Below are 53518 nucleotides of genomic sequence, written 5' to 3'. Positions count from 1 at the left end.
CCTAGAGAAACGCCTCTCAGGCGCCCTCACCCATGTCCGCGCAGGTCAGACCCCAGATTCGTGACTCTAGGACGCTGAATTACGCGGAACGCAGGTACGGGCGGAGCCTGCGTTCACCCATGGCGCGGACGGTGTCGCGGATGTCCCGCTCCTCGTCGCTGAGCAGGGTGTTGATTCCGAACAGGTCGAAGGGGTGGACCGGACGGCTTGCCACACGTGCCTCCTGACGGCTGACAGCCGTGTGAGAGCGGGATAGGGTTTGGATATCTGATTTTGGATCCAATATTGCCTGTGATCGTAGCTGGATGCCCCACGCTTGCCAAGAGACGAGAGGAGCAGTCGCATGCCATGTGATCAGCCGGCGTCCGAAGGGGCCCTGTCGGGGATCGTCGTGGCCGACTTCGGTCGCGTGCTCGCCGCCCCGTATCTGACGATGCTGCTCGCCGACCTCGGCGCCGAGGTCATCAAGGTCGAACGACCTGGTGGCGGGGACGAAACCCGTGCCTGGGGCCCGCCGTACGCGGACGGGGAGGCCACCTACTTCCTCGGCGTGAACCGCAACAAGCGCTCCGTCGCCCTGGACCTCTCCGACGAGCGGCACCGCCGTGCCGCACAGGACATCGCCGCGCGTGCGGATGTACTCGTGGAGAACTTCCGGCCCGGCACGATGGACCGGCTCGGCCTGGGCTACGACGAACTCCGCTTCCACAACCCGGGGTTGGTGTACTGCTCGATCACCGGCTTCGGAACCGGGAAAGGCGCGGGCCTTCCCGGCTACGACCTTCTGGTGCAGGCCGTGGGCGGCCTGATGAGCGTGACCGGCGAACCCAGCGGGCAGGGCACGAAGGCGGGCGTCGCCCTGGTGGACGTCATCACCGGTCTGCACGCCGGGATGGGGGTTCTCGCCGCCCTGCGCCATCGTGAACGTACGGGCGAGGGACAGCGGGTGGAGGTCTCGCTGCTCACCTCCCTCCTGTCGGCGCTGACCAACCAGGCATCGGCCTATGTGTCGGGCGGCGTGGTGCCGCGGGCCATGGGCAACCGGCACCCCTCGATCGCGCCGTACGAGGTGGTGGACGCGGAAGACCGCCCGCTGGCGCTCGCGGTGGGCAACGACCGCCAGTTCACGGCTCTCTGCACCGAGCTGGGGCTTCCCGAGCTGGCGGACGACCCGCGGTTCGCCACGAACCCGGCCAGAGTGACCCACCGTGAGGAACTGCTCGGCGTCCTCGCGGGCCCGCTGCGGACCCGAACCGCCGACTCGTGGTTCGATACGCTCACCGCCGTGGGCGTGCCCTGCGGGCCGATCAACGACCTTCAGGCGGCGTTCGCGTTCGCCGACGTCCTGGGACTGGACGCCCGCGTCACGATCGACGTTCCGCGTCGCGGCGCGCCCGTCGCACAAGTGGCCGACCCCATACGGCTCACACGCACACCCGTCGTCTACCACCGTGCGCCACCGCGACTCGGCGAACACACACACGAGATCCTGACCGAGTTGGGCCATCCGCCGCCGCGGAAGTCGACCACATAGGATGAACGCCCGGTTCACGCTGCCCCTCACCGATGGAGAAACCCCGCCATGACCAGCCCCGCGCAGAGGCGGCGCCCGCCGACGACGCAGCAGTTCGTGCTGGGTGAATTGCGGCGGGCCATCACGAGCGGGCAGCTGAAGCCGGGCACTCCGATCCGTCAGGACGCGCTCGCGGAGCAGTTCGGCGTCAGCCGTGTGCCGCTGCGCGAGGCGCTGAAGACCGTCGAGGCGGAGGGCCTGGTCGTCCATGAGGCCCACCGCGGCTACTTCGTCGCGGAGTTGTCACTCTCCGATCTGCGTGAGGTCTACCGCATCCGCGAGATCCTGGAGGCCGAGGCCGTACGACAGGCGTCCGGGCGGATCGACGGACCGGCCTTCGCGGCACTGGAAGCCGCCCAGCGCGAGGTCGAGGAGGCCGCTGACGCGGCGGACGTGGCCGAGATGGCGGCGGCCAACCGCCGCTTCCACTTCTCTTTGTTCGAGATGGCCGGCATGCCGCGGCTGGTCCGTCTCATCAGCACGCTCTGGGACGCGACGGACGCCTATCGGGCGCTCTACTATGCCGAACCGTCCCATCGCGACCACGTGGTACGAGAGCACCGCGCGATCCTGGCGGCACTCCGTGGCGATGTCGAGGACGCGGTACGCCTGCTCGACGAGCACCGTGGGAACGCGGTCGCCGCGCTGCGGGACATGCTCCCGCGGACCTGATCGGACACCGACGAGGAGTCGAGGCCGTCGTGCCGTTCCCGTGCTCGCGGCGGGCGGCCGGCCTCGATCGGCCGCCCGCCTCCGCTGACCGGCGCCTGAGACCGGGGCCGCGCCGAGTGCGACGGAAGATAGCAACGCTTGTTGACTATCTTCTAGGCTAGGGGCATGGTGATGCTCCCGGCGGCCCGCGGCCGACGGGAGCGTCATCGACCAGAAGGGAGCCCCCTTGTCCTTCAGCTCCGGCCCCACGGCCCCCGGGCGTTTCACCCGGCGGCTGGGGCAACTGGTGGGCATCGAGACACCGTCGGGTTGGGCCCGAGGGTTGAACGACGCCTACGACCTGCTCGAAGCCTGGGCGGGGAACGCCCTGGGCCGGCCCGAGAGGGTCGTCTCCGACGGGGTGCCGCATCTGTACTGGCGCGGTAGCGATCCCGCCGTGCCGAGAAGCAGCCGGGTTCTGCTGCTCGGGCACGCCGACACGGTGTGGCCGCTGGGCACCCTGGCGGAGAACCCGTTCAGGGTGCAGGGAACACGGGTGACCGGTCCCGGTGTCTTCGACATGAAGGCGGGTCTCGTCCTCGCCTTCGAGGCACTTGGGCTGGCCGGGGACGTCTCCCACGTGAGCATGGTCGTCTCCGGGGACGAGGAGCGGGGATCGATCACGTCCCGCGCTCTGGTCGAGGAGGCCGCCAAGGCGTGCGGGGCGGTCCTGGTGCTGGAGCCCAGCGAGGGCGGCGCGCTCAAGACCGCACGCAAGGGCGTGGCGCTGTTCCGGCTCGGCGTCAGCGGCCGGGCCGCGCACGCCGGGCTCGAACCGCACAAGGGTGTCAACGCGCTGGTCGAACTGGCCCACCAGGTGCTGACGATCAGCGATCTCGCGGACCGCGGCAGAGGAACCACCGTCACTCCCACCGTCGGCAGCGCGGGCACCACCACCAACACCGTGCCGGAGCAGGCGTTCGTGGATGTCGACGTGCGGGCCTGGGAGCACACCGAACTGGACCGGGTGGAACGGGCGCTGCGGGCGCTGCGCCCACGGGATGCCGGCGCCCGACTCGCCTTCGAGGGCGGTGTCAACCGTGGTCCGCTGGAACGGGGGATGTCCGTCGGCCTACTGGGCTCCGCACGAGCGGTCGCCGAGCGGCTGGGACTGGCCCCGGTCACCGAAACCGGCGTCGGCGGCGGCTCGGACGGCAACATCACCGCGAGTCTGGGCGTACCCACGCTGGACGGCCTCGGCCCGGACGGCGGGGGCGCGCACGCCCGTCATGAGTGGGTGGAGCTGGCCTCCGTCAGCGACCGTACGTCCCTGATCGCCGGTCTCCTCGCCGACCGCGCACCCTGACCTCGCCCGGCCCCGCCGGTCCGGTCAGCCCGCCGCCTTCTCCCGTACCCGTGTCTCCACCGAGTCCAGCAGCATGTCGAGCGCGTGGTCGAAGACCGTGGGGTCACCGATCGCGGCCAGCGGCGCCGTCAGGGCGGCGATGTGCGGGTAGGTGTCCGCCGGAAGGCGGCGGTACTCCAGTTCCCAGGCCAGGCCGTCCCGGTCGCGGGTCTCGGGGTCGAGCGCCTGGAGCCCGGCCTCCATGGCGGACAGCGAGCGGATCACGTTCCCGAGGACACGTACGTACATCACCGCTTCCTCGTCGTCCAGCCCGGCCCGGTGCAGGCAGTCGAGGGCGAACTCCACATTGGCGAACTCGGTCGGCCGGCGTGTCGTACGCGCCGCCATCTGCCAGGCGAACACGGGATAGCGCAGGTAGTGCTCGTGGATGTGCCGGGCCTGGGTTCGCAGGTCGTCGCGCCAGGAGTCGGTGGCCCGCAACTGTCCGCCGTAGGAACGCGCCCGGAGGTCGTCGATGAGTTCCAGGATCAGCTCGTCCTTGTCGCGGAAGTGCCGGTAGAGCGAGGTCGGATGGGCGTTGAGCTCCTTGGCCAGCGCTTGGAAGGTGAACGCCTCCAGACCGTCCCGGGAGGCGACCTTCTCCGCCGCGTCCAGGATCACCCGGCGGCTGAGCGTGTCCCGTGCCAGCCGCCGCCGGCCCCCGGCCCCGCCCGCCGCGGCGCTCTTGCCGTCGCCCGCGCGCGCACCACTCATGATCTTCCCTTCCCTCGGTTTCCGGGACGCCGTCGCGACCCTATCGCTCGCTGCATCGCTCGCTACGAAACGTTATTCACACACCTAGGCAATGCAAACGCATAGTTACTAGCCTATCTCCATTGCTAAGACTTGCGCGGCTCCCTACGATGAGCCAACGGCTTCGCCACGGAAGGTTTCCAGCCATGCCTCAACTGCTCACAGCGACCGTTAGGGGCCGATTCCCGGCCAGACTCCCGGCGACCGGCGCACTGCTCACGGCCCTGACGCTGACCGCCACCGCATGCACCTCGGGGGCCGCCGCCCCGCAGTCGGACACCGCCACGAACCTGCCGGTCAGGCAGGGTGGCAGCCTAGTGTTCGGAGCCGAGCAGGAACCCGACTGCGCCGACTGGCTCGGCACCTGCGGCGCCTCCGTCTGGGGCACCTATCTGATGCAGACCGAGACCATCCCGCAGGTCTTCGATGTCCGCCTCAAGGGTGAGAACTGGACACCGGTCCCCTCGAACCTGATGGCGTCGGAGCCGACGACGAAACGGGTCGGCAAGCAGCAGCAGATCACCTACCGGCTCAACCCGAAGGCCGTCTGGTCCGACGGGAAACCGATCACCTCCGCGGACCTGAAGTACACCGCCCTCCAAGTCCGCGACGGCAAGGCGATCTTCGACAAGAGCGGCTACGACCGCATCACGTCGTTCGAGACCCCCGACAGCACCACCGCAGTCGTCACGCTCAAGTCCCCCTACGGCAACTGGAAACAGCTCTTCGGCGCCGGCTACGGCGTACTGCCCTCCCACCTCCTGCGGGGCAAGGACCGCAACGCCGTCATGAAGGACGGCTACACCTTCAGCGGCGGCCCCTGGAAGATCGCGTCCTGGAAGAAGGGGGTCTCCGTCACCCTCGTACCCAACGACCGCTACTGGGGGCCCAAACCGCACCTGGACAAGGTCACCTTCCAGTTCGCCTCGGACACCTCCGCGGCCATCCAGGCTTTCGCCAGCGGGCAGTTCGACGCCCTTTACCCGACCCCACAGCTGACGACCATCGACCAGATCAAGGCTCTGGGAAGCGCGGCCCGCATGCAGGTACAGGCGCAGACCGGCAACCTCCAGGCGCTGTGGCTCAACAACGCGAAGTTCCCCTTCGACTCCGCCGCCGTACGCAGGGCCTTCGCCTACTCGGTCGACCGCGAGGCCATCGTCAAGCGGCTGTTCGGCTCGTACGGCGTCACCACTGCCGCGCAGAGCTTCCAGTCGCCGCTGGTCTCCCGCTACGCGTCCACCGACTTCTCCGGCTACAAGCCCGACACCGCCAAGGCGGAACAGCTCATGACGGCGGACGGGTGGGCCAAGAACGCGAGCGGGTTCTGGTCGAAGGACGGCAAGGAGGCCGCGTTCGCCGTCACCTCCCTCGCCGGCAACCAGAGCCGTGAACTGACCGAGCAGATCCTCCAGTCCCAGCTCGCCAAGGCCGGGTTCAGGGTGACGATCAAGAACTCCACGCCTGCGAACATCTTCGGCAAGCTCGCCCCCGCCGGTGACTTCCAGCTGGGTCTGTGGAACATCACCGACTCCTTCCCCAACCCGACCCTGTCCGCCACCTTCAGCAGCACGGCCATCCCGAGCGCCGCCAACGACCAGTCGGGCATCAACTTCATGCGCATCCGCGTCGCGGGCCTCGACCCGGTCCTGGAGCGGGTCGACACCGAACTGGACGACACCGCCCGGATCGCGCAGTCGCACAGGGCGGAGAAACTCATAGCCGACGACGTGCCCTCACTCCCGCTGGCCGCCGTCCCGAACATCCTCGTCACCGGCCGGCGGGTCGGCGGACCGCTCTCCATCAACCCGGTGGAAGGCCCCTGGTGGAACCTTGAGGAATGGGGCCTGGCGAGATGACAACGGTCCGCCCACCGCGCAGGAGCCTGCCATGACGAGATACGTCCTGCGCCGCCTGCTCGCCTCCGTGCCCGTGGTCTGCGTCGCCTCGTTCATCCTCTTCTGGGCGGTGCGGGCGACCTTCGACCCGCTGGCGAAACTGCGTCAGACGGTCGATCCCACGGCCCTGCGCCGTGAGACGGTCCGCCTCGGGCTCGACCGGAGCCTTCCCGAGCAGTACCTGCTGTGGGTCAAGGGCCTGGTGCAGGGCGAGTGGGGCACCAGCACCCGGACCGGCGGAGCCGTGCTGCCCATGGTCGGCGACGCCCTCGGGACCACCGTGCAGCTGATCCTGTGGGGCGTGGCCCTCGCCGTCGTCCTGGCACTGGCGATCGGGCTGTACTCGGCGGCACGCCAGTACTCCACGGGCGACCACGTCCTGACCGGCCTGTCCTATCTGGGCGTCGCCATGCCCGCCTTCTGGTTCGGCCTGGTCCTCATCCAAGTGCTCGCCGTGTGGCCCAAGCAGCAGTTCGGGCTGGCGGATCCACCGCTGTACTTCGTGGGACTGCACTCCGTAGGACACAGCGGACTCGATCTGGACTATCTGCGTCACCTGGTGCTGCCCGTGGCCACACTCACCGTCGGCCTCGTCGCCTCCTGGTCGCGGTTCGGCCGCGCCACCCTCCTGGAGGCGCTCTCCAGCGACTACGTGCGTACCGCACGGGCCAAGGGCGTCCCCCGCCGGCGCATCCTGCTGCGCCACGCCCTGCGCAACGCGCTCGCGCCGTTCGTCACCGTGGTCGCGATGGATGCCGCCGCGCTGGCCGGCGGGCTCGTGGTGACCGAGCAGATCTTCTCGATCCCCGGCATGGGCAAGCTGTTCCTCGCCTCCCTGGAGACCGGAGACGTCTTCGTCCTGCTGCCCTGGATGCTCGTCGTGGCCGTCCTCGTCATCCTCTTCAACCTGCTGGCCGACCTGTCCTACGCCCTCCTCGATCCCCGGGTGGCCCTGCGATGACCCAGCCCACCGCCCTTCCCCCGCCGCCGGCTCCCGGCTCCGGGCCGCCCGCCGCGCCCGGCGACCCACGGACCGCCCGCGTCGTCCTGTCCCGCTTCCTGCGCCACCGGCTCGCGGTGGCCTCGCTGATCGTGCTGGTCCTGCTGGCGATCTGCTGTTTCGGCGCCACCTGGATCGCGCCCAGCCCGCACAACGCCCAGAACCTCCTGGACGCCTCCCGACCGCCGTCCGGCACCCACTGGCTGGGCACGGACTCCCTCGGCCGCGACTACCTCAGCGAGATGCTCTACGCCGGTCAGCTCTCGCTGGCGATCGGACTGGGCGTCGCCCTGCTGGCCACCCTGGTGGGGACGGCGGCCGGCGCGGCGGCCGGGTATCTCGGCGGCTGGCCCGACGAGGTGATCATGCGCGTGGCCGACCTCTTCCTGATCGTGCCCCCGGTCGCCGTGCTGGCGGTGTCCCTGCAGGGCCTCGGCCCCTCGCCCGTCACCATCGTGGTGGTGCTCAGCAGTCTTGGCTGGACCGTCATCGCCCGCGTCGTACGGGCCCGGGTGATCCAGCTGCGCCACCAGGAGTTCGTGGAGGCGGCCCGGGTCATCGGCGCCTCAGGACCCAGGATCGTCGTACGGCATCTGCTGCCCAATCTGACGGGCCTGATCGTCGTCAACGTGTCCCTGTCGGTGGCCATGGCGATCATCCTCGAATCCACCGTCAGCTTCCTCGGCTACGGCGTCCAGCCGCCCCAATCGAGCTGGGGCAACATGCTCACCCAGGCGGCCGGGCTGATCGGCACCTCGCAGTCCTATCTCCTGTACGTCCCCGGCCTGGCGATCCTCGTCACCGTGCTCGCCGTGAACTTCCTCGGTGACGGGCTGCGCGACGCGCTCGACCCCCAAGGCAGGCAGTGATGAACACCTTCACCGACGTGACCGGCGAGGCGGCGGCTCCGCTGCTGTCGGTCCGCGACCTGTGCGTCACCTACCGCACCGACGCAGGGCCCGTGGTGGCCCTCGACCGGCTCTCCTTCGACCTGAAGGGCGGGGAGACCCTGGGCATCGTCGGCGAGTCCGGCTCCGGGAAGAGCGCCGCCTCCCTGGCGGTGATGGGGCTGCTGCCGCGCAACGCCCAGGCCACGGGCTCCGTGCGGTTCCGCGGCCAGGAGCTGCTGGGCCTGTCCGACCGGGAGATGCGACCCGTGCGCGGCCGGCGCATCGCCATGGTCTTCCAGGACGCGCTGGCCGCGCTGAACCCGATGATGACCGTGGGCGCCCAGCTCGCCGAGGCGGTGAGCGTGCACGACCCGGACATCTCCCGGGCCGCCCTGCGGGAACGGGCCGTCGAACTGCTCGACCTGGTCGGCATCCCGGCCCCGCGGACCCGGGCCGACCAGTACCCGCACGAGCTGTCGGGCGGCATGCGCCAGCGCGTCATGATCGCCACCGGTATCGCCAACGAACCGGACGTGCTCATCGCCGACGAACCCACCACCGCGCTCGACGTGACCGTCCAGGCCCAGGTCCTCGACGTCCTGGGGCGCGTCCAGGACCGCACCAGGTCCGCCATCCTGCTGATCACCCACGACCTGGGTGTGGTGGCCGGCCTCGCCGACCGGGTCCTCGTCCTGTACTGCGGGCGCAAGATGGAGGAGGCGCCCGTCGAACCCCTCTTCTACCGGCCGGCCCACCCCTACACGCGCGGCCTGCTCGCCGCGCTGCCGAGGATCGACCGCACCACCCGGCGCCTCGCGCAGATCGCCGGCCAGCCGCCCTCCCCCACCGAGCGGCCCCCGGGCTGCCCCTTCCAGAACCGCTGCCCGCACGCCGTGGACCGGTGCGCCGAGAACCCCCGGCCGGTCACGGTCGGCGCGGGCCACACCGCGGCCTGCCTGCGGACCTCCGAGATCGCGAGCGTGACGCCATGACAGCACCGGCACTGACGGTCGAGGGGCTGGTGGCCGAGTACACCACCGGCCGACGCGGCCGGCGCGCGCAGACCGTGCGGGCCGTCTCCGGGGTGGACCTCGTCGTCCCGCGGGGCACCACCCTGGGCCTGGTCGGCGAGACCGGCTGCGGCAAGACCACCCTGGGCCGCTGCCTGGTCCGGCTGACCGACCCGGCCGCCGGACGGATCATGCTGTTCGACACGGACGTGACGGCGGCCGACCGACGGGGGCTCGCGGCAGTACGCCGTCGTATCCAGTTCGTGTTCCAGGACCCGTACGCCTCCCTCAACCCGCGGCTCACCGTGCACGCGGTGCTCGTCGAGCCGCTGCGCATCCACGGTCTGCACCGGGGCCGGGAGAACGCAAGGGTGAGCGAACTGCTGGAGCTGGTCGGCCTGGACCCCGGGCACGCGCACCGCCATCCGCACCAGTTCTCCGGCGGCCAGCGTCAGCGCATCGGCATCGCCCGGGCGCTCGCGGTCGAACCGGAGGTGCTGGTCCTGGACGAGCCGGTCAGCGCACTCGACGTCAGTGTCCAGGCCGGGGTGATCAATCTGCTGGAGGACCTTCAGCAGGAGCTGGGACTCACCTACCTGTTCGTCGCGCACGACCTGTCGGTGGTGCGGCAGATCAGCGACGAGGTCGCCGTCATGTACCTCGGGCAGATCGTCGAACAGGGGCCCGTGGACGCGCTGTTCACCCAGCCGCGCCATCCCTACACCCAGGCCCTGCTGTCGGCCGTGCCCATCCCCGATCCGCGCGTCCAGCGGGCGCGACGGCGCATCGTCCTGGGCGGCGATCCGCCCAGTCCGCTGGCGCCGCCGTCCGGCTGCCGTTTCCGCACCCGGTGCTGGAAGGCGCGCGACCTGTGCGCCGAGACCGCACCCGCCCTCGCCGAGCAGGGCGCCGGACAACTCACCGCCTGCCACTTTCCCGATGCCCCGCCCCCGGCGACACAGGGCGAACCCAAGGAGGTCACCGCACCATGAGCAGGAACTGGCAGCGGTTCTTCACCGCCGAACGCCCCCTCACGGTCCGGCGCGGGCGCGGCCCGGGCGACAGGTCGCTGATCGCCGTGGAGAGCGACGAGGGTCCCCGGCTGACACTGTGGGACAGCGAGCGCGGCACGGTCCGGCCGCTGAGCGAGGTGACCTCGGGCGACCTCGCACAGGCCGTGCTCACCTCCGACGGCGGGCAGTTGCTCAGCCTGCACGACGACAACGGGTCCGAGGTCGGACGTGTGCACGCGACACGCCTCGACGGCGGCGGCAGCCGCGATCTGACGCCTGATCTGCCGCCCTACACCCTGCGCGGCATGGATGTGGCGGGGCGGGCCGACCGCGCGGTGATCACCTGTGCCGCCGAGGACGGTTTCAGTCTGTGGCTGCTCGACACGGACGGCTCTGCCGGTCCCGAGCTGTTGCTGAGGTCGAGGAACGAGGCGTGGAACGGCCTCATCTCGGCCGACGCCGGCCTCGCCTGCATCGACACCACCGACCACAATCCAGGGGTCCGCAGGTTCGCGGTCACCGTCGTCGACACCGCCACAGGCGCCGTGCTCGCCTGCCTGAGCGACGGACCCGAGGCGCCCGTGCGCGGTGTGCGGTTCTCCCCGGTCCCGGGCGACGACCGGATACTGGTCTGCACCGAACGCACCGGGTTCGCCCGCCCCTGCGTCTGGCATCCCACGCGCGGCACCCGCATCGACATCGAGGCACCGCAGCTGCGGGGTGACCTGGTACCGCTCGACTGGTCCGAGGACGCCACCCGCGTCCTGGCGGTACATGTGGACGGCGGGATCCACCGGGTCATGGAGGCCGACCTGGAATCGGGCGAACTCCGCTCGCTCGACCACCCGCCGGGGGCATACTTCGAGCCGGACGTGGCGGACACGCACTGCCACCTGTGGGCCTCGCACTACGGTCCCGGACACACCGTGCGCCTGCTGCACCAGCGCTTCGACTCCCCCTTGCGCATCCTGGGCGTCGACGGCCCGGACGACGTCCCCGGCCCACAGATCCTGCCGCAGCAAGATCTGGACGGCGTGCGGTGCACGTCGAGCGCGGTCCGCTCGGCGGACGGGACGTCCCTGCAGCTGTGGTGGGCCAGGCCGCGCAATGCCGAGGGGCCCCTCCCCCTCGTACTGCAGCTGCACGGCGGCCCCAACCTGGTGACGGTCGACCGCTACGACCCCGCGGCCCAGGCGTGGCTGGACGACGGTGTGGCGTACGCCTCGCTGAACTACCGCGGTTCGGTCACCTTCGGGCGCCGCTTCCGCGAGGGCTTCATGCCGGCGATCGGCGACCGCGAACTGGAGGACATCGAGGCGGCGGTCCGGTGGCTGGTCGCGGAGGGCGTCGCCGATCCCGGCAAGGTCTTCGTGACGGGTGCCTCGTACGGCGGCTTCCTGTCGCTGCTGGCCGTGGGACGCCTGCCCGGACTGTTCGCCGGGGCGCTGGCGCACGTACCGATGGCCGACTGGCTGGCGGCGTACGAGGACATGAACCCGGCGCTGCGCGCGGCCTGGTCGTCGTTCTTCGGCGCGCTGCCCGGGGACGGCCTGGAGCGCTTCGTGCGCGCCTCGCCCATCACGTACGTGGCCGATGTCGTGGCGCCGGTGTGGATCAACCAGGGCACGCACGACACCCGCACCCCACCCGAGCAGGTGCGCCGTTACGAGGAAGCGCTGCGCGCGGCCGGCGGAACGGTGGTGGTCGACTGGTACAGCGGCGGTCACGAGACCAGCGGGCGGGCCAAGGCGCTGAGCGAGCAGTCCAGAATGCTCTCCCTGGTCCACGCCGCCCTGAGCGGACAGCGGTGGAGTCAGACCCTGTCGTGAGTCGCGATCATGTGCTGCGCAACGCGCTCGCAGACCATGCTCGCCATGGTGGGGCCGCTGACCGGCCGGCGGTTGTCTTGGTGGACGCACTGCCCCCGCGGCCTTCCCGGGCGCGGGGGCAGTGGGGGCGGTCAGTGTCCCGCGAGGACGCCCGACAGTTCGTTGGTGCTCTCCGGCAGGGTCACGGAGGTGATCTTCTTGCCGGTCGTCAAGTCGATGGCGTGCAGGGCCTTCTTGCCGGGTTCGGAGACGTAGGCGGTGTGGTCGCGGACGAACAGGGTGGGCCGGGCCTGCTGCCAGTCCAGCGGCTCCTGCCATGTGCCCACGGCGGGGATCTTCTTCTCGGTCCTGCCGGTGTTCTGGTCGATGACGTGGATGGCACCGTCGGTGCCGAGGACGAGGGCTTCTCCCTGCGGGCCGCGGGCCAGTGAGCGGAAGGAGTAGCTGGTGCCCAGGTCGACCAGGCGCAGCTTCTTCTTCTCGGTGTCGATGAGGGAGATGCGGGTGGGGCGTTCCAACTCGGCCTCGGGGTCGGTCTTGTAGTCGCCCAGGAGGACCGGGGAGGCGTCGCTGCCGGCCTGGTTGCCGATGCGGCCGTAGTCGTCGGGGGCGTCGATCTTGGTGAACCTGCCGTCCTGGTAGATCAGTACGCCGTTCTCGCAGCCGACGGCGACGGCCTCGTTCTGGGCGGCCGCCTCGCCGTGCACGCCGGGGCAGTTCTCGTTGCGCGCGATCTCCTTGTTGTCCTTGTCCAGGACCAGTGCGCCGGTCCGCTTCTCCTCGGTGCCCAGGGTGCCGAGGAGTTCGCCGTTGGCCAGTTCGATGGCGACACCGTGGTGTGCCTCGGCGGAGGTGTAGGTGCGTCCTTCCGGTTTCCGGCCGCTGCTCAGGTCGGCGGGGTCGAAGACGTTGACCTCTCCGGTGCCGTCGGTGAAGAGCACGGTCTTGCCCGCGTGACGTACGACGTGCCCGGGCTTGGCGCCCTTGTACTCGATGCCGGTGAGGGCCTGGTCGGTGGCGTTCAGGACGCGGAAGCCGGTGTCGGTGGAGACGATGACGTGGTCCGCGTCACCGGCGGGGTTGACGCGGTTGAAGCCGGCCAGCTCGATGGTCCTGGTCAGCTTCAGGCTCTGGCCGTCCAGGATGTACAGGCCGCCGTCGAAGGTGGCGACCAGCGGATTCTTGACCGCGGCGGCGGGCGTGGCGCTCGCGGTGCCCTCGGCCTTGGCGTCGGAGGACGAGGCCTCCCCTCCGCAGGCGGTCAGCACGCTGGACACCGCCAGGGCCAGTGCCGTGCCCGTGAGGGCCCTGCTGCGTATCGGCTTGTTCATCCGTGTGTTCCTTTCCGCGCCGCCCGGTGGCGGCAGTGGATACGTGACGGTCCGGCCCGGTCGGCCGGTGTCCGTCGAGGGCTCGGGGGTCAGTCGCGGGTCGTGCCGGTACTCAGGCCGTCGGCCATGGCGGTGGTGTTGGCGCGCATCATCCGCAGGTAGGTGTCGGCGCCCTCGCCCTCGGCGGTCAGCGACTCGGAGTACAGCTCGATGACCCGGACCCGGCCGCCCAGTTCCGTGCGCAGCACCTCGGCGAGCCGTGTCGGCTGGGAGGAGTCGGCGAACACGGTGCGTACGCCGGCTTCCTCCATCGCATCGGTGAGCGAGCTCAGGTCGGATGAGCTGGGTGAGGCCAGGGTGGTGCCGCTCGGGACGACCGCGCCGATCACCCGGAAGCCGAAGCGGTCGGCGAGGTAGCCGAAGACGTGGTGGTTGGTCACCAGGGCGCGCCGGTCCTCGGGTATGCGGGCGAAGGACTTCTCCATCCAGGCGGTGAGGTCGGTGAGTTCGTCGCCGTAGCGGCCGGCGTTGGCGCGTATCGCGCCGTCGTCCACGCCGTCGACGTGCTCGATCACCTGGTCGGCTATCAGGCCGGTGGCCTTGCGCACCCGGTCGGGATCGGTCCAGAAGTGCGGGTCGGGTTGGCCTTTGCCGTCCGTGGGGCCGCCGTCGTCGGCCGTTCGGAAGGTGAGCGGGTCGACCGCGTCGCCGACCGCGAAGGTGGCGACGCCCGACTCGCGGGCCGCGTCCACGTGCCGCAGCACGTTCTCCTCCAGCCCCAGGCCGTTGTAGACCACGAGGTCGGCGCGCTCCAGTTCGGCGGCCTGTACCGCGGACAGGCCGAAGGAGTGCGGATCGGCGTTGGGCTTCATCAGGACGGTGACGTCGGCTTCGTCACCGACGATCCGCCGGGTGATGTCGCCCAGGATGTTGGTCGTGACGACGATGCGGGCCCGGTCCTCACCGGTGGTGCAGGCAGTGGCGGTGGCGGCCGTGACGAGGGCGAGCAGGCCCACGATCAGGCTGCGCAGGCGTGCGATGCCCACCCTGGCGCGCCGTTCGGCCTCCGTCCTGCTCATCGTCCGGTCTCCGCCATGAGGACCGGCTCGATGTCCAGGTCGAAGGAGCGAGCGACGCGCAGGCCGTCGTTGTAGTCGATCTCGAACACCGTCTTGCCCTCGGGGTCGTTGACGTAGGCGCGGCTGCGGTCGACCTCGATGACGGGGGCGCGGCCGTCGGTGCCGGCCCGCTCTCCTCCGGTCAGGAGCGTCTTGGTCCGCGCGGTCTGCTTTCCGGTGGCGATGTCGTAGCCGTGCAGCGAGCCGTCGGACTCCAGGACGAGCAGCGGGGAGCCCTCTCCGGCGGTGTTGGCGGCGACGACCGGTCCGGTCTCCACCCGGGTCCAGGTCCGCTCGGTGACGTCCAGGACCCACACGGCGTCCTTTCCGGCCGGGGCGGTGAGGGTGTCGCCGCCGGGGCGCTGCCGGAAGCCGGTGGCCCGTTCCCGCGCCGGCACGCCCTCGTCGTAGGGGATCTTCTCGGCGGTGAAGGCGCCGTCCTGCGCACGGACGAGCAGGGCGCCGTCGGCGCAGCCCAGGACCACGCCGCGCCGGGTGACGGCGTCGCCCCGCGGCTCCTCGCACTCCACGTCCGGGGAGGCGACGCGCTCGCCGTCGCGGTCGAGCACGACGAGTTGCGCGGTGCCGCCCTCGTCCACGAAGGCGAGCAGGTGCTCCTCGTACGGCACCACGGCACCGGTGTGGGTGCCCGTCAGTGTCAGGGAGGACGTGATGTCGCCCTTCTCCAGCTTGCCGCGGTCGTAGAGGACGGTGCGCCCGTCCTCGTCGGTCACCGCGGTCACGGCGACATCGCTGCGCACCTGCGCGTCGCGGCCCACGGGAAGCTCGCCCACGTCGCGTATCGCCGCGCTGTAGTAGTGGACGTGGTCGCCGTGGTCCACCATCCAGGCGCCGCTGTCGAGCACGTGTGTGCCGTCGGCGGAGTGGAGGTAGCCGAACCGTCCGTCCGTGCCGAGCCGGAGGGCACTGGGCACCTTGGCCGTCCTGTGCACCTTGCCGGTGAGGAGGTCGAGGACCCGGGTGTCTCCGCTGCCGGGGTCGTTGAGAAGCAGACGGGCTTGCTGCTCGGCGGCCTCCTGTGCGCCCTCGACGTAGCCGTGCGGGGTGCCCGACGGGGAACTCGCCGCGGGCCGTGGGTCGTTGTCCGTGTCTTCCGCGCAGCCGGTGGTGAGGAGCGCGGTGAGTACCAGTGCGGCCGAAGCCCATGGAGTGACGTTTTTGGGGACGGTCATGACGATCGCCTCAGGCTTCTTTCAGTTGACTTCGGGTACGGGGGCGGGGGCGTGGCGCGCACGGCGGTGCCGCAGCCCGGACAGCACGTGGGAGAGGAAGAACACGCTCACCGCGAGGGCCGCGACGGTCGCGCCGGCGGCGGTGCTCAGGTGCCAGGACAGCAGCAGTCCGCCGAATGTGGCGGTGGCGCCGAGCAGGGCGGCGAGCACCATGACCCCGCGGACACTGCGCGCCCACGGCAGGGCCGCCGCCGGCGGGGCGATGAGCAGGCCGAGGACGAGGAGCGTTCCGACGATGTGGAACGAGGCCACGATCGCCAGTCCGAGCAGGCCGAGCAGCACCGCGTGGGCGAGGCGCGGTCGCAGCCCCAGGGTGTGGGCCTTGCGCGAGTCGAACGCCAGGGCCAGGAAGGCGCGGTGGCCGAGGACCGACACCGCCAGCGCCGCGCACAAGGCCGCCGCGAGCAGGAAGAGGTCCTGTTGCCGGACGGCGAGTACGTCACCGAACAGGAAGCCGGTCAGGTCCACGGCGAAGGACTGCGAGCGGGACACGATGATCACGCCGAGCGAGAGCATGCCGACGAACAGCAGCCCGATACCGGTGTCCTGGGACAGCCTCGGTGTACGTCCGAGCACGGTGACGCCCGCCGTCATGACGGCGGCGCTGGCCACCGCCCCCACCATCAGGTTGCCGCCGAGCAGCGCGGCCAGCGCGACGCCCGGCAGCAGCCCGTGGGACATGGCGTCACCGAGGAAGGCCATCCCCCGCAACACCACCCAGGTGCCCGCAAGGGCGCAGATCGCGGACACGAGCATCCCGCCCCACAGGGCTCGCTGTACGAAGGTCACCTCGAACGGGGCCGTCAACCATTCCATGGCGACGACACTACAATGACAACCATGTTCAACAAAGCAGGCCCCTCGCCCGCCGCGCACCGCGAACAGACCCCTCACATCCGCTTCACCGAGTTGTGCGCCGGCTACCCAGGCCGTCCCGTCCTTCGGCAACTCAGCGCGGACATACCGAAGTTGGCGACGACGGCGCTGGTCGGACCGAACGGCAGCGGCAAGTCGACCCTGCTCGGCGTACTCGCCGGTGTGATCCATCCGACATCCGGCGAACTGCACCACGACGGAGCACGGCCACCCGCGTTCGTCCCGCAGCGCGGAGCCGTCGGCGACAGCCTGCCGCTGACCGTCCGGCAGACCGTCGAGATGGGACGCTGGGGCGAGCGCGGGCCGTGGCGTCGGCTGACCCGCCGGGACCACGCCACCGTCGACGCCGCGCTCGACCGGCTGGGCATCGGCGACCTCGCCTCACGCCAGCTGGGAGAAGTGTCGGGCGGGCAGCGCCAACGTGCCCTCATCGCCCAGGGGTTGGCGCAAGAGTCGGATCTGCTGCTCCTCGACGAACCGACGACGGGTCTGGACCCGGAGGCGAGAGAACGGATCGGGGCGCTGCTGACCGCACTCGTCGCGGACGGTGTGACGGTCGTTCAGGCCACCCACGACCTGGACGTCGCACGCGCGGCGGACACGTGTCTCCTGCTCCAGGAGGGCCGCCTCGCGGGACAAGGGCACCCCGACCAGGTGCTCACCACGTCGGCACTGGCCCGGATCTGGCGCCCCCTCTCCGCCGCTTCGTAGCGGTGGTGCCACCAGTACCGGTCGCGGGCCGGCTTCTGGGGGACGCCGGGGAGCACCGCATTGCGGACGGCAGCGGCCCCGCCGCGGTCCACGGCCGAGGAGTCCGCCGAGGCCGCCGCGACATCCTTCAACGGGTCACCCTCGACCAGCGCCAGGTCCGCGAGCCTGCCCGGTTCGAGGGTGCCGAGGTCGCCGCTGAGTCCGAGGGTCCGCGCACCTTCGGCGGTGGCGGAGCGCAACGCGTCGTACGGGCTGACCGCGTAGCGCACCATGGCCCGCAGGCTGGGCAGCGCCGCTTGGGCACGGGGGACGGATTCGCCGCGCACCAGGGCTGACTTGCCTGCGGCCACGGGGCCCCCGTTCATTCGTTCACAGAGCACGGTTCGACTGTCGATGTGAGCAGGACACCAGCACGGGATGGATTATCCATCCCGCATTCCAGCCCTACCTGGATAGTTCATCCTTCGGTAACCCCGGCTTGTCTCCCCCGCCATCCCCGGCTCCGAACCTGGCACCGTCGGCACGGGTCGACAGGTGTTCGAACGCTCCTACGTGGGCGGCCGAGGTCCCGTGCGTCAAGGCCCTGCGTCCGCCGCATCCAGGCGGCCGATCAACCCCGGAAACGAGGAATACCCCCGTGGTCACCATGTCGCCGACCGCCGCCTTGCGCCAACGCGCCGCGAGACTGCGCCGTGCGGGCGTCCAAGTCTTCGACTTCTCGGCAGGCGAGCTCGACCTGCCGACCCCCGCGCACATCGTCGCCGCGGCCATCGACGCCGCCGGCAGGCCGGAGAACCACCACTACGGGCCGACCGGCGGCGAGACAAGCCTGCGTCAGGCGATCGCCGACCGGCTCGCCCAGCGGGCCACGAACCCTCTCGACGAGACGAACGTACTGGTCACCAATGGTGCCAAGCAGGCCTTGTTCAACACGTTCATGGCGCTGCTGGAGCCCGGCGACGAAGTCCTGATACCGGCGCCGTACTGGGTGACGTTCCCGTCCTCGGTCCGGCTGGCGGGCGGTAGTCCGGTGATCGTCCAGCCGTCCGCCGGCGAGCTGAAGGTCACCCCGGACAACCTGGAGGCAGCTCGGACCCCGTCCACCCGGGCGATGGTGCTGTGCTCACCGAACAACCCGACAGGACTGGTCTACGACGCCTCGGAGCTGCGCTCGCTCCTGGCGTGGGCGGCGAGGCACGGCATCTGGATCGTCTCGGACGAGACCTACGTCGACCTCGGCTTCCGGCCCGTCCCCGCACCGGGCCGGGTGGAGCCCGGGGTGAGCGACCGGCTCATCACGGTCGGCAGTGTGTCCAAGTCCTACGCCATGACGGGCTGGCGGGTGGGCTGGATGGCGGGCCCGCCGAAGGTCGTCGACGCGGCTGCCGCCGTCCAGTCCCACACCACCTCGAACGTCAGCCGCATCGCGCAGGCGGCTGCTCTCGCCGCCCTCACCGGACCGGACGTGACGGCCGAGTTCCGGGCGATCCTCCGCGACCGGCTGGAGATGTGTCAGGTCGTGCTGGAACCTCTCGGGCTGTTCCGGACGCCTCCTGATGGCGCGTTCTACGTCTTCCCCGACATCCGCGGGTTCGCCCCCGACGACGTCACCGTGGCCGACCGGCACCTGGAATCCGGCGTCATCACGGTGCCCGGTGCTTCTTTCGGGGCTCCGGGGCATCTGCGGCTGAGCTTCGCCATCGCAGAGGAACACCTGCGCCGCGGCTTGTCGGCCATGGCCAAGCTCCTCGACGGCTGGGCCGGTTGATGCGCTCGCCCGACCACCCGCCGCTCCACTCCCCTCAGTACCAGGGCCTGCGGCATGACGCCGAGGAACCGGCCGTGCCGCTTCGGCGCGCTCTTCGCCCGCCTCAAGCGGTGTGTGCCGACAGCGGGCGATGGCCTCCCGCGCCGTGTTCCTCCGCATGCTCTGTCCGCCCCGGCCACCCGAACTCGCCGCTGAATCGGAGACGTCACCATGACTTCTGCCACTGACGGCAAAGCCGCGCTCGCACCACCGGGCAGCGATGCCGAGCAGTCCAGACCTCCCAGGATCGTCCCCGTCCGCTACCCCGGCCGCTGGGTGGCCGTGGCCTTCGCCCTCGTCCTGGTGGCGCAGTTGGTGCACGCCCTGGCCACCAACCCCGGCCTGGAATGGGTGACTTTCCGGCAGTACTTCTTCGACCCCAGCGTTCTGCACGGCGTATGGCTGACCATCGAGCTCACCTTCTACGCCGCGTTGGCGGGTTTCGCGGGCGGCATAGCGCTGGCCTTCATGCGGCTCTCCCCCAATCCGCTGCTGCGGGTGACCGCCTACGGCTACGTCTGGGTCGTGCGCTCCGTGCCGCTGCTGGTGCAGGTGCTCTTCTGGTTCAACATCTCCTACCTGTACTCGCGTCTGAGCATCGGAGTGCCGTTCGGGCCGGAGTTCTTCTCCTTCAGCACCACCAATCTGGTCAGTTCGGTGAGCGCGGCCGTCATCGCGCTCTCGGTCAACGAGGCCGCCTTCGCCTCGGAGATCGTCCGTGCGGGTGTGCTGTCCGTCAGTCAGGGCCAGCTGGAAGCCGCCGCCGCGCTGGGGATCCCCAAGCGCCGTCAGCTCGTGCGCATCGTGCTGCCCCAAGCCATGCGGACCATCGCGCCCAACGCAGCCAACCAGCTGATCTCGCTGTTCAAGAACACCTCGATCGTCTCCGTGATGGCGATCATGGAGCTCTTCTACACCGTCCAGGTCATCTACGGGCGCACTTCCCGCGTCGTACCCATGCTGCTCGTCGCGACCGCCTGGTACGTCCTGCTGACCACCCTTCTGTCGATCTTCCAGTACTACGTCGAGCGGCGCTACGCCAAGGGCACGACGCGGGCGCTGCCGCCGACCCCCATCGAGCGGGTGCGCCTCGCCATCGGCAATCTCCGCGCGGCTGCCGCGGAAGAAGGGAGCCTCCGGTGAGCGCGAAATCGTCTTCCGCCGACCGCGCCCACAAGGCCGTGGCCGACCCCGCCCGGGTTGTCGTCGACATACGCGACGTCCACAAGAACTACGGCATGGTCGAGGTGCTCAAGGGAGTCGATCTCCGGGTCAGGGCCGGCGAGGTGACCGTCGTGCTGGGCCCGTCCGGATCCGGCAAGTCCACCCTGCTGCGCTGCATCAACCACCTGGAGAAGGTCAAGCGCGGCACCGTCACCATCGACGGCGAACTCATCGGCTACCGGCGGGTCGGCGACAGGCTGCACGAGCTGCGCGAGCGCGAGGTGCTGCGCCAGCGCACCCACATCGGCTTCGTGTTCCAGAACTTCAATCTCTTCCCGCACCTCACGGTGCTGGACAACCTGGTCGAGGCACCCGTCTCCGCCCTGGGCGTGCCGCGGGGCAGGGCCCAGGAACGCGCCGAGCGGCTGCTGGAGCGCGTCGGCCTGCGCGACAAGGCGACCGCCTACCCCGGGCAGCTGTCAGGTGGCCAGCAGCAGCGCATCGCCATCGCCCGCGCGCTCGCCCTGGAACCCAAGGTGCTGCTCTTCGACGAGCCCACCTCCGCCCTCGACCCGGAGCTGGTCGGCGAGGTGCTGGATGTGATCAAGGATCTGGCACGCGCCGGCACCACCATGATCGTCGTCACCCATGAGATCGGCTTCGCCCGTGAGGTCGCCGACACCGTGGTCTTCATGGACGGCGGCCGGATCGTCGAGCAGGGGGCGCCGGCCGACGTGCTCGACTCCCCCCGGCACGAGCGCACCCGCACCTTCCTCTCGAAGGTTCTCTGACCCCGCTTCTCCTGAAAGGCAGCACCACCATGTCCGTGCTCATCCGCCCCAAGCTCGCCGCGTTCGCCCTGGTCACCGCCGCCGCGCTCACCCTGAGCGCCTGTGGCTCCTCCGCAACGGACGCATCCGGATCGACGTCCAAGGAACGCTTCAACACCAGCACCGACCAAAACCGCTACGCGGCACCCGAGGTGGCCTCCCTCGCCGCTGAAGTACCCGCGGCCATCCGGGCCCGAGGCACCCTCGAAGTCGGCAACTCCAAGGGGAGCACCGCACCGCTCACCTTCTTCGCCAAGGACAACAAGACCCTCATCGGTGTGGAACCGGACACGGCGTACGCGATCGCCTCGGTGCTCGGCCTCAAGGTGCACTACAACCCGGTCTCCTTCGAGCAGATCTTCGTCGGTCTGGACAGCGGCAAGTACGACGTCGGCGTCTCCAACATCACCGTCACCGAACTGCGCAAGCAGAAGTACGACATGGCCACCTACCGCAAGGACGAGCAGGCGTTCGAGGCCAAGAAGGGCACCCACTGGCGCGTCACCGGCCCGGGGGACGTGGCGGGCAGGACCATCGCCGTGCCCACCGGGACAACTGAGGAGAAGGTCCTGCTGGACTGGAACGCCGAGAACGTCAAGGCAGGCCGCAAGCCCATCGACGTGAAGTACTACCAGGACGAATCAGCCGTCTACCTCGCCCTCCAGTCCGGCCAGATCGACGCCTATCTCCATCCCAGCCCGGAGTCCCGCTACCACTCCATGACCTCCGGCCAGACCCAGGTCATCGGCACCCTTTCCGGCGCCCAGAAGGACCTCCAAGGCCTGATCGCCGCGACCACCAAGAAGAACAACGGCCTCGGCAAGGCACTCAACGACGCGATCAACTACCTGATCGAGAAGGGCGTCTACCGGAAGATCCTGGCACGCTGGGGGCTCACCAGCGACGCGGTGACCACCTCGCAGCTCAACCCGCCCGGCCTGTCGCTGAAGGACAAGTAAGCTGTCCCGTCCCGAGCGCCGGGCTCTGGCTTTCGCGGTGATCGGCGCCGGTTCCAGTCCGGCCTCGGCGCTCGGCGTGCCCTTCGGGTCACTGATCGGACACTGGCCGGGCCGGCGCGGTGCCACGAGTGGCGACGACACGGCCATGGTCCGGCCCGGGACCGATTCCTGCCCACCGGCACCTACGCGCCCCTCCGCGAAGCCACCGCCCGCCTGGCGGCCGACGCGGTGTCCGGGCGGGCCACCGTGGTGGACGTGGGATGTGGCACGGGCCACTACCTGGCCGGTGTCCTCGACCGGCTGCCCGGCGCCCGTGGTCTGGGCCTGGACACATCGGTGCGCGCGCTGCGCTCGGCAGCGTGCGCACATGAACGAGCCGCCGCGGTGGCCTGGGACGTCTTCCGTCCCTTTCCGCTGGCCGACGATATGGCCGATGTCGTGCTGGACGTATTCGCCCCACGCAGCCCGGCCGAGGAACAGCGCCTGCACCGGACGCTGGACCCGTGCCGGCCACCGTCTACCGGCCTCGGCGACCATGAGCGGGCGCACGCGCCCGCTGACCGTTCTATGACGTCGGTCACAGCACTCCGCCAACCAACCGGCACACATAGTAGACACGACCCGGCAGACATTTAAGGATTTGTCCGTCTTAGTCCGTATGTGGAACTCGCCGTGCGTCCGGGGATTCCGCTTTGTCGGACCGGACGTCGGTTGCCCTGTGGCTTAACGTTTCTGACGCCGTGACAGCTGTCTCTCCTGCCCGCCCTGTGCGGACCGAAGTCCCGCACACAGCCCTGGCGGGGTCCTCGGACCTACGAGGCGACGTAGTGGGGGGACCCCATTGTGCTCCCTGTCGAGCCGTTCTAAGAATGGCGACTCACAGGACGTCGCCGCAGTTCGGAACCGGTGTTCACGCGCAGTCGACCACGCACCGGGTGCTCGGCGTCACCGAGTGAGTAGGAGCCCCCCACATGAAGTCGTCCCGAACGTCCGCGAGACCCCTCGCCCTCGCTCTCGGCCTGGGTCTGGGTCTGGCCTCCAGCGCGCTGGGCGCGGCGGTGCCGGCGAGCGCCCAGCCGGCCGCCACCCCGTCCGCTGCCGCCGGTACCTCCGTGGCGCGGTACACCGGGTCGGTCGAGGAGGCCGCGAACAACAGGGCGTTCCTCGACGCTGTGCGCAAGTCGGTCGCCGAGAAGCGCGCCGTCCAGCCGTACGGGCAGGCGGTGACCCTCTACTACGACGCGTCCCGGGCGCCGAGCTTCCGTTCGCAGATAGCGAGCGCGGCCTCGATCTGGAACAGCTCCGTGTCCAGCGTCAAGCTCCAGGCGGCGTCGAGCGGTGCCGACTTCTCCTACTACGAGGGCAACGACCAGCGCGGGTCCTACGCCTCCACCGACGGCCACGGAAACGGCTACATCTTCCTCGACTACAGCCAGAGCCGGCAGAACGACCCGGTCCGCGTCGCCACCCACGAGACCGGGCACGTGCTGGGCCTGGAGGACGACTACAGCGGGCCGTGCAGTGAGCTGATGTCGGGCGCCGGCCCCGGCCCCTCCTGCACCAACGCCTACCCGAACGCCACCGAGCGCTCGCGTGTCGACCAGCTGTGGGCCACCGGAGCCCCGCAGAATCCCTGGACACGGTGACCGGGCCCGCCGGCCCACCTCAGCGCTGCGCCGCCGGAACGCCGCCGATCGGGTCGGGCAGTCCTCGGATGTAGCCCCGCATCCGCATGTGCCGCGCTGTGCCGTCAGGTGTGTGCGGCACCGTCGTGGCTGGTCCCGCCCGCGCGGCGGAGCCGCGTATCGATACGGCCCCGCGCCCCTTCGGGCGCCATGATCGGTGCGGCCTTAGTGACGTAGGTCTCGCCGAGCGCGGCGGGTTCGCCGTGTTCTTGGCAGCTGTCGCGTTTCAGCAGATGGTCGGCCAGAGCGAAGGCGTTCTCGGTTTTGGGGTGGGTCCTGCCGAGCCGGGTGTTCAGGATGAGCGCGCCCCTGTGCGCGAGGTTCGCTGCGGTGGGGTCGTTCAACGCGTGCACGACTCGGGCCTTGAGCAGCAGGGCGTACCCGATGTACAGGTGATCCGGCGCGTAACTGGCCTCGCGGATCCGTAGCGCCCGGGAGATCAGCGGCAGCGCCACGGCGTGCTGGTCAAGGTCGAGGTGGACACTCGCCAGTGCGATCAAGTCGAAGCTCACGTACGGGTCGTCGGGCCCGTACGCCGCCTCGTCGATCCGCAGCGCCCGCTCGGCCAAGGGCACCGCCGCCTCACGATCGCCGAGAAGGTGCCGGATGCGCGCCAGGGTCGCCAAGTCCGTCGCGATGGCGGGGCTGTCCGCCGGCAGACAGGACTCGTGCAGGGTCAGAGCACGTTCCGCCAGCGGGCGCGCTCGCTGCGGCGCGCCGCGGTCCCGGTGGATCTGCGCCAGGGTGATCAGGTCGAACCCAAGTTCCGCATCCCTTCGTTCGAGCGATTCGTCGATCACGCAGGCACGCTCGCACAGGGGCAGTGCCACCGAGTGGTCCCCGACCGAAAGGAGGAACGCCGACGCCAGCCTCAGCAGCGTCGCCGTGTCCGCGGCGCACTCGGCCGGCGGCTCGTCCTTGGTCACCGCGAGCACGTGCGGGAGCAGTTCCTGCCATCGCGTTCGCGCGTCCGGGTCACCGTGGATGTCGTGCGGCACGGCCGCGAGCAGCGCCCGGCAGAGTTTCACCCGGGCCTCGGTGCGCACGTAGTGGGGCATCGCGGCGCGGATGGCGGCCTGCACCAGCCGGTGCAGCACCAGGGAGCAGGCCGCGCGCCGAGCGAGCCCCAGGCCGGCCAGGGCACCGACCGTCGTGTCCCAGGCCACCGGGTCGGCAGCGGCTGCGATCAGTGTGTCCGCGCTGTCACGGAACAGGTCCAGCGGGATCGGCTCAGGCGCCAGCAGGGCACACAGCTCCAGCAGCCGCATCGCTTGCGGCCGCTCGGTCTCCAGCCTTCGCACGCTGAGCTGCCACAGGGTCGCGACCACGACCGCCGGCCGGTCCGCCAGCTCGCCCAGCGCGATCATGTCCTCCAGCCGCGACGTCAGCAGGGCCAGATACTCCTCGGGCGGAGTGTGGTTGTAGTCCATGTATCCGGCGGCCTGCTCCAGCGCCAGCGGCAGGTCCCCCAGGTGCTCGGCGATCCGGTCCGCCACCACTGTGGTCATGCCGCACACCCGCCGGGCCAGCAGCTCCACCGCCTCCCGCCTGGGGAACACGTCCAGGTCGATGACGCCGGCTCTGCTCGACCAGCCGCGCAACCTGGTCGTGACGATGATGTGGCCGCTGCTCGCCAGGTCACCCGACGGCAGCGCGCCCACGAGCGTGCCAGGTCTCTCCCCGTTGTCGAAGATGATCAGCCAGGGCCCGTGGTCCAGTAGGGTGCGGTACACCCGTGGGACGACCTGCTCATGGCTCACCTCCGCCAGTCCCAGCTCCCTGGCCAGCGACGCGAACTGCGATGCCACCAGGTCGGGATCCTCGGCGTCCACGAACGCCACGAACCGGTATTCCGACCGGTAGAGGTAGGCGTACTCCACCGCGAGCTGCGTCTTGCCGACACCACCCAGGCCGTGCACGACCTGCATCGCGCCATCGTTGCCCGAGGTGAGGCGCCGCCGTAACTCCCGCAATGCGGCGTCGCGGCCGGTGAAGTTGGTGTTGCGCGGCGGCAGCCGATACGTCGCCGGGCGGGGCCGCGAGCCCGAAGAACGCGCCGCCGGCGGGCGGGCCTCCCTTGCAGCGGTCTCGAACAGGTCGGTGAGCGTGGCATGGTCGCCCCGCAGTCGCGCGAGTTCGTCCTCGCAGCAGAGGTCGATCTGACCGGCGTGCGCGGCGCGGACGCACGCGGTCACGTAGGCCGCGACCCGCTCCCACGGGGGCGGTTTGGTGAACTTGCCTGCCAGCAGATCCGACAGCGACGAACGAGTGAGGACCTTGTTCTCGTCGTGGGCCAGCAGTTGCGCCTGGGTGGGTGACCCCGAGGACGTACGCAGCCGCTGCAACCGGTTGACGAACCAGGTCTGTGGTGAGGTCGGTCCCCTCATGTGCCCCGCTTTCCCCCGTCCCGCTCTCCGGAATCGTCCGGACTTCGGAGCCCAAGAATGTACCTCATCCAGCGGGGGAGCCCAGCGGTTCCGGGTTTCTCCGAGACCGCCGCGTCCGAGGGGCGCCGCCCGTCAACGTAGACGCCGGCACAGGTGCCGCAGCAGCACGACACCAACGGGACAACGGCGCACCGCATGACCGGGCGGCACCACCGACGGTGCACCGATCACCTGAACTCGTCGAGGAGATCAATCATGGAACTCAAGGGAACCTTCATTCGGCTCGCCGCTGCGGGCGCGGCGGTCGCATTCGGTTCGACGCTGCTGGTCGGCGGCGCGACCTCGGCGCAGGCCGCGCCGGTGAACTACCAGGTGATCAACGGCAACAGCAGCAACTCCTGCCTCCAGGTGAACATCTCGGGGGGCAAGGGCAACCTCGTCCTCGGCACCTGTGACCGCAGCGCGAAGCAGGTGTGGCAGATCAGCGGCGGCATCTTCAGGAACCCGGCATCAGGCCACTGCCTCGACGGCAACGGCGCGGATGTCTACACGTTCCCGTGCAACGGTGGCCCGTACCAGAAGTGGACGACCACGTCCGGCAGTCCGAAGTCCATCAAGCACAACCAGAGCGGCAAGTACTTGCACGCCAACGGAAAGGTCGGGGCCGAGGTCGTCTTCCAGCCCACCATCGGCACGGCGTCCCGCTGGGTGATCGACCAGGTGTGAAGCATCGGTTGACCCTCTGAGTGCGGCGGGCCGCCCCCTCTGGCGGCCCGCCGGCCCACTGACGACGTGGTCAGGGTATCGACCCATCTCCCCTACCTGCGCCGTGACTTCGATGTCTACGACGCGGTCTGTTCGAGAACTTGCCGGCGGTCGGGTTCCGTTCACATGCCGGCAAGGGCGGCTCGCAGTTCGGCGGTCACCGCGTCCAGGCAGCTGCCGAAACTCGCATCTCCCTTGGCCTCGATCCAGCGCCGGAAGGCGTTGGTGCAGGCCACCGTGGCGAGTTGTGCGACGAGTTCGGCCGTCCCGGAGTTCACCTGACGCTGCATCAGGGCATCGCGGACCGCCTCGGTGATCGCGGCCGTCTTGGTCCGTTCGCGCTCCTGCAGCTCCGGGCTGGCGTCGATCACCGCCCGGCGCTCCGCCGCGCCGTCCACGTACTCGACGAGCTGGGCACCGACTCGCGCCAGCGCATCGAGGGCGGCAGTAATCGGAGCCGCATCCGGGTCTGCACTCAGGACGGCCTCCGCCAGGGCCGGGGGCAGCCGCTCCGAGCCGGCGAACAGGACCTCGCGCTTGTCCGGGAAGTAGCGGAAGTAGGAGCGCCGGGTGAGTCCGGCCCGCTCGGCGATGTCGGTCACCGTCACGTTGTCGTAGCCACGCTCCAGGTACAGCTCCAGAGCCGCCCGCTTCAGGCGCTGCTCGGCACCCGGATCCCACCTCGCCATGGGTTGACTGTAACAGGTGATGTCCCACAGTGTCGTCAGTGCTAGCCTGCACTCATGACACACTGTGTCATCACTGGGGGCGCCTGTCCCCGGTGCGGCCCGGAGCAGGCAGGGTGACCTTCGCATGAGCAAGACCAGCGGGAACGGCAGGACCGGCGGGACGACAGGCGAGAGCGGGACGAATGACGAGGTGTGGATAGTCGGGGCGACCGGCCGTGTGGGCAGGGGTGTGACCGCGCGACTGGCCGCGCGGGGGCTGACGGTCGTGCCGGTCGGGCGCAGCCGGGAGCGGATGCTCGCTGTCGGGGCCGAAGCCGGTCTTCGCGGGGACGCGAAGGTCGTCGTCGCCGACTCGGCCGAGCGGATCGCGGACGAAATCGTCCGGGGGCGCCCGCGGGTGGTGGTGAACACGATGGGTGCCTTCGCCGCCACGGCACCGGTGATCGCCCGCGCCTGCATGCCGGGCGGCCACTACGTCGACCAGGCCAACGACGTGGTCGCCGTGGAGCGGTTGCTCGCCCTGCACGACGAAGCGGTACGGGCGGGCAGCACCCTGGTCACCGGCGCCGGATTCGGTGTGCTGGCGACGGAGGCGGTGGTGGCGAAGCTGTGCGAAGAACGGCCCGTGCCGCACCGGGTGCGGGTCGACGCCGTGGCCTCGGTGGCCGTCGAGGCGGGTGTGCTCGGTGCCGCCTTGGCGGCGAGCATCACGGACGCGCTCACCGCCGGCGGACGGCGGTACGAGAACGGGCGGCTGGTGATGTCGCGCCTCGGCGCCGACCCGCAGCACCTCACCTTCCCGGACGGGGAGTCGGCGAAGTCGGCAGGTGTCGCGTCCGGCGAACTCATCGCGGCGCACGCGGCGAGCGGAGCACCGTTCGTCACCGCCACTTCCGCTCTCGCGCCGACCGCTCCGCTGATACGTGCCTTGATCCCGCCGCTGGGCCGACTGCTGTCCGTTCCGGCGTTGCGACGCCTCGCCGTCGACCGGCTCGGCCGGGTACGGGTCAAGGCCGTGCCCCGTCCGCGCAAGCACTCCTGGGGGCACGCCGTCGTCGAGTGGGCGGACGGCACCCGGCACGAGGGATGGCTGCGTGCCGACGACGGCATGGACTACACGGCCGACGTCACCGCCGCCGTCACCGAACTGCTGGCCCGTGGCGCCGGCAGGGCCGGAGCCTGGACACCGGCAGCCGCCCTCGGGGCTGACCTGGCGACGACCGCGGGCGGCACCTTCGTACTGGACTGAGGAGCACGATGCCCGCCGTTCCGCGGCCCAGCGCCTCGCTGGGGTGACCGACAGGAATCCGCATCGCGAAATCAGCTCGCCCATAACGGAAACATCTGTTGGACAGCTCTCCAGGTCATCCCAAGGATGTCTCCTGCGGTAGCCCGGTCGACACGACACCGGGACGGACTGCCGCACGAGTGGAGGCTGAAGTGCCGAGTGAAGAGACGGAAGTAGTCGTCGTCGGGGCGGGTCAGGCAGGTGTGGCGATGAGCGAGCACCTGGGAGCGCACGGGATACCGCACATCGTCCTGGAGCGGCACCGCATCGCCGAGTGCTGGCGCTCGCAGCGGTGGGATTCCCTGGTCGCGAACGGGCCCGCGTGGCACGACCGCTTCCCGGGACTGGAGTTCTCCGACGTCCACCCCGACGCCTTCGCCTCGAAGGATCAGGTCGCGGACTACTTCGTCGCGTACGCCGAGAAGATCGGCGCCCCGGTCCGGTGCGGTGTCGAGGTGACGTCGGTGCGCAGGCACGCCGGTCGGGCAGGCTTCCGGGTCGAGACGTCGAAGGGCGCCATCGACGCGCGCTTCGTCGTGGCGGCGACCGGGCCGTTCCAGCGGCCCGAGATCCCGCCGATCGTCCCGGACGGTGCCGTCTGCACACAGATCCACTCCAGCGGTTACCGCAACCCGGAGCAACTGCCCGAGGGCGCGGTCCTCGTGGTGGGGGCCGGCTCCTCGGGTGTCCAGATCGCCGACGAGCTGCACCGGTCCGGACGCCGGGTGTTCCTCTCCGTCGGTCCGCACGACCGTCCTCCCCGCGAGTACCGCGGGCGTGACTTCTGCTGGTGGCTCGGTGTGCTCGGAGTCTGGGACATGGATGCCCCTCCCCGGGGTGCCGAACATGTCACCATCGCGGTCAGCGGCGCCCGCGGCGGCCACACCGTGGACTTCCGGGCGCTGGCCGGGACCGGTATCGAACTCGTCGGCATTACCGCGTCCTACGACGAGGGTGTACTGCGCTTCGCTCCGGACCTCGGCACCAACATCGCGCTCGGCGACGACAAGTACCTGGCATTCCTCCGGGCGGCCGACGCGTACGCCGAGCGCAACGGGCTCGACCTGCCGCAGGAACCGGAGGCCCACGTCCTCGGTCCGGCGCCGGAATGTGCGAGGGACCCTCGGCTGGAGCTCGATCTGGCCGAGGCGGGTGTCACCTCGATCGTCTGGGCGACGGGCTTCGCCGCCGACTACAGCTGGCTCCAGGTCGACGCGTTCGACGAGAACGGCCGGCCCAAGCAGCGACGAGGAGTGTCCGTGGAACCCGGGGTCTACTTCCTGGGCCTGCCCTGGCTGTCCCGCCGCGGATCGAGCTTCATCTGGGGTGTGTGGCACGACGCCAGATATGTGTCCGCCCACATCGCGACCCGGCGGAACTACCTCGCGTACGGCACCGACGACCGGACCGGCGCCGCACCGGCACCGCAGAAGAACTGAGGAGCAGTCATGACCTCCCCCAGCGAGGGACGCCAGGTGAAGGCCCCGATCGTCGCAGGCGGCCACACCCGGATCCGTCCGTTCAACACCCGCGACACCTATCCCGAGCAGAACCTCGACAACGACCTCTGCCAGGCCGTCGTCGCCGGGAACACCATGTATGTCCGGGGCCAGATCGGCCAGAACCTCGACACCAATGAGTCCGTGGGCATCGGCGACGCCGAGGCCCAGGCCGAACAGGCCATGGCCAACATCAAGATGCTGCTGGAAGAAGCGGGCAGCCGGATGGAGCCCTGCTCGACGGGGCGGTCGCGCTGGCCTGGACCGGCGTGGACCGAAGCGTGTCGGGCCGGGGAGCGGTGATGTGACCGGAGCAGCCGCCGCGCGGACCGGTCATGTGGCGGGGATGCCGGCGGGCGCGTTCACCGACGAGGCGCCGAGGGAGCGCCCGGGTGCGCGGGCGGTCTTCGTCGTCGCGGCCGTCCAGGGCCACGGACGCGGGGAAACACCCCAGGCATGCCGCAGGGACGCCCGGGCGCCCGCCCTCGCCCTGTTCGACCACGGGCGCGGACAGCACTGTGCTGCTCGACGTGTCCGGTGCCGGCTCCGCGTGGTCCGGCCCTGCCCGGGCGTGTGATGACGGCCGGCGTGTCCGCCCGGGCGTGGACGGACCCGAGTCCGACGCGCACGGCGTTCCGGTGCCCGCGGCTGCCGGAACCTGTCCCGGTGTGTCGTTCACCGGTGACCCGGAGGACACTGATGCCCCCTCCCCCACGTCCCGCGCACATCGCTTTGGCAGACGACCCGCATCGCGCGGAGCACGACATGCTCGGCGACATCGACGTGCCGGTGGACGCCTACTACGGGGCACACACCGCCCGGGCGGTGGCCGACTTCCCGCTCCCGGGGGGACACTGGCCGCCGGCCGCACCTGATCCGCGCCTTGGCGGCGCCCTACAGTTCGGCGCAGTCGGTCACCGCCCGAGCGTGGGCGAGGATCAGTCGACGGGCTCGGTCCGGGCGCAGAGCGGCGTTGTGGCTGATGATGTGCAGACCGTAGCCGTCTTCCAGGGCGACCAGTCCGTGCGCCACATCGTGCGCACTGGCGGTGAGGCCGAACACACCGGTCGCGGCCCCGACTTCGAGCGCCGTCGTGTAGAGAGCCACCTCTCTGGCGAAGAGGGAGGTCATGGTCGAGCACGGTTTCCAGGGGCTGGACGACGCCCGTTTCACCCCGACGACCGCCGGCTTCCTCGCCCTCGTGCCGATCCTGCTGTTCGCCTACGTCGGCTTCGAAGCACCCAACGCCGCCGGCGAGGAGATGCACAACCCCCAGCGCGACGTGACCGCGGCGCTCGGCCGCTCCGCCACCGTCGCGGCCTGCTGCTATCTGCTGCCCGTCCTCGCGCTGTTGGCCGTCGTACCCGCCCACCAGGTCACCGGGATCGGCGGCTTCATGGAAGGCGCCCGCCTCGTCTTCGGAATCTATGGCGGCGCGTCCTCGACCGTACTGACCCTCACAGCTGTCCTGTTCGTCTTCGCTCTCCTCACCCAGGGCAGCGCCTGGATGATCGTCAGCGACCGTATGCAGGCCATGGCCGCCGCCGACGGTGGCTTCTTCACCCGGTCCCTCGGCGCGTTCCACGCCAGGCTCGGCACACCCGTGCGCACCAACCTGCTCTCCGGAGCAGTGGCCACCGTGTTCATGCTCGCCGCCATGCAACTCGCCGACGGCGATGCGGGCGCCGTCTTCGCCGTGGTGCTGACCGTTGCGGTCACCACCCTGCTGCTGGCGTATCTGGTGATCATTCCCGCGCTTGTCGTGCTCCGGCTGCGCAGGCCCGACGTCGCGCGCCCCTACCGCGTTCCCTTCGGAAACCGGGGCTTCATGGCCTGCGCGGTGCTGGTCTACGCCTGGATCCTGGTCGGGTCCTGGTCCGCGCTGTTTCCGGGTGTCCTGGAAGGGCTCTTCGGCATCGGCTACGACTTCCATGAGGTCTGGGGTGTCTCCCGCACCTCGTTCGAGGCGTTCACGCTCGGCACCGTCGCCGCACTGCTGCTGATCGGAGCCGTCGGCGTGGCCGTCGCCGGCGTCCGTCAGGACGGGGCCGGTCCACGTAACGCGAAGAAGGAGCCGAGGCGATGACGAAGTCCCTCATCTCGTTCCCCTGCGCCCATGGTCGTCCCCGACGGGGATCTGCGCTCGCGGTCGCCTGCCGGTGCGCGCAGGCGGTGCGCGCGTTTCCCCACGACCCCGACAGCTGAGAGGATCGTGGCATGTCCAGCGATCGTCTCATGCGTATCCACAGCGCCGAGTTCCAGGCCATGGCCGAGAGGGTGCTGCGGGTCACTGAGCTCACCTCCCGCCTGAACGCCCTGCCGTTCGAGGACGAAGCGGGCAAGGCGGAACTGTTCGAGCAGATCCTCGGCAAGCCACTACCGCAGAGAGTGACGATCTATCCGCCCTTCTACACGGACCACGGCCTCCGCCTCGACCTCGCCGAGCGCGTGTTCATCAACCAGAACTGCACGTTCCTGGACTACGCCGGCATACGGCTCGGCGAGCGCGTGATGATCGGGCCGAAGGTCACGTTCATCACCAGCGGCCACCCGGTCGATCCCGAGGAGCGGCGGCTGTATCTCACCGGCGCACCCATCGACGTCGCGGAGAACGTGTGGATCGGTGCCGGTGCCACCATCCTGCCCGGCGTCAGCATCGGCCGTGACGCCGTGGTCGCCGCCGGCGCGGTCGTGGCCGATGACGTTCCGCCGGCAAGCCTGGTGACCGGCAGCAAGGCGACCGTGCACCGACGGTGGTGACGACCTCTCCGGGACCACGCATGCCCCTGGACGGCCGCCTCACGGCAGGACCTTGATGCGGCCCTCCGGCGCGACGTCGATGGTGCCCAGCGCGCGGGCATGCTCGGCGAACGGCTCGGCACGCCGGCCCGCGGCGTTGAAAGCACTTCGTGTCTTTCCCGGGACTGAGACGTTTGCCTGGTGGACACGCAATCAGCAAGCAGCGCCCTGGAGTGGTCATGCCCCACATGTGTACAAGAACCCGCTCAGCAGCCACACTCAGCGGGTTCACCGCGCTCGTGCTGGCACTGGCATTCGGGCTCTGCGGGCCGGCGTGGGCGCGCCCTTCTCTGCCGCTGAGCACCGATGCCGCCTTCCAGCAGGACTGTCTCAAGGCCCACAACGGTTACCGCGCGCGACATGGCGCGCCTCCCCTGAAGACCGATCAGGCCATCGTCGGCTACTCCAAGGAGCGCGTCGCCCTGATCAGCCAGTACGAGGGGCTGAGCCACGGTCACGCGGGGCTTCGTCAGGGGTACGGTGAGAACTTCTTCTGGTCCGGTTCCTCCTCTCCCAACCAGGTGGCGACCTGCTCCGATGCCGTAAAGGCGTGGTATTCAGACGGCGTCGCGTACGACTACAACCACCCTGGTTTCTCGAAGGACACGGGATTCTTCACTCAGGTGGTGTGGAAATCCACGAACACGCTGGGCTGTGCACGGGCGAATGGTCGGGGCTCCGCCTGGTACGAGACGTACATCGTGTGTATGTACCAGCCTGCGGGGAACATCGTGAGCTCGGACGGGAGTTACTTCTCGCAGAACGTCGGCAGGCCCGGCTGACCCGGCGGCCGTGGGCCGGAGTCTCGGTCCTCGGCTCGGTCGCGCCCGCGCAGCAGGTCCGCCGCCTGCTCGCCGACCATGACGGTGGCCGGTCCCGCCTACCACGACGAGATCAGACGGCTGCCCGGTTCCACCCGGTCGTCGGTGGTGAACCGCTTCATCGGACTGTGCCGCAGGCACGCGCTCCAACCCGGCGCTGAAACGTGCCCCCTGATCGTGGTGCGCGGCACCCCCGTTCAGGACTTCCGGTCGTGCAGGGCCGCGCGGGCCGGGAGGGTGACGGCGAGCAGGGCGAGAGCCACTGCCGTCGCGGCGAATGCCCCGTACACCAGCGGGGGTACGTACGGGAACTCGCCCGTCAGGCCGCGCATCATCGGGATCAGTGTGGCCGCGGCGATGGCCGTGCCCAGGGCCACACCCGCCACCGACACCAGCAGGCCCTCCCAGCGGAGCATCCGCATCACCTGCGGCCGGGTGGAGCCGACGAGGCGGAGCACGGCCAGCTCGCGGCGGCGGCCCAGGACGGTCATCACGAGCGTGTTGACGGCGGCGACGGCCGCGAAGCCGCCGAGGACACCGGCCATCGTGTAGTTGGCCCAGGCGTTGAGCTCGCGGTCGGTGTCCTGCTCGACGGCGTAGCCGGAGGCGTCGGTGACCGTGCCCAGTGCGGCGAGCGGCCCCGCGTCGCCGCCGCGCACCAGCAGCGTGCTGTCGAAGCCCGATGTGACATGGGCGGCCAGCATCGCGCGGTCCATGGTCACCGCGGCCAGGCCGAGGCCGCGGCCGTACACGGCGACGACCTCGGGCCTTGTCCTGGTGCCGTCCGGGAGGAGGATCGGCAGCTTGTCGCCGACCTTCACCTTCGCCGACGCGGCGAGCATGCTGTCGACGGCGATCCGGCCCTTGCCGAGCCGGTCCAGGCTGCCGGCGCGCACGTCGAGGTCCTGCACCCGCGCGAGCTGCGCGCCGGAGCCGGAGATCCCCTGGGCCGCCGAGCCCTGCAGCCAGCGGTCGCCGCCGGAGCCGACGGGCACCAGCACCTGTGTGTTCAGCAGTCCGACGGCCGCGTGCACGCCCGGCGACCGGGCCGCGCGCTCCGCCGCGTCCACCGGCAGCCCGGCGGGGCGGGTGACGACGTGGTCGGCGGTGACGCCCGCGCGCAGCTGCTTCGCGGCGACGTGGCTCTCGCTCGTATGCAGGAAGACAAGCGTGGAGGCGAAGGCCATGGCGAGCACGATCGGGGTGATCGCGGAGGCGAGCCGGCGTGCGTTGGTGCGGGAGTTGGCCACGGCGAGGGCGGCGGGTGCGCTCGCGCCGCGCAGCGACAGGCCGAAGAGCGCCGCGCACAGCCGTGCCACCAGCGGGCCGAGCAGCGCTACCGCGAGCATGAAGAGCATGACGACGCCGAGTGCGGCGTTGGCCGCGTCCTCCCCTGCCGAACGGGCCGCGAGGACGGTGAGGAATCCACCGCCGACGAGGGCGCCCAGGCCCAGTGGGGTACGGATCCAGCCGGGCCGCAGCCGCTCCACCGACGCCTCGGTCAGTGCCTGGCCGGGCTTGATCTTCGCGGGCCTGCGGCCGGCCGCCCAGCCGGCGGCGAGGGCGGTCAGCAGCCCGGTGCCGACGGCGGTGACGAGCGGGATGAAGGAGACGTGCAGGTCCACGGCCTCGGGGATGGCGCCGCGGTCCTTCAGCTGCCCGAACCACCAGTGCGCGAGCCCGATCCCGGGCAGACAGCCGAGCAGCCCGGCGACCGGGGCGACCAGCAGCGCCTCGGCGGCGACCGCGCGGCGGATCTGCCGCGGGGTGGCGCCGACGGCGCGCAGCAGCGCGAACTCGCGTCGCCGCTGCCCCACCGAGAGCGCGACGGTCCCGGCCGCGGTGAACACGGCGACCAGGGCGGCGATGCCGCCGAAGGAGCCGCCGAGCCCGGAAAGCGTCTCCTTGGCGTAGCCGAGGCCGCGGTCCTCGACGGCACCGCGGTCGTCGCCGCGGTGTGCCTCGGCGCCGGAGCCGGCAAGCGCCTTCTCGACGGCGCCGGCGAGGGCGTCGGTGCTGGTGCCGTCCTTGGCCAGTACGGCGATGGCGTCGGCTTCGCCGGGGTGCCCGGCGAGCGTCGCGGCCTGGGTGTCGGCGAACCAGACTGTCGGGCCGCCGGGTAGGTCTCCGGGACCGGCGGCGGCGACGCCGGAGACGCGGAAGTCGGCGCGGCCCGAGGCGGTTTCGAGGGTGATCGTGTCACCGACGGCAACCCTGGCGCCACGGGCGGCGGCCCGGTCCAGCACCACCTCGCCGGTGCGCGGGGCGGCGCCGGCGGCGAGGTCGGTGCCGGTGAAGGTGTGCGCGCCCCACCCGTGGCCGGTGAGGACGCGGGTGTCTTCGCCGGTACCGCCCTCGCCGCCCTGAAGCACCGGCAGGGTGAAGTCCGGCACCGCCGCGGCCACGCCCGGCGCCGCGGCGGCCTTCGCGGCCAGCGCGGTCTTCAGCCGCGCCCTGTCCGGCAGCAGTTGCGGGGAGTCCGACCGGTCGTCGCCGCTGCCCGTGACCAGGTGGGCGTACTGGTCGGCCGCCACGACCACCGGCGCGTGCGCGTACCGCTGCGGTGGCACGCCGGCGCGCAGGCCCGTCTCCAGCAGGATGCCGCAGGCGGAGACGATCAGCGCGGACATCATCAGCGCGACGAACGTGCCCGCGAACGAGGCGGGTTTGAAGCGTACGGCCGCGCGGGCGAGGCCGTTCGGCGCCCTGAGCTTCATACGACGGCCCCCGCCATCGCGCCCGCCGCGCGGGCGGTACGAGCGGTGAGCGTCGTCATCCGCGCCGCGATCTGCTGGGCCGTACCCCGCTCAAGCTCGTCGGCGAAGGCACCGTCGGCGAGGAAGAGCACACGGTCGGCCCACGCGGCGGCGGCCGGGTCGTGGGTGACCATCACGACGGTGGCGCCGAGGGTGTCCACCGCGTGCCGGAGCAGGCCGAGGACCTCGGCGGCGGTGCCGGTGTCGAGGGCGCCGGTGGGCTCGTCGGCGAAGACCACGTCCGGGCCGGTGACCAGGGCGCGGGCGATGGCGACGCGTTGCTGCTGGCCGCCGGAGAGCTCGCCGGGGCGGCGGCGCGCCTTGTCCCCGAGCCCGACCTGGGCCAGCACGGCGGCGGCGCGGCGGCGGTCGGGCCGCTGCCCGGCGAGGCGCAGCGGGAGGAGCACGTTCTGCTCGACGGTGAGGGAGGGCAGCAGGTTGAAGGACTGGAAGACGAAGCCGAGGCGGCTGCGGCGGAGTTCGGTGAGCTTGTTCTCGGTCATGCCCGTGATCTCCGTACCGCCGAGGCGTACGGAGCCGGCCGACGGCCGGTCAAGGCCGGCGGCGCACTGCAGGAACGTGGACTTGCCGGAGCCCGAGGGCCCCATCACCGCGGTGAACGTGCCGCGCGGCAGGGCGAGGTCGACGCCCGCGAGGGCGTGTACGGCGCCGGCGCCACGGCCGTACCGGCGGCGGACGCCGCGCAGTTCGACGGCGAGACCGGGCGTGTTCTGGGCCTCCGGCCGGTCGTCCGTCTTCTGCTGCCTGCCGCTGCGCAGCCTCATGGTCCGTCCTCTCGGGATCTTCTCGTGCCGACGACTCGAAGCTACGGATCACGGTCAGCGCGGACCATGGCGGCTGCTGGCGGATCGGGGGTGGGGATAACCCGAGGCCGGGCGGCGCACGGTGGGTGCTGCCGAAGCCTCCGGTCCGGCCTCGTCGTATGTGTCGTGCCCGTTTCACTTGGGCGGATGCGCGCGGCAGGCGCCGGTTTCGGTCGGCACCTTGGTGTTTCGGCCGGCCGCGACCACAGTGCGCAGGGGAAAGGCGATGAGCAGGGTGATCGCGATGAGCAGGCCGCTTGTCCACAGCGGCCCGAGGTTCCCGGCCGCGGTGCTGAGAGTGGTCGCGGCGATGAGGGGACCGACGGCGGCGCCGATGTTGAGTGCCGCGGTCGCATACGACCCGGCCATGGTGGGGGCTCCCGCGGCCTCGTAGAGGATCCGTGTGATCAGTGTGCTGCCCACCGCGAACGACAGCGTGCCCTGCACGAACACGAGGGTGAACAGGGCGACCGGCTCGTCGGCCAGCGCCGCGAGGGCCGGCCAGCCGATGAGCAGCAGCGGGCCGGCGACTGCGATGACCAGACCGGGACGCCGGTCGGACAACCGGCCGGCGACGGTGACCCCGGTGAAGGAACCGGCACCGAAGAGCACCAGGACGAAAGAGATCCACAGCTCGCCCAGCCCCGCAATGTCGGTCACGACGGGCGCGAGGAACGTGAAGCTTCCGAACGTCGCCGCGTTCACCAGGGCGCCGAGCAGCATCACCAGGATCAGTGGCGGCCTTGTGAGCTGGGCAAGCTCCGCTCGCAAGGCCGGCCCGCCGGTCGTCTCCTTCCTCGAACGTGCCGTTGGCAGGCCCTTCAGGATGCCGAGAGCCGCAGGCAGGCACAGAGCGGCGACGGCCCAGAATGTGGCTCGCCAGCCGAGCAACGTGCCGAGCGCCGACCCGCCGGGGACGCCGGCGATCGTGGCCGTCGTCGTGCCTGACAGCAGCACGGCCAGCGCACGTCCCTTCTGGTCCGGCGAGACCAGTGTGGCGGCGGCCGTCAGCGCGACGGCGAGGAATCCGGCGTTCGCGAGTGCGGCGACGATCCGGGTGGCGAACAGGACCGGGAAGTCGGTGGTGCCTGCGCCCACGGCGTGAGCCGCCGCGAAAGCGAGGACGAACCCGAGAAGGCTGGTGCGCCGGGGCCAGTTGCGGGCGAGCACGGCCACAAGGGGGGCGCCGACGACCATGCCGACGGCGAAGGCCGAGGTGAGCATGCCTGCCGTCCCGACGGTGACGTCGAGATCCGAGGCGATGTCCGGCAACAGGCCGGTGAGCATGAATTCCGAGGTGCCCATGGCGAAGATGGCCATGGCAAGCAGGTACAGCGCAAGAGGCACGGGATGGCTCCGGGGTGAGGAGAAGCACGAGGAGGTCGTCTCGTCACCGCGGTCAGCCCCAGCACACCCTCGTCGCACCTCGGAATGCGGTGTGACGACAGGGCTGTGTTCAGTGGGTCAGGGGGCTGACGGCGTGACCGAAAGCCCCCACCTTGCTCGCTTCAGGGCTCACCATGATCCGCACGCTACGTGACCGAGGCGCGCGGCTGCAACCGGCTTTGCCGGCTGCCCTCGAAGTACGCCGTGGGTGTGTCACCGTGTGCCGGTGGTGTCAGTCGCGGCGGGCCACGATGCGGTAGGCGTTGGACAGACGCCACCGGTGGGCGAGCGGCTTGATCGCCAGCCGGTCCAGCAGGGTGGCCAGCAGGAAGACGGGGACGCCGGCCAGCAGGAGCCCGGTGCGCAGGGCGCGGCGGAAGACGCCCGGTGGGCGCGGCAGCCAGGGCAGGTCCTCGCGCGGTGCGACGGCGTCGAACGCCAGCCAGACGGCGGCGAGCAGGTCGATGGGGTCGTGCGGGTCGGCGTGCTGTTCCGCCACGATCGTGAAGCCATGCTCCGTCAGTCTCCGCCGCAGGTTGACGGCCGGCATGAGGTGGAGGTGCTGCGGCTGGAGCCAGGGCAGCCACCAGCGGCCGAGGAGGCGGGCACAGCGGCTGTCGGGGTCGGGGACCTCGATCAGCAGATGTCCGCCCGGGCGCAGCGCCTGGTGTGCGGCGGCCAGTTCGCGGTCGGGCTGCGTGCAGTGCTCCAGGTAGTGGAACATGCTGACGACGTCGTAGTGGCCGGGCAGGTGCGGGGCGAGGTCGGGCAGGCTCCCCCGGTAGCCGCGCTCCATGCAGGGTGGGCGGTCGCACCCCGGTGTGCAGGGCGAGGGTGGTCTTGATCAGTCCGGCCAGCCCGGCGGCGCACTTGGTGTGCCCGATCTGCGACTTGACCGAACCGAGCACGCAGCCGCCCGGTGCGGCGCCGGACTCGGTGAACACCTCGCTCAGGACGGTCAGTTCGGTGCGGTCGCCGACCACGGTCCCGGTGCCGTGTGCCTCGATGAGACCGACGTCGGCGGGCGAGACGCGGGCGTTGCGGTAGGCCCGCTCCAGTGCGGCCCGTTGCCCCTCAAGGCGGGGTGCCGTCAGGCCGAGCGAGCGGCCGTCGCTGGAGCTGCCGATCCCCTGGATCACGGCGTAGATCCGGTCGCCGTCGCGTTCGGCGTCGGCGAGCCGTTTGAGGACGACGCAGCCGACGCCCTCGCCCAGGGCGATACCGTCGGCCGAGTCGTCGAAGGCCCGCGACCGGCCGGTCGGGGACAAGGCGTGCACCGAGGAGGAGAGCACGTAGTCGTTGATGCCGTTGTGCAGATCGGCGCCTCCGCACAGCACGACGTCGCTGGTGCCGCAGGCGAGTTCCTTGCAGGCGACGTCGAGCGCGGCCAGTGACGAGGCGCAGGCCGCGTCGACGGTGTAGTTGGCGCCGCCGAGGTCGAGCCGGTTGGCGATCCGGCCGGAGATCACATTGGCGAGCATGCCGGGGAAGGAGTCCTCGGTGAGCCGGGGCAGCTGCTCCTGAAGGCCCTCGGGCAGCTCGGCGAAGTACAGGCAGTCGGTGCCGGCGCCCCGGGAGACGGTCTCGCCGTTTCTCGTCGGGTCGCGGTGCGGCAGATCGGCGCCGAGCACCAGGGCGACCTCCGCCTCGACCTTGGGCCGGAACAGTCGGCCAGGTGTGACGCGCGCGCCCTCGGGCACCGCCATGTCGGCGAAGAGGGCGCCGAAGTCGGGCTGGTCGACGCCCAGTTGGGCCTGTACGGCGGGCGATGTCAGGCCGATCTTGCGGCCCACGATGCGGCGGCCTCGACGGCCCGTTCCACGTACAGCCGCTGCAGGGCGTAGGCGGCCTCGATGTCACCTTCCGGGAGCAGCGAGCGCACCGGAGGTGCAGGCCAGGCCGGTCCGGGCATGCTGGTTACCTCCGGGAGCGGTGTACGGGTGGGTGTGGCATACGGACGGGTGTGCGGCACCGGACGGTGGTGGTCGCGGCAGCGCACCCCAGGCAGGCCCAGGTCACTGGGATGCTCTTGTGTGGCTCAGGCGCCGGTCGAGTGCGGCGCCGACGTCGGGGCAGTTGGTGCGGACGGTGTCGAGGAAGGCGCTCAGCACCGAGGAGCGGTCGCGGGCGGCGAAGGACAGCACCAGGTCGGGCAGCGCCGTGCGCGGGGTCACCTCGCAGAACCGGACGCCCGGGCGTGGGACAGACAGCATGCGGGAGGGCCCGAGGCCCACGCCGACCCCACAGGCGGCCAGGCCGATGATCGTGTGCACGTCCCGGGCGACGGTCGCACCGTCCAGTGCGGCGGCGTCCTCACCCAGCACACTGCGCAGTCCGGCGGCGGCCGCGGGCTCGTCCTCCCCGGCGGCCACGATCAGCGGCTGCCGCCGTAGCTGGTCCAGGCTCACCGACGCCTGGCCGGCATAGGGATGTGCGCTGCCGACGGCGGCGATCAGGTGGTCGTGGCCGATCGGGACGGACACCAGGTGCTCGGCCCCGGCGCCCCGCGGCGGTCCCAGGGTGACGGCCACGTCCAGTTCTCCGGCGATGAGCGCGGCGGTGCTGCGGCCGGATGCCATCTCGTGCAGTTCCAGCCGTACGTCGGGCCGTTCGCGGCCGAACCGGCCCAGGACGTCCGGCAGCGGGTCGAGCAGCGCGGAGGCGATGAAGCCCAGGCGCAGCCGGCCGGTCTCGCCGCGCGCTGCCCGGCCGGCGTCGACCGTGGCCGCCGTCATCTCCTGCAGCGCGCGCCGCGCCCGGGCGAGGAACGCCTCACCCGCGGCGGTCGGGAGCACGCCCTGGCGCGTACGGTCGAACAGCCGGGCCCCGGTCTCGCGCTCCAGGTCGGCGATCTGTTTGGACAGCGGGGGCTGCGCGATGCCCAGCGCGCGGGCCGCCCGGCCGAAGTGCCCGTGCTCGGCGAGGGCGAGGGCGTACCGCAAATGCCGCGCCTCCATGACCACCCCTCCCCTCCACTCCATACATGGAAAGTATCGCCGCCCAGCGTGCCATATCTTTCGCTGGATCGAATCGCCGCCGCCGACTGGGATGGCAGCCATGACGCCCTTCCCCAACACCGATGTGAACGACACCGTCTTCGTCCTCGTCCACGGCGCCTGGCACGGCTCGTGGCAGTGGGCGGCGACGCAGCGCGCCCTGGCCGGTCTCGGTGCCGCGAGCGTGGCCGTCGACCTGCCCGGACACGGCTTCGGCGCGCCCCTGCCCAGCGGGTATCTGCTGCCCGGCCGGCCCGGTCTGCTGACCGAGAGGTCGAAGCTCGCCGACGTGACGATGGACGACTGCGCCGATGCCGTCCTGGACACGCTGCGCCGGGTCCGCCGCTACCGCCGTGTCGTGCTCGTCGCCCACAGCGCGGGCGGCGGTCCCGCGTCGCTTGCCGCGGAACACGCGCCCGAGCTGATCGACCGCCTCGTCTACCTCTCCGCGTTCGTCCCCGCCGGCCGCCCCCGCTTCTTCGACTACCTCGGCGCCCCCGAGAACGCCACCGCGCGGGGGCAGGGCCTCGGCCTCGGTGATCCCGAGGCGCTGGGCGCCGTACGGATCGACCCTCTCTCCCCGGACCCCGGCTACGTCGAGGAGCTGCGGCAGACCCACTACCACGACACGCCCGCCGACCGCTTCGACCGCTGGCGCTCGGCACTCAGCCCCGACCTCCCGTTGGCCGTCCCGTCGACCCCGGTGACCCTGACCGCAGCGCGGTGGGGCCGCATCCCGCGCACCTTCCTGCGCTGCGCGCAGGACCGGGCGCTGCCGACGGCCGTACAGGACCTGATGATCGCGGAGTCCGACCGGGCCGTGCCGGGCGAGCCGTTCACCGTCCGCACCCTGCCGGGCAGCCACAGCCCGTTCGCCGCCCGGCCGCGGGAACTCGCCGAGGCCCTGGTCCGGTGAACGGCCGGCGGTTCCTGCTGCCGGTGGTGCTGAGTGCCACCTTCGTGCAGCTGCTCAACGTCACGATCGCGCAGATCGCCGCTCCGGCCATCCAGTCCGCGCTGGGCGCGGGCCCCGGCGCGGTGCAGCTCGTCCTGGCCGGGTACACCCTCGCGTACGCGTGCCTGCTCATCACCGCCGCACGGCTGGGCGACCGCTACGGTTACCGGCGGCTGTTCGTGCTGGGCACCGCGGTGTTCACGGCCGGCTCGGTGGCCTGCGCCGCCGCACCCGGCGCCGGTTGGCTGATCGCGGCCCGGCTGGTGCAGGGCGCAGGCAGCGGCCTGGTCGCCCCGCAGGTGCTCTCGCTCATCCGCACCGGCGTCGCCCCGGAACGCCGGCCACGAGCCCTCGCCCTGTACGGCGCCACCATGGGCGTGGCCTCCCTGGCCGGACCGCTCATCGGCGGGCTTCTGATCGGCGCCGACCTCTTCGGACTCGGCTGGCGCGCGGTCTTCCTGGTCCCGGTGCCGGTGGCACTCGCCTCGCTGGCGGGGGCGGACCTGCTGCCCCGTACACGTGGTACCGACGGCCGGCGCGTGGACTGGGCCGGGGCGGTGCTGGCCACCACTGGCTTCGGCGCGCTGGTCCTGCCGTGCGCGCTGGGCCGGCAGGCCGGCTGGCCCTGGTGGACGTGGGCCTCCTTCGCCGTGGCCGCGGCGGCCCTCACCTGCTTCACCCTCACCCTCCCCCACCGCCCGGACCCCCTGATCGACCCGTCGGTCCTGCGGGAGCGGACCGCGCGGCAGGGCGTGCTGCTGGTGTTCGTCTTCAACGCCGGGGTGCCCTCGTTCACGTATCTGCTCTTCCTGCATCTGCAGTCCGCACTCGGGTATCCGGCGCTGTCCGCCGCACTGGTGTCGGCGCCGTTCGCCGGCGCGGCCGTCCTGGGCAGCCAGGCCGCCCCGGCCCTCTCCCGCCGCCTGGGCCCGGCCGTGCTCACGGCCGCGGCGCTGGTCCTGGCGGGCATGGCCCTGGCGCTCGTACCGCTCATCGGCACCGGTCCTGGACGCCGGGCGGCCCTGCCGGTGCTGGCGGCCGGGGGCGCGGCGTTCGGTCTGTTCACAGCCGCGGTGTTCGCACTGGTGCTGGCGGGTGTGCGGGGCGCCGCGGCGGGCTCGGTGTCCGGGCTGCTGCCCACGGCCCAGCAACTCGGCGGCTCGATCGGGGTGACCGCGGCCGGTCTGGCCTACTTCGGCCCGGCGGACGGCGCGCACACGGCGTTCGGCCACGCCATGGCCTACGAGGCCGCGGTCTTCGTCCTCACCGCGCTGATCGCCCTCCGGCTGCGACGGACCGGTCCGGGACCGCGGCGCCCCCGGCCGGGACCACCTTCTCGAACGCGGCCCTTCGGCACACATGGCGACAGCGACACTTCGGCCGGTCACCGGGTCAGGAGCGATCCGATGTGAACCAGGCGCCTGCGGTGGCGGGGAATACGGTCGTCGCGCACAACGTTTCAGGATTTGCGGCAAGTGGGGCATCTCCGGAGAAGGTGAACGGCCACGGGTATTCCTTTCGGACCCCATCTGTCGGTGCCGGGAATGTCACCGGTACGCGGCGTGGGTGTCGAGGCAAGCAGGGCCGCGGCGCGGCTGGTGCGTCTCCCGCTCGACGTGGCAGTGGTAGGTGTCGGACGGGCCGGGCGCCTTCGCCGACCCGTGTCCAAAGAAGACACAGGTCGGGGCGATCCGCCACTGGCGCAGGGCGGCCTTCCGGTTCTGTTGGTGCATGGGCTCGCGGACGGGGAATCGGTCGTGGCGCCGCTTCGGCGCGGGCTCGACGGCATCGGTGCGGGGCCCTTCACCACGGTGAGCTACCACGCCTTCACCCCGGACATCCGCACGGCGGCCCGCGTCCTGGGCGAGCAGGTGGAGCTGGCATGTGCCCACAGCGCCGGGCGGAGCGCGGTCGTGATCGGGTACAGCCTCGGAGGGCTGGTCGCCCGCTATTACGTGCAGGTGCTCGGCGGGGACGCGCATGTCGTGCTGGTGATCACGCTGGCGACGCCGCACGGCGGGACGGCCGCGGCTCTGCTGGCACCGCCGCATCCGCTGCTACGCCAACTGCGGCCCGGAAGCGGGCTGCTGACCGAGCTGGCCGCGCCTGCCGCCGGATGCCGTACCCGGTTCGTGGCGTTCTACAGCGACCTCGACGAGGTCGTCATCCCGGCGTCCAGGGGCCGCGTCGACCATCCCGATCTCACGGCGCGCAACGTGCTCGTGCCCGGCGTGGGCCATCTGACGCTCCCGCTGCACCAGCCGGTCATCGGCCAGGTTCGTTCCCTGCTGACGGCAGCCCGGCAAACCAGCTGTGACAGTGTGCTCCGCCGTGTCGCTCCCGCGCAGCCCGGCCGGCAGCGGAAAGCAGTGCCCAAGACGCAGCCGCCGTTCCCGTGACAGCCGGGCCGCAGCAGGGGGACACTGAGATGTAGCCGACAGGAACGCCAGCAGGTGTGCGGACGGACAGCATGGCCTCCTCGCCCAGCCCCGAGAGCGGGACGACGGTACGTCCCTTTCGCTCGCAGGACGAACCAGGGGTACGCGAACTCATCAATGCCGACCGGCTTCCGGGGCAGCCGTGCTGCGTCTCGGAGACATCGGCCGAGGCATGGTACGGCCCCGTCGCGCCGGCCGGCTGGGCCAGGCAGGCCCGGCCGCGGATCGGCGTGCTGGCCAATGCCGAGGACCGTCCCCGCGGGACCATCGCATATCTGTCCTGGGCCGATGTGCGCACCGGTCTGATCTGCTGGGTCCACGCGTACGAGGACCGCCCTGCCCTGCGCGCCCTGATCGGCCACGCTCTCAGCGCGCTGTCCCGCTGCCCGCGGATCGAGGCGTTCGTCAGCACCGCGCCGGGTCCGCTGGGGCCGGGCGGCCTGCCCCGCACGAGACGCGGCGCCACCCACGACGCGCTGGTGCACGCCGGCTTCACGGGCCGCTGCCTGGGCTGCTATCTGCACCGCACACTCCCCGCCGAGCCTGCGCCGGCCAAACAGGTCGCCGATGTCTTCCCCTGCGACTTCCCGCCGGGCCATCGGCTGATCGTGCGCGAGGAAGCCGAACCGGTCGCCGAGGCCGTGGTCAGCACGGGGCCCGACCGCACCGCGACGCTCTACTGGATCGAGACCACGCCCGCTCGGCGCCGGCGCGGTCTGGGCCGCAAGCTGCTCGGTCAGGCCCTGGCCCTGCTGGCCGAGCAGGGCGCCGCCGAGGTCGCCCTCGTCCTCGACGACGCCCGGCCGGCCACGTGCGAGTGCCAGGCCGCCACCCGGCTCTTCCGCTCCTGCGGCTTCACCCTCGTCGACGAGCTGTGGACCTACCAGCATCGACGCGTCGAGCCCCTGCGGCCTGGCACATGAGCTGCCCCGCCGGACCGGAGCCGGTCAGGCGGGGACCCGTTCGGCCGCAGCGAGGATGGTGGAACGTGCCTGATGGCGGCGCTCGTAGTCCAGCACCCGCCGGGTCACACCGTCTCCGGCGTCGGCGAGCCGCTTGCGGATGTCGCCGGCGTTCATGCCGTCGTAGCCGGGCCAGGGCTCGGGCCCGAGCAGGTCCGCGATCCTGTCCAGGACCGCGGGACGGGCCGCGTGGGAACGCTCGTACGCGCCGACCGTGGCGAGATCCGTCTGCGACAGGTGCGGGAGCCGTTCGACGATCATCCTGGTGCCGAGCCTGCGGTAGTCGGCAATCGGCAGCTCTTCCTCCGAGATCAGAGCGCCCTCCGGCATACCCTGGAGCCGGTCCACCCCGGGCATCCGCTCGGCCGTCTCCCGCAGCCATGTGCTCCAGTCCCGCACCGCGCGGGCGGCGCCGCCGACGCCCACACCCTCAGCGGCCACCTCCGCCTCGGCGGCCATCACCGCTGCCTCGGCCTGCTGCTCCAGGAAGCCCGCGAGTTCTTCCAGGATCTCCTCGCCGTCGCGGCGCACGGAGCCGAGCAGGTCCTCGGTGATCGCGTCCTCCGCCTCCTGAGCGATACGCTCGGCGACCCGGCAGATGGCCACGGCGAAAGCGGTGGCCGCGTACTCCTCCTCCACGTTCTTCAGCAGCCGTTGCTCCGTCGCCCTTCCTTGCTGGCTTCGCAACAGGGCGTTCGGTGCGAACATGGCCGCGTCCATGGGCAGCCGGAATGCCTGCCTCGTCACGTCCCAGGCGTTGCCGAGGACGTTCTCCACGAGCCGTCGGGGCTTCAGCGCTGCCAGACGTTCGTCGAGCACATACACGTGCCCTCGGGCATCGCCGGCACGCCGCTCCAGGAGTTCCCGGTACTCACCCGGGGGCGTCACGGCCAGGTCGGCTTTGAAACGGTCGGCCAGCGCGGCTTGGGCCTCACGGACCTCCCGCAGCGCAGGAACGAGCATGTCTGTGGCTACGGCCATCACGTTTCCTTCGGCTAGGGCGCTGCTCGCATGACGTCGGGCCAGAGCGGCCCGCCCCCTCCTTCCCTACCGTGCCCCGAAACACCCTCCCCCGCATCTCGCCAACACCCCCAGGCGCACCGTCCGTCACGGGTGACGACGCCCCCGACCGGCCGGACCCTCGCGCATACTTCACGCGACTGGCCCAAGCGGCGCCGACCGGGCAAGGCCCTGACGGACATGGCTACCCGGGTGCGTCACCGGGGCCGGGCAGCGGTTCGAGCCGGGTCACCGCGAACTCGATCCGGACGTCGTCGGCCAGCCTCAACGCGCCGAGGAAGGCGCTGTAGGGCTTGATTCCCCAGGCGGACTGGGTGACGGCCGCCGTACCACACACCGCGCCGTCACCGTCGCTGCCACCGTGCACGGTCACCGGGTGCGTACGGTGCTTGATGGTGAGATCTCCGGTGATCTCGAAGGACTCACGTGTTCCCGTGACGCTCGTGGAGCGGAAGGTGATCGCCGGGTGCTGCGCGGTGTGCAGCAGGGCCTCGCCCTCCAGTGTCCGTTTGATGTCGGCGCGGTCGGCGTCGGTGAGGGGCTTGATCCCGCCCGTTGCGTCCCTGACGGTCAGCGATCCGGTCTCGACGGTGACGGTCACCGACGACTTCCCGGGGTCGCTCGCGACAACCACCGCTTGCCCTGACCATCGCATGGCCTCGATCGTGAGGTCGTGGCCCGTCTTCCGGCCGAGCCCGGCGCGGCTCGTCTTGATCAGCAGACGGCCACCGGTGGACGATCCGAACCCGTATGTTCCCTCACTGATGGGCATATCTCTGACTTTAGGCGCTTTCCACCGGGCGGGAGCGAGGATGGAGAGGAGGCGTTCCGTCATGGCAGGGCTGCTCGCCGTGGAAGATCAAGTGGTCGTACGTCTGGCCTGGTGGGAGAAGGCGGCCGCCCGTCACCGGAATGTGTGTGTGCCGCTGGAGGCGGTGTGCCGGGTCACCGTCGAACCTGACTGGTGGCGGGCCCTGCACGGCGTTCACGAGCGAGGCGTCTGCGTTCCCGGCACCCTGTGCATCGGCACGCGCTGCCATCAGGCCGGGAAGGACTTCGTGGCGATGCGACGGGCCAGGCCCGTGGTGTGCGTCGAACTCCGTTCCTGCGCCCCTTTCCACCTCCTCGCCGTCTCCGCGCGGGACGGCAGACAGGCCGAGTCGACAGCCCGTCACATCGCCCGGGCCGCGCCGAACATCGATACGTCGACACCCTGTCGGCAGCCCCTGCCCGTGCCGGATGAATCGGAATGAGCGGGGCGGTAGGACGTCGCTACGAAGCCGTCCGCCGTCTCGCGCCAGGCGCACGTCGCCCGGACGGCCGCACCGCGCCGGCGGCGGTGCGTGCGTTCCCGCACCGTGGGCCCGGGCGAACAGCCGCCGCGCCATGCGGTCGAGGGTGCTCGCCCGGGCCTGTCAGCGGTAGCGGAGGTAGTGGCGGCGCTGGTCGCGGAACGCCGCCAGCTCGCTCGCCCAGGCCGCCGCCACCTCGTCCGCCCCGGCACCCGCGTCGATCATCGCGCGGACTTGTGCGCTGCCCGTCAGCCGGTCGATGTTGTGGTCGGACCGCCAGGCGAAGTCGCTCCAGACGCGCTTCGCCGTCACCAGCAGCGCCACTCCCGTGTGCACGGGGTCGTACACGTCCCGGTCGTGGACGTGGATCTGCACGCCGCCCACCGTCGTTCCCTGGAACTTCGAGAAGGTGGGGGCGAAGTACGCCTCGCGGAACCTCACTCCCGGCAGGCCCAGGGCGTTCGCGGCCTCGGCCCACCGGGCGTCGATGCCCGCGGCGCCGAGCAGTTCGAAGGGACGGGTCGTGCCGCGCCCCTCCGACAGGTTGGTGCCCTCGAAGAGGCAGGTACCGGAGTAGACGAGGGCGGTGTCGGGTGTGGGCATGTTCGGGCTCGGCGGCACCCAGGGCAGACCGGTGGCGTCGTAGAAGTCCGAGCGCCGCCATCCGGTCATGAGCACCGTCTCCAGGTGCACCGGGGTCGGCAGGAACTCGCCGTTGAACAGCCGTGCCAGTTCCGCGGCCGTCATGCCGTGCGCCTGGGCGATGGGCTGCCGGCCGACGAAGGACGCGAACTCCTTGTGCAGCACGGGACCCAGCGCGCCGCGTCCCGTCATCGGGTTGGGCCGGTCCAGGACCACGACCCGCTTGCCCGCGAGCTGTGCTGCCTCCATGCAGTCGTACAGCGTCCAGATGTATGTGTAGAAGCGCGCGCCCACGTCCTGGATGTCGAACACCACGGTGTCGATGCCGGAGGCGGTGAAGATGTCGGCCAGCGGCCGGCCGTTCTTGAGGTACGTGTCGTACACGGGCAGGCCCGTCGCCGGGTCGTCGTAGCGGCCCTCCGAGCCGCCCGCCTGCGCGGTTCCGCGGAAACCGTGTTCGGGTCCGAAGACGGCGACGAGGTTCACCCGGTCGTCCGCGTGCATCACGTCGACGATGTGGCGTACGTCGCGGGTCACGCCCGTCGGGTTGGTGACGATGCCGACGCGTTGGCCGTCCAGCAGTGCGTATCCGTCCTCGGCGAGGCGTTCGAAGCCGGTGCGCAGTCGGTGGCCTTTGCCCTGGGCCGCGGCGGCCGGTGCGGTGGCGGCGGCCGCGCCCGTGACGGTCAGGGCCCCCACGGCGGAGCCGGCGGCCAGCAGATTCCGTCTGGACAGGTTCATGGTGTGACCTCCGTGCTCTCCGCGACCGCGATGAACGCTTGTGGTTGTCGAGTATCCGAAGAGCACGCCTGGAGGTCAATAAGTAACGCGCAGGCTTTGGTTGTGGTCAATTTTTGACACAAGGAACACCTGGTGCGCCACGCCGGCACCTGGCGGTCGGCGAACGGATCGTCAGGACCGAGGCGCTGCACGGCGGCATCGCCGCCGACACGCGCAGGCAGACCATCGCAGGTCCTCGATCATGTGGGGCTGGAGGCGCGCGCCCCCCCCTGCTGGCCCGTCAACTCGTGACGATCCACGCGTTGCGGCCCGCCGAGCGGCCCCGGGGGCATCCGGCGGACCAAACCAAGGCGGTCCGCGGCGTGGCCCTGACCTCACATGGCCGATATCGAGGCCGGCCGGGTCGTGGGGGTGCGGGCCGGGCGCGGGAACGGTCAACCGTCCGTTCCGGCCGCCCAGAGCACGGTGTCACCGGACTTGATGACAACGTTTCCGTCAGCTTGGAACACGAGGACCGCTCCCGGGTGGCCATTGGTCTGTGAGGCCCACAGCGGCTGCCCGCCGCTGTTGTAGACGACCAGGTTGCCGTCCGTCTGGAAGCGGGCGGAGTTGCCCTCGCCGGCGGTCATCGTGGCCCAGCGCGCCTTGCTGTCCTGGTCGTGGACCACCAGGTTGCCGTCCTGCTGCATGACCAGGGTCCTGGCGCCGGTGCCCACGGAGTCTCCGGTGGCCAGCTCGAAAGCGGCCCGTACGACCTTGAGTGCCGCGCCCTTCTCCTGGGGCTCCTGGGACTCCTGGGCCGAGGCGGACGGCGTCTTCCCCTTGGTCGCCGCGGCGGACGGTTGTCCCTGTGTGGACGGGGAGGATTCGGCCGAGGAACGCTGCGTACCGAAATGGACGACGGCCACCACGGCCGCCGCGACCGCGACCGCCGCAACGGCCGTGGTCAGCAGCCAGGCCCGCCCACGGCGTCGGCCGGGCTCCGCCGGGGTGTCGAGGACAGTGTCGGACCTCATCGTCGGTAAGACCGATCCCTGACTCACGGTGGCCGCGAGGTCGACTTCGGTGCGCGCCCGGTGTTCGGCCTCGGTGAGCTGTCCGGCGAGACTCGTGGGGCATTCCTCGGGCCAACGCCCGATCCGGGCGCCCTTCTCCTCCAGCCATCCGCTCAACTGGGCGGCCGTCGGGCGCAGGGCCGGGTCCTTGGTGAGGCAGGCGGTGAGCAGCGGCACCAACTCCGCGGGGACGCCTGCGAGATCGGGTTCCTCGTGCACCACTCGGTACAGCAGGGTGGCCGCGGGGATCTGTTCCCCCGCACGCGAGAAGGGGCCGCGTCCGGTCGCGGCGTACACCAGCACGGCGGCCAGCGAGAACACGTCGGCGGGTTCGGCGGCGACACCACCGACGGCCTGGTCCGGTGCGAGAAACCCGGGGGAACCCACGGAGACGCCGAGGCGGGTGTGCCGGCTGTCGTCGGCGGCCCGTGCGACACCGAAGTCGATCAGCCGTGGACGGTCGCGTGCCAGCAGGACGTTCCCGGGCTTGATGTCCCGGTGTGCAAGGTCGGCCTGGTGCACGGCCTGCACGGCGCCGCTCAGTTCGGCGGCGAGTGACAGCAGCGCGGTCCGCGGCAGGGGGCCGTGGGCCGTGACCCATTCGGCGAGCGAGGGCGCGGGCACATATTCCGTGGCCAGCCACTGCGGGCGCCTGCCGGGGCACTGTAGTCCACGACGGTGACAGTCCACGGCGATCGGACCCGGTCGCTGTTGCGTATCTCACGGGTGAACCGCTCCTCGAACCCCGGCTCGGAGCTGAGATCGTCGCGGATCGTCTTCAGCGCGAGCAGACGGCCCGACGCCGTACGGGACAAGAACACCTGCCCCATGCCTCCCGCGCCGAGCCGGCCGAGCAATGGATAGCCGCCCATGGACGTCGGGTCCGAAGGCTGAAGGTTTTTCATGACGACTTTTCCCCGGAAGTGTGCCTCAGGTTCGAACCACGCGCTGGTGCCCTGGCCTGCGTGCTGGTGAGCAGGGTGGTCCGCGCTCGTAAGTATGCCGGACAGGATCGCCCTCCGTCGTTATTTCCAACTCGTCGGCGCCGACCGGACGTTGCACCGGCCTCTGCACACGGGCCCGGTCGTCCGGTGCATCCGCGCAGGGCGGCGGGTGGTCAAGCGGCTCGTCATCGACGGTTCCAGCAGAAACCGGCACATCACCGATGGATCACCGACAGCCCCGGAAAACACCCCGTCGGCCCGGCACGGCCGGCAATCACAGGCTCAGAGCCAGTTCCGTCGGGCGGCCTGCCAGGCCAGTTGCATGCGGGTCTCGGCGCCGGTGAGGGTCATCATGTGCTGGATGTGCCGTTGGATGGTGCGCCGGCTCAGTTTCATCTGGCTGGCGATGGCCTTGTCGGCGACGCCCGCCACGAGCAGCGACAGCAGTCGGCGGTCGGTTTCGGACAGGGCACCCGCGCCGCGGTCGTCAGAGCCGTCGACGGTGCCGGCCGCACCGACACGCAGCGGGACGGCGTCCTCCCAGTAGCGCTCGAAGAGAGCTGTCAGCGCGTCCAGGAGACTGCTGTCGCGCACCAGTGCCGCCGTCGGTTCGCTGGGGTTGCCGTGCGCGCCGCCGGGGACCAGCGGGCAGATGGCGATGGCCCGGTCGGCTATGGCCAGGCGCAGCGGGAGGTGGGGTACCGAGCGGGCGATCTCACCGGCGCGCACGCCTTCGGCAACGTTGTCGATGGCTCCCTCGTCGTCGAAGAACGCCTGCTCGTACAGGACCCGGTAGCGCACGCCGCGGGCGAGGGCGTCGTACTCCGCGCGGTTGCTGCCCGAGGGCATGGCCACGTACTGGGCCTTGCAGAACCAGAGCATCTCGTGGCGCGCGTTGTCCTGCATCCGCCGCAGATGCTCGCGCAGCGCCTCCGCCCCGCTGATCACTTCGATGAGCTGGCCCGCGTCCTGGCGGCGGCGTGCGCTGCGGTAGCTGTCCAGCAGGTCGCCGACCGCGGTGCGGGCCTTGTCGAGGGCGTCGGCGTGCCGCTGGAGCCGGGGCAGCAGCGCCACATCGGGCGGCGTGGCGGCGAAGTGCAGCGGGTCGCGGTCGGTGGGGGTGGCGAGCCCCTTGCCGCGCAGGGACACCAGGGTCGACTCCACGGTGTCGGGCGGAAGTCCGGTCTGATCGGCGATCTCCTGGACCGACGCGGTCGCGGTGCCGACCAGGAGGCGATAGACCATTTCCTCACGCGCTGTCAAGCCTGCCGCCTCCAGCATGCCTTACCCCTTCTCGTCTCCGTCCGGTCCCGGGCGAAACGGCCGGATGTCGTTGACGTTTGTACTGTAAGGCCCTTGTGGTGCAAACGTCGGCGGGGGGGGGGGGGGCGGGGGGCCCCCCCCCCCCCCGGGGGCCCCCCCGGCGCCCCCCCCCCCGCCCCCCCCCCCCCGGGCCCCGGGGGGGGGGGGGCCGGGCCGAAAATAAGGCGAAGCCGGGGGGTG

General features: G+C 71.0%; 47 protein-coding genes and 4 pseudogenes. 28 read left to right on the top strand and 23 right to left on the bottom strand.

Translation table 11 applies throughout. From position 1 onward, the window contains the following. Window positions 1-79: 79 nt before the first annotated feature. The gene (locus tag ACIRFL_RS35945; RefSeq protein WP_404037346.1) at window positions 80-214 is read right to left on the bottom strand and encodes a hypothetical protein; all 135 of its coding nucleotides are present in this window, start codon (window positions 212-214) and stop codon (window positions 80-82) included. Between the two features lie 129 nt (window positions 215-343). Here ACIRFL_RS35945 and ACIRFL_RS35940 point away from each other — a divergent pair, with 129 nt between their 5' ends. The 3 genes from ACIRFL_RS35940 to ACIRFL_RS35930 all read left to right on the top strand — a co-directional run bounded on the left by ACIRFL_RS35940 (window position 344) and on the right by ACIRFL_RS35930 (window position 3590). Continuing rightward, window positions 344-1534 carry a CaiB/BaiF CoA transferase family protein gene (locus ACIRFL_RS35940; RefSeq protein WP_404037343.1) on the top strand — a complete coding sequence of 397 codons (1191 nt, stop codon included), beginning with the start codon at window positions 344-346 and terminating at the stop codon, window positions 1532-1534. A gap of 48 nt (window positions 1535-1582) precedes the next feature. Further along, on the top strand, window positions 1583-2245 hold the full coding sequence (locus tag ACIRFL_RS35935; RefSeq protein WP_404037340.1) for a GntR family transcriptional regulator: 663 nt from the start codon (window positions 1583-1585) through the stop codon (window positions 2243-2245). 226 nt (window positions 2246-2471) lie between these two features. Then, window positions 2472-3590 carry a M20/M25/M40 family metallo-hydrolase gene (locus ACIRFL_RS35930; protein WP_404037337.1) on the top strand — a complete coding sequence of 373 codons (1119 nt, stop codon included), beginning with the start codon at window positions 2472-2474 and terminating at the stop codon, window positions 3588-3590. A 24-nt stretch (window positions 3591-3614) separates the two neighbouring features. Here the strand turns inward: ACIRFL_RS35930 and ACIRFL_RS35925 are convergent, their stop codons facing one another. Continuing rightward, complete coding sequence (locus ACIRFL_RS35925; protein WP_404037333.1) at window positions 3615-4343, bottom strand: TetR/AcrR family transcriptional regulator; 729 nt, start codon at window positions 4341-4343, stop codon at window positions 3615-3617. A 356-nt stretch (window positions 4344-4699) separates the two neighbouring features. Between ACIRFL_RS35925 and ACIRFL_RS35920 the strand changes: the two genes are divergently transcribed. Genes ACIRFL_RS35920 through ACIRFL_RS35895 form a run of 6 tightly spaced genes read left to right on the top strand, consistent with a single transcriptional unit; the run spans window position 4700 to window position 12022 of the window. Continuing rightward, window positions 4700-6241: an ABC transporter substrate-binding protein gene (locus tag ACIRFL_RS35920; RefSeq protein WP_404037330.1), complete on the top strand. Its 1542-nt coding sequence runs from the start codon at window positions 4700-4702 to the stop codon at window positions 6239-6241. A gap of 31 nt (window positions 6242-6272) precedes the next feature. Continuing rightward, window positions 6273-7241, top strand: a complete 969-nt coding sequence (locus ACIRFL_RS35915) for an ABC transporter permease (protein WP_404037327.1) — start codon at window positions 6273-6275, stop codon at window positions 7239-7241. Next, window positions 7238-8149, top strand: coding sequence for an ABC transporter permease (locus ACIRFL_RS35910; RefSeq protein ID WP_404037324.1), 912 nt, complete (start codon window positions 7238-7240; stop codon window positions 8147-8149). The genes ACIRFL_RS35915 and ACIRFL_RS35910 overlap by 4 nt, the downstream gene beginning before the upstream one ends. After that, on the top strand, window positions 8149-9162 hold the full coding sequence (locus ACIRFL_RS35905; RefSeq protein ID WP_404037321.1) for an ABC transporter ATP-binding protein: 1014 nt from the start codon (window positions 8149-8151) through the stop codon (window positions 9160-9162). Before ACIRFL_RS35910 ends, ACIRFL_RS35905 begins: the two co-directional genes overlap by 1 nt. Next, a complete protein-coding gene (locus ACIRFL_RS35900) occupies window positions 9159-10172 on the top strand; it encodes an ABC transporter ATP-binding protein (RefSeq protein WP_404037318.1) in 1014 nt (337 codons plus the stop codon). Before ACIRFL_RS35905 ends, ACIRFL_RS35900 begins: the two co-directional genes overlap by 4 nt. Then, the gene (locus tag ACIRFL_RS35895) at window positions 10169-12022 is read left to right on the top strand and encodes an alpha/beta hydrolase family protein (RefSeq protein ID WP_404037315.1); all 1854 of its coding nucleotides are present in this window, start codon (window positions 10169-10171) and stop codon (window positions 12020-12022) included. Before ACIRFL_RS35900 ends, ACIRFL_RS35895 begins: the two co-directional genes overlap by 4 nt. A gap of 131 nt (window positions 12023-12153) precedes the next feature. Here ACIRFL_RS35895 and aztD read toward each other — a convergent pair whose 3' ends face one another. The 4 genes from aztD to aztB form a co-directional block, all read right to left on the bottom strand. After that, a complete protein-coding gene (aztD, locus tag ACIRFL_RS35890) occupies window positions 12154-13353 on the bottom strand; it encodes a zinc metallochaperone AztD (RefSeq protein ID WP_404037313.1) in 1200 nt (399 codons plus the stop codon). Between the two features lie 89 nt (window positions 13354-13442). Beyond that, a complete protein-coding gene (gene aztC, locus ACIRFL_RS35885) occupies window positions 13443-14432 on the bottom strand; it encodes a zinc ABC transporter substrate-binding protein AztC (RefSeq protein WP_404037310.1) in 990 nt (329 codons plus the stop codon). Then, window positions 14429-15664, bottom strand: coding sequence for a hypothetical protein (locus tag ACIRFL_RS35880; RefSeq protein WP_404037307.1), 1236 nt, complete (start codon window positions 15662-15664; stop codon window positions 14429-14431). Before ACIRFL_RS35880 ends, aztC begins: the two co-directional genes overlap by 4 nt. Before the next feature lie 21 nt (window positions 15665-15685). Continuing rightward, window positions 15686-16540 (bottom strand): zinc ABC transporter permease AztB, encoded by an 855-nt coding sequence (gene aztB / locus ACIRFL_RS35875; protein ID WP_404037305.1) that lies wholly within the window; start codon window positions 16538-16540, stop codon window positions 15686-15688. Between the two features lie 15 nt (window positions 16541-16555). Between aztB and aztA the strand changes: the two genes are divergently transcribed. Further along, window positions 16556-17311: a zinc ABC transporter ATP-binding protein AztA gene (gene aztA / locus ACIRFL_RS35870; RefSeq protein ID WP_404037302.1), complete on the top strand. Its 756-nt coding sequence runs from the start codon at window positions 16556-16558 to the stop codon at window positions 17309-17311. 122 nt (window positions 17312-17433) lie between these two features. On the opposite strand, the pseudogene ACIRFL_RS35865 reads toward aztA, so the two are convergent. Beyond that, window positions 17434-17676 (bottom strand): annotated as a pseudogene (locus tag ACIRFL_RS35865) (amidohydrolase family protein); the annotation flags it as partial. Between the two features lie 281 nt (window positions 17677-17957). Between ACIRFL_RS35865 and ACIRFL_RS35860 the strand changes: the two are divergent. The 6 genes and pseudogenes from ACIRFL_RS35860 to snpA all read left to right on the top strand — a co-directional run bounded on the left by ACIRFL_RS35860 (window position 17958) and on the right by snpA (window position 23717). Beyond that, on the top strand, window positions 17958-19079 hold the full coding sequence (locus ACIRFL_RS35860) for an aminotransferase class I/II-fold pyridoxal phosphate-dependent enzyme (protein ID WP_404037355.1): 1122 nt from the start codon (window positions 17958-17960) through the stop codon (window positions 19077-19079). A 210-nt stretch (window positions 19080-19289) separates the two neighbouring features. Continuing rightward, on the top strand, window positions 19290-20261 hold the full coding sequence (locus ACIRFL_RS35855; RefSeq protein ID WP_404037299.1) for an amino acid ABC transporter permease: 972 nt from the start codon (window positions 19290-19292) through the stop codon (window positions 20259-20261). Between the two features lie 95 nt (window positions 20262-20356). Beyond that, complete coding sequence (locus tag ACIRFL_RS35850) at window positions 20357-21073, top strand: amino acid ABC transporter ATP-binding protein (RefSeq protein ID WP_404037352.1); 717 nt, start codon at window positions 20357-20359, stop codon at window positions 21071-21073. A 29-nt stretch (window positions 21074-21102) separates the two neighbouring features. After that, window positions 21103-22071: an ABC transporter substrate-binding protein gene (locus ACIRFL_RS35845; protein ID WP_404037296.1), complete on the top strand. Its 969-nt coding sequence runs from the start codon at window positions 21103-21105 to the stop codon at window positions 22069-22071. 121 nt (window positions 22072-22192) lie between these two features. Next, window positions 22193-22575: pseudogene (locus ACIRFL_RS35840) on the top strand (methyltransferase domain-containing protein); the annotation flags it as partial. A 467-nt stretch (window positions 22576-23042) separates the two neighbouring features. Then, window positions 23043-23717 carry a snapalysin gene (gene snpA / locus ACIRFL_RS35835; RefSeq protein WP_404037293.1) on the top strand — a complete coding sequence of 225 codons (675 nt, stop codon included), beginning with the start codon at window positions 23043-23045 and terminating at the stop codon, window positions 23715-23717. Between the two features lie 104 nt (window positions 23718-23821). On the opposite strand, the gene fxsT is transcribed toward snpA, so the two are convergent. Next, window positions 23822-26143 carry an FxSxx-COOH system tetratricopeptide repeat protein gene (gene fxsT, locus ACIRFL_RS35830; RefSeq protein ID WP_404037290.1) on the bottom strand — a complete coding sequence of 774 codons (2322 nt, stop codon included), beginning with the start codon at window positions 26141-26143 and terminating at the stop codon, window positions 23822-23824. 255 nt (window positions 26144-26398) lie between these two features. Between fxsT and ACIRFL_RS35825 the strand changes: the two genes are divergently transcribed. Further along, window positions 26399-26869, top strand: coding sequence for an RICIN domain-containing protein (locus tag ACIRFL_RS35825; RefSeq protein WP_404037288.1), 471 nt, complete (start codon window positions 26399-26401; stop codon window positions 26867-26869). Between the two features lie 161 nt (window positions 26870-27030). On the opposite strand, the gene ACIRFL_RS35820 is transcribed toward ACIRFL_RS35825, so the two are convergent. Continuing rightward, a complete protein-coding gene (locus ACIRFL_RS35820) occupies window positions 27031-27597 on the bottom strand; it encodes a TetR/AcrR family transcriptional regulator (RefSeq protein WP_404037285.1) in 567 nt (188 codons plus the stop codon). A 124-nt stretch (window positions 27598-27721) separates the two neighbouring features. Here ACIRFL_RS35820 and ACIRFL_RS35815 point away from each other — a divergent pair, with 124 nt between their 5' ends. The 3 genes from ACIRFL_RS35815 (at window position 27722) to ACIRFL_RS35805 (ending at window position 30687) form a co-directional block, all read left to right on the top strand. Then, a complete protein-coding gene (locus ACIRFL_RS35815) occupies window positions 27722-28846 on the top strand; it encodes a saccharopine dehydrogenase NADP-binding domain-containing protein (RefSeq protein ID WP_404037282.1) in 1125 nt (374 codons plus the stop codon). 179 nt (window positions 28847-29025) lie between these two features. Then, window positions 29026-30324, top strand: coding sequence for a flavin-containing monooxygenase (locus ACIRFL_RS35810; protein ID WP_404037279.1), 1299 nt, complete (start codon window positions 29026-29028; stop codon window positions 30322-30324). Between the two features lie 9 nt (window positions 30325-30333). Then, the gene (locus tag ACIRFL_RS35805; RefSeq protein ID WP_404037276.1) at window positions 30334-30687 is read left to right on the top strand and encodes a Rid family hydrolase; all 354 of its coding nucleotides are present in this window, start codon (window positions 30334-30336) and stop codon (window positions 30685-30687) included. 591 nt (window positions 30688-31278) lie between these two features. Here the strand turns inward: ACIRFL_RS35805 and ACIRFL_RS35800 are convergent. Then, complete coding sequence (locus ACIRFL_RS35800) at window positions 31279-31515, bottom strand: hypothetical protein (RefSeq protein WP_404037273.1); 237 nt, start codon at window positions 31513-31515, stop codon at window positions 31279-31281. Between ACIRFL_RS35800 and ACIRFL_RS35795 the strand changes: the two genes are divergently transcribed. The 3 genes from ACIRFL_RS35795 (at window position 31514) to ACIRFL_RS35785 (ending at window position 33965) form a co-directional block, all read left to right on the top strand. Continuing rightward, window positions 31514-32470, top strand: a complete 957-nt coding sequence (locus ACIRFL_RS35795) for an APC family permease (protein WP_404037270.1) — start codon at window positions 31514-31516, stop codon at window positions 32468-32470. The genes ACIRFL_RS35800 and ACIRFL_RS35795 overlap by 2 nt on opposite strands. Window positions 32471-32601: 131 nt before the next feature. Next, window positions 32602-33144 (top strand): DapH/DapD/GlmU-related protein, encoded by a 543-nt coding sequence (locus ACIRFL_RS35790; protein WP_404037267.1) that lies wholly within the window; start codon window positions 32602-32604, stop codon window positions 33142-33144. 278 nt (window positions 33145-33422) lie between these two features. Next, the gene (locus ACIRFL_RS35785; RefSeq protein ID WP_404037264.1) at window positions 33423-33965 is read left to right on the top strand and encodes a CAP family protein; all 543 of its coding nucleotides are present in this window, start codon (window positions 33423-33425) and stop codon (window positions 33963-33965) included. 236 nt (window positions 33966-34201) lie between these two features. Here ACIRFL_RS35785 and ACIRFL_RS35780 read toward each other — a convergent pair whose 3' ends face one another. The 7 genes and pseudogenes from ACIRFL_RS35780 to ACIRFL_RS35750 all read right to left on the bottom strand — a co-directional run bounded on the left by ACIRFL_RS35780 (window position 34202) and on the right by ACIRFL_RS35750 (window position 41927). After that, window positions 34202-36721, bottom strand: coding sequence for an ABC transporter permease (locus ACIRFL_RS35780; protein WP_404037261.1), 2520 nt, complete (start codon window positions 36719-36721; stop codon window positions 34202-34204). Continuing rightward, a complete protein-coding gene (locus ACIRFL_RS35775) occupies window positions 36718-37545 on the bottom strand; it encodes an ABC transporter ATP-binding protein (RefSeq protein WP_404037259.1) in 828 nt (275 codons plus the stop codon). Before ACIRFL_RS35775 ends, ACIRFL_RS35780 begins: the two co-directional genes overlap by 4 nt. Window positions 37546-37719: 174 nt before the next feature. Beyond that, complete coding sequence (locus ACIRFL_RS35770; RefSeq protein WP_404037256.1) at window positions 37720-38931, bottom strand: Cmx/CmrA family chloramphenicol efflux MFS transporter; 1212 nt, start codon at window positions 38929-38931, stop codon at window positions 37720-37722. Window positions 38932-39202: 271 nt separating this feature from the next. Next, window positions 39203-39766, bottom strand: a pseudogene (locus ACIRFL_RS35765) (class I SAM-dependent methyltransferase); the annotation flags it as partial. Continuing rightward, a pseudogene (locus tag ACIRFL_RS35760) lies at window positions 39765-40505 on the bottom strand (polyketide synthase); the annotation flags it as partial. The pseudogenes ACIRFL_RS35760 and ACIRFL_RS35765, both read right to left, overlap by 2 nt. Window positions 40506-40741: 236 nt before the next feature. Further along, window positions 40742-40882: a hypothetical protein gene (locus tag ACIRFL_RS35755; protein ID WP_404037253.1), complete on the bottom strand. Its 141-nt coding sequence runs from the start codon at window positions 40880-40882 to the stop codon at window positions 40742-40744. A gap of 103 nt (window positions 40883-40985) precedes the next feature. Continuing rightward, window positions 40986-41927 (bottom strand): LysR family transcriptional regulator, encoded by a 942-nt coding sequence (locus tag ACIRFL_RS35750; RefSeq protein ID WP_404037349.1) that lies wholly within the window; start codon window positions 41925-41927, stop codon window positions 40986-40988. A 100-nt stretch (window positions 41928-42027) separates the two neighbouring features. Here ACIRFL_RS35750 and ACIRFL_RS35745 point away from each other — a divergent pair, with 100 nt between their 5' ends. Next, a complete protein-coding gene (locus ACIRFL_RS35745) occupies window positions 42028-42882 on the top strand; it encodes an alpha/beta hydrolase (RefSeq protein WP_404037249.1) in 855 nt (284 codons plus the stop codon). Further along, a complete protein-coding gene (locus ACIRFL_RS35740; RefSeq protein WP_404037246.1) occupies window positions 42879-44333 on the top strand; it encodes an MFS transporter in 1455 nt (484 codons plus the stop codon). The genes ACIRFL_RS35745 and ACIRFL_RS35740 overlap by 4 nt, the downstream gene beginning before the upstream one ends. Window positions 44334-44468: 135 nt before the next feature. Here the strand turns inward: ACIRFL_RS35740 and ACIRFL_RS35735 are convergent, their stop codons facing one another. Next, window positions 44469-44654 carry a hypothetical protein gene (locus ACIRFL_RS35735; RefSeq protein ID WP_404037243.1) on the bottom strand — a complete coding sequence of 62 codons (186 nt, stop codon included), beginning with the start codon at window positions 44652-44654 and terminating at the stop codon, window positions 44469-44471. A gap of 24 nt (window positions 44655-44678) precedes the next feature. Here ACIRFL_RS35735 and ACIRFL_RS35730 point away from each other — a divergent pair, with 24 nt between their 5' ends. Further along, window positions 44679-45320 carry an esterase/lipase family protein gene (locus ACIRFL_RS35730; protein WP_404037240.1) on the top strand — a complete coding sequence of 214 codons (642 nt, stop codon included), beginning with the start codon at window positions 44679-44681 and terminating at the stop codon, window positions 45318-45320. Window positions 45321-45376: 56 nt separating this feature from the next. After that, complete coding sequence (locus ACIRFL_RS35725) at window positions 45377-46282, top strand: GNAT family N-acetyltransferase (protein WP_404037238.1); 906 nt, start codon at window positions 45377-45379, stop codon at window positions 46280-46282. Between the two features lie 24 nt (window positions 46283-46306). Here the strand turns inward: ACIRFL_RS35725 and ACIRFL_RS35720 are convergent, their stop codons facing one another. Both ACIRFL_RS35720 and ACIRFL_RS35715 read right to left on the bottom strand, forming a co-directional pair. Beyond that, window positions 46307-47302: a hypothetical protein gene (locus ACIRFL_RS35720; RefSeq protein WP_404037235.1), complete on the bottom strand. Its 996-nt coding sequence runs from the start codon at window positions 47300-47302 to the stop codon at window positions 46307-46309. A gap of 223 nt (window positions 47303-47525) precedes the next feature. Then, on the bottom strand, window positions 47526-48113 hold the full coding sequence (locus ACIRFL_RS35715; RefSeq protein WP_404037233.1) for a YceI family protein: 588 nt from the start codon (window positions 48111-48113) through the stop codon (window positions 47526-47528). Between the two features lie 61 nt (window positions 48114-48174). On the opposite strand from ACIRFL_RS35715, the gene ACIRFL_RS35710 reads away from it, so the two are divergent. Then, the gene (locus ACIRFL_RS35710) at window positions 48175-48594 is read left to right on the top strand and encodes a hypothetical protein (RefSeq protein WP_404037229.1); all 420 of its coding nucleotides are present in this window, start codon (window positions 48175-48177) and stop codon (window positions 48592-48594) included. Window positions 48595-48756: 162 nt separating this feature from the next. Here ACIRFL_RS35710 and ACIRFL_RS35705 read toward each other — a convergent pair whose 3' ends face one another. The 3 genes from ACIRFL_RS35705 to ACIRFL_RS35695 all read right to left on the bottom strand — a co-directional run bounded on the left by ACIRFL_RS35705 (window position 48757) and on the right by ACIRFL_RS35695 (window position 53260). Next, window positions 48757-50016 carry an exo-beta-N-acetylmuramidase NamZ domain-containing protein gene (locus ACIRFL_RS35705; protein ID WP_404037226.1) on the bottom strand — a complete coding sequence of 420 codons (1260 nt, stop codon included), beginning with the start codon at window positions 50014-50016 and terminating at the stop codon, window positions 48757-48759. A 434-nt stretch (window positions 50017-50450) separates the two neighbouring features. After that, window positions 50451-51761 (bottom strand): protein kinase, encoded by a 1311-nt coding sequence (locus ACIRFL_RS35700; RefSeq protein WP_404037224.1) that lies wholly within the window; start codon window positions 51759-51761, stop codon window positions 50451-50453. 536 nt (window positions 51762-52297) lie between these two features. Continuing rightward, window positions 52298-53260, bottom strand: a complete 963-nt coding sequence (locus ACIRFL_RS35695) for a LuxR C-terminal-related transcriptional regulator (protein ID WP_404037222.1) — start codon at window positions 53258-53260, stop codon at window positions 52298-52300. Between the last annotated feature and the right edge of the window lie 258 nt (window positions 53261-53518).

Source organism: Streptomyces sp. NPDC102462 (assembly GCF_044765425.1).
Taxonomy (GTDB): Bacteria; Actinomycetota; Actinomycetes; order Streptomycetales; family Streptomycetaceae; genus Streptomyces.
The sequence above is the reverse complement of the archived record's forward strand: the minus strand, read 5'-3'. Positions and strand labels throughout refer to the sequence as shown.

Coding starts and splice junctions, on each gene's coding strand:
- aztA (WP_404037302.1), top strand. CDS start 16,556: ATGACAACCATGTTCAACAAAGCAGGCCCCTCGCCCGCCGCGCACCGC.
- ACIRFL_RS35695 (WP_404037222.1), bottom strand. CDS start 53,260: ATGGTCTATCGCCTCCTGGTCGGCACCGCGACCGCGTCGGTCCAGGAG.
- ACIRFL_RS35815 (WP_404037282.1), top strand. CDS start 27,722: ATGAGCAAGACCAGCGGGAACGGCAGGACCGGCGGGACGACAGGCGAG.
- snpA (WP_404037293.1), top strand. CDS start 23,043: ATGAAGTCGTCCCGAACGTCCGCGAGACCCCTCGCCCTCGCTCTCGGC.
- ACIRFL_RS35710 (WP_404037229.1), top strand. CDS start 48,175: ATGGCAGGGCTGCTCGCCGTGGAAGATCAAGTGGTCGTACGTCTGGCC.
- ACIRFL_RS35915 (WP_404037327.1), top strand. CDS start 6,273: ATGACGAGATACGTCCTGCGCCGCCTGCTCGCCTCCGTGCCCGTGGTC.
- ACIRFL_RS35735 (WP_404037243.1), bottom strand. CDS start 44,654: ATGCACCAACAGAACCGGAAGGCCGCCCTGCGCCAGTGGCGGATCGCC.
- ACIRFL_RS35820 (WP_404037285.1), bottom strand. CDS start 27,597: ATGGCGAGGTGGGATCCGGGTGCCGAGCAGCGCCTGAAGCGGGCGGCT.
- ACIRFL_RS35905 (WP_404037321.1), top strand. CDS start 8,149: ATGAACACCTTCACCGACGTGACCGGCGAGGCGGCGGCTCCGCTGCTG.
- ACIRFL_RS35805 (WP_404037276.1), top strand. CDS start 30,334: ATGACCTCCCCCAGCGAGGGACGCCAGGTGAAGGCCCCGATCGTCGCA.
- ACIRFL_RS35825 (WP_404037288.1), top strand. CDS start 26,399: ATGGAACTCAAGGGAACCTTCATTCGGCTCGCCGCTGCGGGCGCGGCG.
- aztD (WP_404037313.1), bottom strand. CDS start 13,353: ATGAACAAGCCGATACGCAGCAGGGCCCTCACGGGCACGGCACTGGCC.
- ACIRFL_RS35880 (WP_404037307.1), bottom strand. CDS start 15,664: ATGACCGTCCCCAAAAACGTCACTCCATGGGCTTCGGCCGCACTGGTA.
- ACIRFL_RS35715 (WP_404037233.1), bottom strand. CDS start 48,113: ATGCCCATCAGTGAGGGAACATACGGGTTCGGATCGTCCACCGGTGGC.
- ACIRFL_RS35750 (WP_404037349.1), bottom strand. CDS start 41,927: ATGGAGGCGCGGCATTTGCGGTACGCCCTCGCCCTCGCCGAGCACGGG.
- ACIRFL_RS35800 (WP_404037273.1), bottom strand. CDS start 31,515: ATGACCTCCCTCTTCGCCAGAGAGGTGGCTCTCTACACGACGGCGCTC.
- ACIRFL_RS35910 (WP_404037324.1), top strand. CDS start 7,238: ATGACCCAGCCCACCGCCCTTCCCCCGCCGCCGGCTCCCGGCTCCGGG.
- fxsT (WP_404037290.1), bottom strand. CDS start 26,143: ATGAGGGGACCGACCTCACCACAGACCTGGTTCGTCAACCGGTTGCAG.
- ACIRFL_RS35745 (WP_404037249.1), top strand. CDS start 42,028: ATGACGCCCTTCCCCAACACCGATGTGAACGACACCGTCTTCGTCCTC.
- ACIRFL_RS35895 (WP_404037315.1), top strand. CDS start 10,169: ATGAGCAGGAACTGGCAGCGGTTCTTCACCGCCGAACGCCCCCTCACG.
- ACIRFL_RS35940 (WP_404037343.1), top strand. CDS start 344: ATGCCATGTGATCAGCCGGCGTCCGAAGGGGCCCTGTCGGGGATCGTC.
- ACIRFL_RS35720 (WP_404037235.1), bottom strand. CDS start 47,302: ATGGCCGTAGCCACAGACATGCTCGTTCCTGCGCTGCGGGAGGTCCGT.
- ACIRFL_RS35755 (WP_404037253.1), bottom strand. CDS start 40,882: ATGCCCGGACCGGCCTGGCCTGCACCTCCGGTGCGCTCGCTGCTCCCG.
- aztC (WP_404037310.1), bottom strand. CDS start 14,432: ATGAGCAGGACGGAGGCCGAACGGCGCGCCAGGGTGGGCATCGCACGC.
- ACIRFL_RS35935 (WP_404037340.1), top strand. CDS start 1,583: ATGACCAGCCCCGCGCAGAGGCGGCGCCCGCCGACGACGCAGCAGTTC.
- ACIRFL_RS35705 (WP_404037226.1), bottom strand. CDS start 50,016: ATGAACCTGTCCAGACGGAATCTGCTGGCCGCCGGCTCCGCCGTGGGG.
- ACIRFL_RS35850 (WP_404037352.1), top strand. CDS start 20,357: ATGGTCGAGGTGCTCAAGGGAGTCGATCTCCGGGTCAGGGCCGGCGAG.
- ACIRFL_RS35860 (WP_404037355.1), top strand. CDS start 17,958: ATGTCGCCGACCGCCGCCTTGCGCCAACGCGCCGCGAGACTGCGCCGT.
- ACIRFL_RS35775 (WP_404037259.1), bottom strand. CDS start 37,545: ATGAGGCTGCGCAGCGGCAGGCAGCAGAAGACGGACGACCGGCCGGAG.
- ACIRFL_RS35790 (WP_404037267.1), top strand. CDS start 32,602: ATGTCCAGCGATCGTCTCATGCGTATCCACAGCGCCGAGTTCCAGGCC.
- ACIRFL_RS35795 (WP_404037270.1), top strand. CDS start 31,514: ATGGTCGAGCACGGTTTCCAGGGGCTGGACGACGCCCGTTTCACCCCG.
- ACIRFL_RS35780 (WP_404037261.1), bottom strand. CDS start 36,721: ATGAAGCTCAGGGCGCCGAACGGCCTCGCCCGCGCGGCCGTACGCTTC.
- ACIRFL_RS35845 (WP_404037296.1), top strand. CDS start 21,103: ATGTCCGTGCTCATCCGCCCCAAGCTCGCCGCGTTCGCCCTGGTCACC.
- ACIRFL_RS35900 (WP_404037318.1), top strand. CDS start 9,159: ATGACAGCACCGGCACTGACGGTCGAGGGGCTGGTGGCCGAGTACACC.
- aztB (WP_404037305.1), bottom strand. CDS start 16,540: ATGGAATGGTTGACGGCCCCGTTCGAGGTGACCTTCGTACAGCGAGCC.
- ACIRFL_RS35855 (WP_404037299.1), top strand. CDS start 19,290: ATGACTTCTGCCACTGACGGCAAAGCCGCGCTCGCACCACCGGGCAGC.
- ACIRFL_RS35925 (WP_404037333.1), bottom strand. CDS start 4,343: ATGAGTGGTGCGCGCGCGGGCGACGGCAAGAGCGCCGCGGCGGGCGGG.